The sequence below is a fragment of the Glycomyces sp. NPDC050141 genome, assembly GCF_055586545.1.
This window is the reverse complement of the sequence record NZ_JBVJHZ010000038.1, coordinates 1-53,079: the sequence shown is the minus strand read 5'-3', so window position 1 is coordinate 53,079 and position 53,079 is coordinate 1. Positions and strand designations below refer to the sequence as shown.

The window sequence follows — 53,079 nt, the reverse complement described above, 5'->3', positions numbered from 1 at the left end:
GGTTCGCGGACGAAGTCGCCGAGCCACCCGTCGTCGCGGATTTCGTCGCGCGGGTCGGGTTCGGAGCCGGGTTCGGACGGGTCGGCGAAGGTTGTCTCAGCCATTGCAGAACCGGACCTTCCCGGCCTTGGGGCCGTTGGTGATGTGGCCGTTGTAGAAGACTTGGAAGGCGGCTTCCCTGAGCCAGAGCTTCCATTCGGGTGCGAAGGCGCGCCAGCCCTCGCCCCAAGTGGCGTAGAGGTGACCGGTGACGATGCCGGAGACGATCAGGACGATGTCCGCCGGGTTGTTGTGCACGGCCACATGGAAAGCGTCCGGGTTTTGGACGGTGGTCGCATAGACCGCGAATGACGTGTGGCCGTCATTGAAGTGCCCCCGCAAGAGCGGGGAAGGTGACTGTCGAGATTGGTACTTGTCGGTCATGTCGGTTCTCCTCTCATCGACAAAACCAACGTAATCCCAGGTCAACGCGGGAAGCGAACTTTGTTGCGAGCCTGTGTCCCGGCCGGGCAACGACGGCGCGGAAGCGTGTCTCAAAACGATGGCTACTGTGCGCCACCGAAATGCGCCAGCGCGCAAGGGCAGGGGTTGTGAGCCACAGTGCTATATGCCACCATGGCCGACATGTCATCGAACCCGAGGTTTGACTCATGGGTCATTCGCATGACCCTGAACGAGCTTTACGCAAGGCATGACTTCGAGTCCACTCGGGAAGGGGCGAGATTTCTTGCGCTAAACAAAGACACGCTCGATCGAATGCTCACCGGCAAGACGGTCAGACATGACCCGCCTCGAGTTCAAGGCATCGCGAAGCGGCTCGGCGCCTCGGATGCAGTGGCGGAGCAGTTGTTCGACCTTGCGGTGCAGACGCACGACACTGCGGCCTCTGGCTACAAGCAACTTCGGAAGCCGGGCCAGATCGGGACGACCTCGCCCTTCGCAACCGTCGAGTCGGCCGCTTGCCGTCTGGACATCTACGAAGACGGCCTCGTAACGGGCCTGCTCCAGACGATCGAATGCATGCGCGCCTACCTTGATGCGAGTCCGTTCGTCGAATCGCCCGAGGACATTCAGCGGATCATCGAGTACAAGGTCGGCCGACAGCGAGCGGTCTTCGAGGTCGAGGAGCCACCGGCGATGCGGGTGGTGGTCAATGAGCAGGCGCTGCTCCGGATCAAACATCTACCTTGCTATGAAGGCCAGGTGGAGCACTTGCGGAGGATGATCGACCGCCACGATATCGGGATCTACGTACTGCCGATCGCTGCGGGCCCGAGCCCGGCCGACCTGGGTACCTTTACGCTCATGGGCTTCGATAACCCGGTTGACTTCGAGGTCGCCTTCCTCGACGCTTACGCTGGCGGGGCCTGGGTGGAGGATCGAGACTCCATCGCCCACTTGCGTACGATGTTCAAGGTCATCCTGCAGCGGTGCATAGAGCTAGGAGCGTTTCTAGATGCTGACAAGCGAATGGCGGAAGTCGAGCCGTAGCGGTAACAACGACCAGGGGCAGTGCGTGGAGGCTCGGGAGTGGCGTAAGTCGAGCCGTAGCGCCGGTGGCCCCAACGATCAGTGCGTCGAAGCTCGGCAGGCCGACCTCGTGGTCCAGGTCCGCGACTCGAAGCTTGGCGAGGGTTCTCCGATCCTCTCCGCCTCCTCCGCCGACTGGCGCGGCTTTCTGACTGCCGTCGCGTCCTAAGCCTCACTGACTCACCGGGCCGTGAGCCGTGGGCTCTCGGCCCGTTTGTCGATCCTGGAGGCCGCTGCTGACCTCGCCAGGGTCGAATCGCATCATGGCGTCCATGCGCTCCCGGGCCTCGGTCAGGTTCCGGATCTGCTCGTCGAGCCTCGCCCGTTCGGCGGCCACGAGCGCCCGCTGCTCCTCGGTGATGTCGTCGTGGCTGTCGCAGGGCCGCAGGCGCAGGATCGTCCGGCTCGGCAGGCCCGCCGCCAACAGGTACCTGATCCACCGCACCCGCTCGACCGAGTGATCCGTGTACACGCGCTGGCCGCTCGGGCTGCGCTCCGCCTCCAGCAGGCCTTGCTCCTCGTAGTACCGCAGCGCCCGGACGCTGGCTCCCGTCGCCTTAGCGAGATCCCCGATCCTCATCCGCACTCCCTGTGTCCTCAGCCACAACTGTTTGCCTCTGACGTCAACGTCAGGTTTTAGCGTAGGTCGCATGAAGCTCACCAACGCAATCGTCCTCGTCACAGGCGCCAACCGCGGCATGGGCCGCCACTTCGCCCAGCAGGCCCTCGAGCGCGGCGCTGCCAAGGTCTACGCCGCCGCCCGCAACCCCGAATCCATCGACATCCCAGGCGTCGAACCCCTCCAGCTCGACATCACCGACCCGGCCTCAGTCGCGGCCGCCGCGTCCGTTGCCTCCGACCTCACAATCCTGATCAACAACGCGGGCGTCGCCACCTTCGAGAACCTGGTCACCGGCAACGATTCAGCGATCCGCCACGAGTTCGAGACCAACTTCTTCGGGACCCTGAACATGGTGCGCGCCTTCGCACCCGTCCTCTTGGCCAACGGCGGCGGCGCGATCCTGAACATCCTCTCGATCCTGTCGTGGCGCGCCCCTGGACGCGGGCACGCTTACGCCGCATCGAAAGCCGCGTCGTGGAGCCTCACGAACGGCGTCCGGCTCGAACTCGCCGCGCAGGGGACGCAGGTGACCGGTCTGCATGTCAGCTCGGTCGACACCGACATGATCGCCGGGTTCGACATCCCGAAGAGCGACCCGGCCGACATCGTCCGCGCGGGCCTCGACGGGATCGAGTCCGGCGTTATGGAGGTCCTCGCGGATCGGGTGACCGTCGACTTCAAACCGCTGCTCGCCGCCGACCCGAGCGCGATCTACACCGAGCTCACCTAAGGCTGACAACGGGTCGCGGGCCGCCGCCATGACCGCAGCGTGAGCGGGCGCACTGCCTGGCGCCGATGATTCTCGACTGCATTCCGGGTCTGTACCGGTGTTGAAGTGCGCGCGCTGAGGAGGCTGGGATGTCGATCGTCGTGGAGCCGGTGACCGCCGGTGAGGAGTTCGCGGGCCTGTTCGAGCCGTTCCGGCGGGAGCTGCTGGCGCACTGCTACCGGATGCTCGGGTCGTTCCATGAGGCCGAGGACCTGGTGCAGGAAACCTACCTGCGGGCCTGGCGGTCCTACGACCGGTTCGAAGGGCGCTCGTCGTTGCGGGTGTGGCTCTACAGGATCGCCACGAACGTATGCCTGCGGGCGATCGAGCGCGGAGCCCGGCGGGTCCTCCCGTCGGGCCTCGGCGCGTCCGAGACCGACCCGGATTCGGTGCTGGAGCGCAGGCCCGAAGTGCGTTGGCTGCAACCGTTCCCGGGCGCGGCGCCGCGCGCGTCGGGCGATCCGGCGGAGCTGGCCGCCGCCAGGGCGCACGTCAGGCTGGCGTTCGTGGCCGCATTGCAGTGGCTGCCCGCCTCGCAGCGCGCGGTGCTGCTGCTGCGCGACGTGCTCGGGCTGCCAGCGGCCGAGGTCGCTGAAGTGCTCGAGACCAGCCGCGCGGCGGTCAACAGCCTCCTGCAGCGCGCCAGGGTCCGCCTGTCGCAGGCCACCGGCATTGCCGACGAACTGACCGAACCGGGGGACCCGGCGGTGCGGGCGCGTCTGGACCGGTACGTCGCGGCGTTCCACAGCGCCGACGCGGCCGCGCTGGCGGCGGTGCTGCGGGAGGACGTCGCTCTGGAGATGCCGCCGCTGGCGACCTGGTTCGCGGGTCGGTCGGCGGTGGCCGGGTTCTTCGCTGCGAAGGTGCTCACTGCGCCCGGCCGCGTCCGTCTGATTCCAGTCGAGGCCAACGGGCAGAAGGCCTTTGCGAGCTACCTGCTGGAGGACGACGGCCGGCACCACGCGCACGGCGTGCACGTCCTGGAGATCGGGGCGGCGGGGATCAGTCGCATCAATGTGTTCATGGATGCCGGGTTCGTCGCGGAATTCGGTCTGCCGCTGGCGATGAATCCCGCCGCCCGCCCGGATCTATACGTCTGAACCGGCGGCCGCCGCGCGGCGGCCGCCCCATCCAGACGAAGGAACCCGACCATGACCCTCCCGGACCTGTCCGCTCCGACCTCGCTGACCCCGCCCACCCGGTATCGCGGCCTTTCGATCTTCCTGCGCGTGTACGGCGTGCTGTCGCTGATCATCTTCGTGCCGCTGTTCCTGGGCTTCACCGTCGAATCGCCCCTGCTGGCCGAGGACGGCGGCGCCCTGAACTGGCTGATCTGGAACGACGTGCAGGCCGGGCACGGGCACGCGGCGCACGTGCCGCCGATGCTGTTCGCCATCTACATCGTGTGGGCGGTGTTCTTCTTCCTGGCCGCGCGCCGCCCCGTCGCATACGCCTCGTTCCTGACCTTCACGGTGTGGGCGAACCTGGTGCACGGCCTGCTTATGGCAGTCCAGGCGCTAGGCGACCTCGACCGGTACTGGAGCAAGTTCCTGACCGACATTCCGTTCATCCTGGTGCTGGCCATCGGCATTCACCTGCTGCGGCCGAAGCCCCAGAGGAAGCCGGTCAACTAACGCTGCCCTGGTCGCCTTGACGACCATTGTGGAGTAGTCCATCGTGAACCTACCGCCGAGCGCGTCGATCGCCGGCGGCTTCGCCCCGGCGGCGGTGGGGTCGGAAGCTGGTGTCTCGCGGTCCTGCGGCGGTATAGTGACCATGCGCCCACTATAAATGGGCGATTGCCCACTAATCAACCTTTCGGCGCTGCAAGGAGAACGGCCATGCCCACAGGGGTGCCCATCGGCGATGCGCGGCAGCGGCTCTTCGACGCCGCCGACCGGCTGCTGCAGCAAGGCGGTCCGAGTGCGCTGACCAGTCGGGCCGTCACGGACGAGGCCGGGACCGCGAAGGGCGTGCTGCACCGCCACTTCGCGGACTTCGACGACTTCCTCGCCGAGTTCGTGCTCGACCGCGTGCACCGGATGGACGAGCGCGCCGCGGCGCTGCGCGAGGCGGCGGGGACCGGCACCGTCACCGGGAACCTGGCTGAGGCACTGACCGCCGTTTTCGGGTCGGTCGCGGTGGGGATCGTGGCGCTCGTGACGTTCCGGGACGGGCTGCGGGCGCGGCTGCGCGAGACCTGGCCCGCGGGGGTTCCGGTGCTGACCGACGCGGTCGTGATGATCAGCGATTACCTTGCGGCGGAACGGGAACTGGGGCGCGTGGACCCCGACGCCGAGCCGGAGTGGCTGGCGCCGATGCTCGTGGGGACCGCGCATCTGCTGTTCGCCGACCGGACCGGGGAGGCCCCGAGCGAGGCGGCGGTGCGGGGCGCGGTCGAGTCGGTGATGGGAAGGGTGCTGGTATGACCGTGGAATCGGCGTATTTCGTGAGGATCGATGCGGGGCGGTTCCGGCCGACCGAGTGGACCGGCGGCGCGTGGACGACGAGCGAGCAGCACATCAGCCCGATGAACGGCCTGATCGTGCATGCGGTGGAACGGTTCTGCGCGGAGCGCGGGCCGGACGGGATGGCGATCAGCCGCGTCAGTGTGGACATTCTCGGCGTGCTCGGGATCGAGCCGTTCGAGGTCGCGGTGTCGGTGGCGCGGCCGGGGCGGACGATCGAGCTGCTGGAGGTCGTCGTGACTTCGGCGGGCCGGGCCGCGGTGGCCGCGCGGGTCTGGCGGTCGGTCTCGCTGGAAACGGCGGCCGTGGCGGGCGGCGAGGTCGAGCCGCTGCCGGGCCTGGCGGAGTCGGAGGAGCTGGACCTCGCGGAGGTCTGGCCGGGCGGGTACATCGGTTCGGTGGAGCTGCGCTCGGTCGGCGCGGTGAAGCCGGGCCGGGCGGCGGCGTGGATCAGGTCGCGTGTGGACCTGGTCGGGGGCGAGCCGGTGAGCGACCTGGCGCGGCTGGTCGGGTTGGTGGACACGGCGAACGGGCTGTGCGTGCGGCAGAGCATCGATGAGTGGCTGTTCCCGAACGTGGACTTGACGATCCATCTGCTGCGGCAGCCGGTCGGTGAGTGGCTCGGGCTCGACACGACCGTGGTGTTCGGCCCGGCGGGGCACGGGGTGACGAGCAGCGTGCTGCATGACGAGACCGGGCATGTGGGCTATGCGAACCAGGCCTTGACGATCCGGCCGAGGCGCTGAGGTGGCGGCCGGGAGCCGAGAGGCTCCCGGCCGGGTTGGCGGGGGCCGTTAGGTGGCGGCGATTTCGGTGAGGGTCGTGTTCGCCTGGTCGAAGGACTTCATGGCGGCGTCGATCCACGGTTGCGGCGAGGGGTCGTTCACCGCTTCCTGCATCAGCTTGACCCCGGCTTCGAGGTCGGTGCCTACGGCTGTCAGCCACGGATGCGGCTGCGGCTCGGCGTAGACCTTGCCGCTTTCCGGCTCGATCCAGGCGAACTCCTTGAACGGCGCTTGCGATCCCTTGAGGACTTCAGCGGCGGTGTAGAACTCGCGCACCGCTTCCTCGCGGAGCTGGGCGGCGAGCTTCTCGTCTTTCTCGAGGGCTGACTGGGAAAGCAGGGCCAGGCCCTTGCCGAGGTGGTCGTGGAACTCAGCCGGGTTGACGATGTCGTCCCCGAAGTTCCACGAGGGCGCGCACACCCAGCACTCCGGCGGCCACCACTTGCGGGGACCGGCGACGGGCACTTCGATGGTGTAGCAGACGCGTTCCCAGGTGCCGTCTTCGTTGACCGTCCAGAAGCAGATGACCATATGGGGCTCATCGGCCTGGGCGGGGGCGGGGATGAAGAGGATCGCGGAGACGGCGAGCGCGATCGCGAGGAGGAACCGTTGGACAGTGAGGCGCATGGGCACTCCTTGAGAAGGGTCGGTACCGCCTCAGTATGGGATCGCATTCCGGCTCGGCGGGGTACGAGCGCGGCGCTGAGCAGGTGCTGCAGTGTCCTATTGGGATTCGAGACCGGTTCGGCGGCCTTTGCTCCGCCGGACCGGTCCGAAGTTGGCACGCGGTGTGCCACGGGCCGTCTCAGGCCGTGTCAGGCCATCCCGGCGAGGATCGCGGCGGCGCGTTCGGGGCGGACGAGGAAGCCGACGTGGCTCGTGTCGAGGGTGTGCACGTCGAAGGTGTTGTCCGGGATGAGCGCGTCGGCCTCCTTGATGAAGCGGTCCTGCAGCTCGATGGGGATTGACGTGTCGCGGGTGACCCGGATGTAGCTGCGGGGGAGGCGCCCCCAGGTCTCGGGGTCCGCGAGGTCGTCGGGGCCGCCCGCGTCCAGGCTCTCGTCGGGGGTGAGGGTGCTGAGGAACACGCGGAACTCGTCGTCGGTGCCGTCGGCGAGCATCGACTCCTTCAGGGCCGCAAGGAGGACCGGGTCGGCGGTGCGCCAGTTCATGCGGACCGCGCCGAGCCGGGCCGGGTTCCCGGCGGCGACGCCCGCGAGGCGGTCGAGGACGCAGCCCGCGGCCTCGGGGAGCTTCATGTACTGGCCCGGGGTGTGCTCGACGCAGCACCAGGCCGAGGCGTACACGAGCCGGTCGAGCAGCTCGGGGTGGCGGTTCGCGACGGCGGTGAGGGTGACGCCGCCGCGGCTGTGGGCGACGGCGATGACCGGTCCGTGCTCCTTGGCGCGCTTGAGGATCGCGACCATGTGGTCGATGTTCGCCTGGAGTCCGACGCCCGCGAGGTTCGACGGCGCCTCGGCCAGTTCCGCCGCGTCCTGGGTCTGGAACGCGGACGGGACGCCCGCCTCGAATCCGTGGCCCGGCAGGTCGACCGCGAGGGAGCGGTGGCCCAGGAGGGCGAGTTCGCGCTGGAGCGGGGCCCACGTGAAGGAGTTGGCGTTGGAGCCGTGGATGAGGACGAACGTCGGTGTCATCCGGTGATTATCGCACCGCCGCCGGGAGTGCCCGGGTCCCCGATCGGGCGGTTGACCAGGGCGTTGGCGCAGCGGTCGCGCAGGTCCCGGAGCGCTCCGGCCACTTCGTCCCCTTCGAGCAGTTCGAAGTCGACGCCGTGCATGCCGAGGAACCCGGCGATCACGAGCGGGTCCGAGCCGCCGAGGGTGAGACGGCACGTGTCGGCGTCCAGGGCCTCGACCATGCCGTCCACAGGGGAGATTCCGGGGGCGACCTGCGCGGCCGGGGCGTGGACGCGGAACACCGCCCGCACCGGCCAGAGCGCCCCGAACTGACGGGTCAAGAACGCGGTCAGGTCGCCGTCCGGTTCCTCGCGGGCGGGGAAACCCGGGCCCGTGGGTTCGCGGGGCTCGATCCGGTCGACGCGGAAGGTCCGCCAGTCGGCGCGGTCGAGGTCGAAGGCGACGAGATACCAGCGCTCGTCCCAGGAGACGATGCGCAGCGGCTCGGTGCGCCGGTAGGAGCGGGAGCCGTCGTGCGCGGTGTAGTCGAAGCGCAGGGACTGGCGGTCGCGGCAGGCGGTCGCGAGGGCGGCGAGGGTCTCGGGGGCGACGGTCGGGCCCTCGCGGTCGAGGAAAGTGACGGTGGCGGCCTCGATCGCGCGCACCGGGCCGCGCAGGCGCGGCGGCAGCACCTGCTCCAGTTTGGACAGCGCCCGGCGGGCCGTGTCCTGGAGGCCGGTGACCGTTCCCGATGCGGCGCTGCGCAACGAGACGGCGATCGCGACGGCCTCCTCGTCGTCCAGGAGCAGCGGCGGCAGCTTCGCGCCCGCGCCGAGCCGGTACCCGCCCGCGCCGCCCCGGGTCGCGGCGACCGGGTAGCCGAGCTCGCGGAGCCGGTCGACGTCGCGCCGGATCGTGCGCGGGCTGACCTCCAGGCGCTCGGCGAGTTCGGTGCCGCTCCACTCGCGCGGGGTCTGGAGGAAGGACAGCAGGCGCAGCAGCCGCGCGGAGGTCTCCAACATGTTTTGATTCTCGCAGCCGTATAGGACAGTAGTTGACCTATACGGCTCCTAACGTTGCGGACATGGAACACGACATCGAAATCAGCCCCTTCCGCATCGACATCCCGCAGGCCGCGATCGACGACCTGACCGAGCGGCTCGCCCGGACCCGCTGGGCCTCCGAAGTCCCCGGTGCGGGCTGGACGCGCGGCGTCCCGGGCGACTACCTGCGCGGGCTCGCCGAGCGCTGGCGCGACGGGTTCGACTGGCGCGCACAGGAAGCGCTCTTGAACGAGCACCCGCAGTACACCACCGAGATCGACGGCCAGACCATCCACTTCCTCCACGTGCGGTCCCCTGAAGCCGACGCGGTGCCGCTGCTGCTCGTCCACGGCTGGCCCAGCACCTTCGCCGACTTCCTCGACGTCATCGGGCCGCTGAGCGACCCGCGCTCGCACGGCGGGGACCCGGCCCGGGCCTTCCACCTGGTCATCCCGTCCGTGCCGGGCTTCGGGTTCTCGACCCCGCTGAGCGGGCCGGGCTGGAACACCGAGCGCATCGCGAAGGCGTTCGGCGCGTTGATGAACGGGCTCGGCTACGAGCGGTACGGGGTGCAGGGCGGCGACATCGGCGGCTGGGTCGCGCCTGAGATGGGCAAGCTCGAGCCCGAGCGGGTGATCGGCGTGCACGTCAACGCGATGCTGACCTTCCCTGTGGGCGCCGAGGGGGAGATGGACGGGCTGGGCGAGGCCGACCGGCTGCGGTGGAAGACGATGCAGGCGTTCAACGACGGGTACCTGCAGATCCAGGGGAAGAGCCCGCAGACGCTCGCGTTCGCGCTGAACGACTCGCCGGTGGGGCAGCTGGCGTGGATGGCCGAGAAGTTCGTCGACTGGACGGACGCGCCGGAAGGCGAGGCGGCGTTCGAGCGGGACCGGCTGCTCGCGTTCGTGAGCCTGTACTGGTTCACGGGGACGGCCGGTTCGGCCGCGCAGTTCTACTACGAGTTCGTGAGCGGCGCGACCTGGAGCCAGGAGTGGGCCGAGGATGAGGGCGCTGATGCCGGTGCGGCCTGGGGCGCAGGCGAATCGGACACCGAGGCCGCTGGGGACTGGGGCGGTTCCGAGGCGGGCGGCGGTTGGGCGCCGGTGCGCGGCACCGTGCCGACCGGGGTGCTGGTGTCGGGGCACGACGTGACGGTGCGGCCTTGGGCCGAGCGCGACCACAATGTGGTGCGCTGGACCGAGACCGAGCGGGGCGGCCACTTCTTCGCGGCCGAGCAGCCGGAGGCCTTCACGGCAGACGTGCGGGCGTTCTTCGCCGACCTGAAGTGAGCGCGGTCAGGCGCCACGGGTAAGGCGCAGTTGCGGTGCCGGTGGTAGACCGCCGTGAGGCCCGCCTTCTGGGCGGCCCGGTACAGGCCGGTGCGGAGCTCGCCCTCCCAGTACTCGGCCGAGGGCATCGCGAGTGCATGGGTGACGGCCAGCTCGGCGTCGACGTCGTAGGGGACGCGCACGAACTGGACCGAGAACGGGGCCGGTTCCGTTGCGCCGTAGGCGCCTTCGAGGATCACGTAGGAGGGCACCGGGTCGCCGAGGCAGTTGCCGACGCTGCCGACGTTGAGGAGGGTGCGGCCGAGGTCGTTCTCCAGGTACGGGTCGTGGATATCGCCGTAGGCGACGACGTCGGGCACGGGTCCGTCCCCTGTGGCCTCGGTGTTGGCGAACATGCCGAGGAACTCGGCCTCGTCGTGGTCGCAGTGCACACGGTGGAAGATGCCTTTCGCGGAGGCGTGGAAGATGCGGATGTTCTTGCCGCTCATGCGGAAGTCGTGGCTGAAGGGGAGGTCCCAGAGCCATTTGCGGCGGCCCTCGCCGAGCTGGTCGTGCCACCAGTCGAACGGGTCGCCCTCGGGCACGCGGTCGGGGGCGCACATCATGGCCTCCCAGTTGCCCTGGACGTGGACCTCGCAGCGCTCGCGGGAGAGGTCCACGCACTCGGCGCCGCGCGGGCCCTTGCCGATCGTGTCGCCGAGGTTGAAGATCCGCGTGATACCGCGGGCGTCGATGTCGGCGAGGACCGCTTCGAGCGCGGTGAGATTGCCGTGGATGTCGGAGACCAGGGCGATGCGATCCGGGGAGGGAGCCATGCAGCCCAGTCTGCCATCGGCAGGAAACCCTTTTCCTAACGCTTCGAGTGGCGTTCCAGGAACTGGTACACCTCGGTCTCGTCGACGCCGGGGAAAGAGCCGAGGGGCATGGCGGCGAGTTGGGAGCTGGCGGCGCGGGCGGTGGGCCAGACCTGGCCGGCCCAGGCGTCGGCGAGGGCGCGCGGGGGGTTGCGGCAGCAGTCCGGGTCCGGGCACTTCGACACCGAGCGGGCCTTGGTCTCCTTGCCGCGGAACCACTTCGCGGACTCGTACGGCACGCCGATGCTGAGCGAGAACAGCCCGTCGGCGCTGCGCTCGGTGCGGGCGGTGCACCAGTAGGTGCCCGTCGCCGTGTCCGTGTACTGGTTGAAGGCGTTGAACTTGTCCGGCACGTCGAAGACCTGGCGGCTCGTCCAGTAGCGGCAGATCGGCTGGCCCTCGATCGCGCCGGTCGGGTCCGCCGGGAACGCCACGTCGTCGTTCTCGTAGGCCTTGAAGATGATCCCGGACTTGTGAACCTTCTGGAAATGGGTGCGAATGCCCAGGTGGTGCGTTGCCAAGTTCGTGAAGCGGTGCGCCGCCGCCTCGTAGGAGACGGCGAAGTTGTCCCTCAGGTCCTCGACGGCCATCTCCTTGCCCGTCATCTTCTGGCGTAGGAACGCGACCGCGCTTGACTCCGGGATGAGCAGCGCGGCAGCCAGGTAGTTCGTCGCGACGCGCTGGCCCAGGAACTCCAGGTACGTGCGCGGCACGTCGTGCTGCAAGACGTGGCTCGCGAGGGCCTGGAGCAGCACCGTGCGCGGGTCGTGGGAGCCGGTGCCGACCTGCGTCAGGTAGATCCGGCGGTGCTTGAGGTCGGTGACCGAGCGGGTCGAGTGCGGCAGGTCGTCCACGTGGTGGAGCGTGAACCGCAGGTAGGCGGCGAGGTCGGCGATCTGGTGCTGCGAGAGCGGGCCGCCCGAATAGTCGACGCCGTTGAGGAGCGTGCGGGCCTCGGCCTCGATGTCGCCGAAGTAGTTGTCCTTGTCCCGCATCCGCCGCCGCAGCTCGGTGTTGGCCCGCCGGGCCTCCTCCGGGGTCGCGGTGTGCAGGTTGACCTGGCGTTCGACCTCCCGGTGGAGGCCGACGAGCGCTTCGAGGATCTCGGTGGGCGTGCGCCCCGAGGGCTTGACGTTCGGGAGGCCGAGCGCCTGGTACTGGGCGCTGCGCTGGGCGCGTTCGAGCGCGATCTCCAGGGCGACGCGGCGGTTGGGCGGCTCGGCGCCGAGCAGTTCGTCCGAGGAGACCCCGAGCGCGCGGGCCAGGGCCCGCAGCATCGAGAGCTTCGGTTCTTTCTTGCCGTTCTCGATGAGCGAGAGCTGCGAAGCGGCCGAGCCGACGGCCGCGCCGAGGTCGTCGAGGCTCATTTCGCGCTGCTTGCGCAAGTGCCTGATCTGCTTGCCGAGGCTGATGAGGTCCACGGTGATGTCGTCGGCGGCCAGCTCAGCGGCCTCGGCGGCGCCCCAGGGGCGGTGCGCGGCGGTTTCGGCGGCGGGCTCGGGCGCGGCGCTGCGTCCAGGCAGGTTCGTCATTTCCCCAGTATTGCGAAGAACTGCCGATCTTTCCACCCGGAACGGCTACTCAGGCGTGGCGGCAAATGAAAGATTGTTGTTACCTGCAAGTAACGGCCGCGCCTGCGGCCCCGAAGACTCGGAGCCGACGATGAACGACACCAACCGCGAAGCGAACGACACGAGCCTCGCCGCCGAACGGCTGGCCCTCGAATGGGCCTCCGATCCGCGCTGGGCGCGCACGGTGCGCGACTACACCCCCGCCGACGTGGTCCGCCTGCGCGGCCGCGTCACCGAAGAGCACACCCTCGCCCGCCGCGGCGCCGAGCGCCTCTGGTCCCGGCTCACCGAGGACGCCGCCACCGGCGGGTACACCCACGCGCTCGGCGCGATGACCGGCGGCCAGGCCGTCGAACAGGTCAAGGCCGGCCTCCACGCCATCTACCTCTCCGGCTGGCAGGTCGCCGCCGACGCCAACCTCGCCGCCCAGACCTACCCGGACCAGTCGCTCTACCCCGCGAACTCGGTCCCGCAGGTCGTGCGCCGCATCAACAACGCCCTGATGCGCGCCGACCAGATCGAGGCCTCCGAGGGCATCCGGTCCGTCGAAGACTGGCTCGTGCCCATCGTCGCCGACGCCGAAGCCGGGTTCGGCGGCCCGCTCAACGCCTTCGAGCTCATGAAGGCCATGATCGGCGCCGGCGCCGCGGCCGTGCACTGGGAGGACCAGCTCGCCTCCGAGAAGAAGTGCGGCCACCTCGGCGGCAAGGTCCTGATTCCGACCTCCCAGCACCTGCGGACACTGAATGCGGCCAGGCTCGCCGCTGACGTGGAGAACACCCCCACGCTCATCATCGCCCGCACCGACGCCGAGGCCGCCACACTGCTGACCTCCGACGTGGACGAACGCGACCACCGGTTCCTCACCGGCGACCGCACCGCCGAAGGCTATTACCGGGTGCAGAACGGCATCGAACCGTGCATCGCCCGCGCCATCGCCTACGCGCCCTACGCGGACCTCCTGTGGATGGAGACCGGCACGCCCGACCTCGAAGCCGCCCGCACGTTCGCCGAAGCCGTCAAGGCCGAGCACCCCGACCAGATGCTCGCCTACAATTGCTCGCCGTCCTTCAACTGGAAGCGCCACCTGGACGACGACACGATCGCCAAGTTCCAGCGCGAACTCGGCTCCATGGGCTTCACCTTCCAGTTCATCACCCTGGCGGGCTTCCACGCGCTCAACCACTCCATGTTCGACCTCGCCCACGGCTACGCCCGCGACGGCATGACCGCCTACGTGGAACTCCAGGAACGCGAGTTCGACTCCGAGGAGCGCGGGTACACCGCCACCAAGCACCAGCGGGAGGTCGGCACCGGCTACTTCGACCGCGTCACCGCCGCCCTCAACCCGCAAAGTGAGACGCTCGCGCTCGCGGGCTCCACCGAAGCGGGACAATTCCATTAGCTGCCCTGCGACCTGTCCGAGAGGGTGGAGCCCGTACTGCTGGGCTCCACCCGCCACACAAGGAGAACCACGTGGTTACTCAAGCCGAGACCCGCTCTGACTCAGGGATCGCGGTCAACGGGCCCGCCGTCGACCGCCAGGACGAGATCCTGACCCCCGAGGCGCTGGCGTTCGTCGCCGCCCTCCACCGGGCCTTCGCGCCCCGCAGGCAGGAACTGCTGCAACTGCGGCAGGAGCGCCGCACCAAGATCGCCAACGGCGCCGACCCCGGCTTCCTCAAGGAGACCGAGGACGTGCGGGAGGACTTCTCCTGGAGCGTCGCCACCCTCGCCCCGGGCCTGGAGGACCGGCGCGTCGAGATCACCGGCCCCTGCGACCGGAAGATGACGATCAACGCCCTCAACTCGGGCGCGAAGTGCTGGATGGCCGACCTCGAGGACTCCTCGACCCCCAACTGGCACAACGTGGTCGACGCGCAGGTGAACCTGCGCGACGCCATCGAGCGGCGCATCGACTTCACCAGCCCTCAGGGCAAGGAGTACCGCCTCAAGGGCGAGACCCTGACGGACCTGCCCACGATCATGGTTCGCCCGCGCGGCTGGCACCTCGCCGAGCTGCACGTCAGGGTCGACGGCGTCCCCGTCGCCGGGTCCCTAGTGGACTTCGGGCTGTACTTCTTCCACAACGCGCACCGGCTCATCGAGCTCGGCCGCGGACCGTACTTCTACCTGCCGAAACTCGAGTCGCACCTCGAGGCGCGGCTGTGGAACGACGTGTTCGTCATGGCCCAGGACCTCCTCGGCCTGCCGCAGGGGACCATCCGCGCCACCGTGCTCATCGAGACCATCACCGCCGCGTTCGAGATGGAGGAGATCCTCTACGAACTGCGCCACCACTCGTCCGGGCTCAACGCCGGACGCTGGGACTACATCTTCTCGGTCATCAAGAACTTCCGCGAGCGGGGACCCCGCTTCGTGCTTCCCGACCGCGACCAGGTGACCATGACCGCGCCGTTCATGCGCGCCTACACCGAACTGCTCGTGCGCACCTGCCACCGGCGCAGCGCATCCGCGATCGGCGGCATGGCCGCGTTCATCCCCAGCCGCAAGGACCCCGAGGCGAACGCGATCGCGCTGGAGAAGGTGCGGGCCGACAAGAACCGCGAGGCCGACGACGGCTTCGACGGCTCCTGGGTGGCCCACCCCGACCTCGTCCCGGTCGCGATGGCGGTCTTCGACGAGACCCTGGGCGGGCTGCCGAACCAGATCGACAAGCAGCGCGAGGACGTCGTGCCGAACGCCGCGGCCCTGCTCGACGTGGCCGCGACGCCCGGCGAGATCACCGAGGCCGGCATCCGCAAGAACCTCGAAGTCGGGGTGCGGTACATCGAGTCGTGGCTGCGCGGGGTCGGCGCGGCGGCCATCAACAACCTGATGGAGGACGCCGCGACGGCCGAGATCTCGCGCTCGCAGATCTGGCAGTGGATCAACGCCGAGGCCAAGACGGGTGACGGCCGGGTCGTGACGCACGGCTGGGTCGACCGGCTGCTCAAGGACGAGTTCGCCCGCATGGAGCGGTTCGAGGGCGACCGCTTCGACGACGCGCTCTCGGTCTTCGCCGAGTGCGCGCTGGGCGAGACGTACCCGACGTTCCTCACCATCCCCGCCTACACGAGGTTCCTCGCCAACGGCGGCTGAGCAGGGCGCTGCATCCCCTGAAGGCAGTGGAGCCGGACCGTACCCGCACGGTCCGGCTCCACTGTGTCTCTGGAGGCGCTTAATTGATATATATCGGCGTCGAGGTTTTCGGGGTGGAAGTTCAAGCGCGGCGGCGGTTGACGCGGCGCGGCGGCGTTAAACGGCGGCCCGCCGCGGACTCGACGGCGCGCATCGGCGTCTGGGCCGTGGCGTACGCGGTGTGGTAGAGCCGCCGCATGGAGCGGATGGCCGAGCGGACCTCCTGGAGGTAGCCGCTCGCGGTGTGCTGCTTGCGGAAGTGGGGCTCGGGGAGGGTGGCCGGGTCGACGCCGACGGTGTCGACGGTGCAGCCGTAGGGGAGTCCCATGTGGGTGATGGCGTCGCAGTGCTGGAACGCCGTGTAGGGCGCGGAGGTGACGACGAGGACGCTGTCGCCGGGCGCGAGGTCGACGACCCGGTCGGCCCAGAAGCGGCAGGTGTCGACGGTGTCGGCGCGGCGGCGGCCGGGCTGGGACGAGGGCGCGGCGACGGCCCGGACGGTGACCGGCCCGGCGGTGTAGGTCGCGACCTTCCAGGAGCGGCCGGGGTCCAGGCGCGGGTCGCCGCCTTCGTCGATGCGCGGCTCGCCGCCGATGTTGAAGGCGTGCTTGAGGCTCGCTTCGATGGCGTCCACTTCGTAGGCGCCGCAGTCGAGGCCGCTGAGGACGGCCGATTCGAGGTCGGGGCCGCCGAGGGGGCGGAAGCCGCCGACGCCGGTGACGTTGTCGGCGTTGGTGCCGTTCGCGAGGAGCTCGGCGGCGAATCGGGTGCGGAAGACGCAGGAGGCGACGAGACCGCCGAGGACCAGCACGTGCGTGTAGTGGGCGAGGCGCGGCCGCGCTTCGGCGCCGAGGCCGAGGGCGAGGGCCGCGCGGACGGCGGCGCGCTCGTGCTCGGGGGCGAGCGGCTGGGGCGCGGTCTCGTGGCGTTCGCGCCCGGCGCGGAAATCCCAGTGGTCGGCGGAGAAGGCCTCGAGGTAGGCGAGGTCTTCGGCGGTGCCGGTGCCCGGGAGCTTCCCGCCGAAGAGCGCGACGAGGCGGTGCATCGGCTCGGAGCCGGCCCAGGCGGCGACATCGGCCAGGAGCGAGTGCGGGCCTTGGCCGTCGTAGTGCGGCAATCGCACTGGTGCGAACTCGAGCATGGCGGGTCCGATCTGCGGTGGTGTCGCGGCCTTGTGGGCCGGGGCGGTGTTGTGGCACATGCTATGCGGTTACTGACCGTGCCCCACTGGTCAGACCAGGCGAAACGCCGTGTCGCGGGCCAAATACGGTCCGGTCGGACGCGGACGGAGCGCCTGGGTGGGGCGCATGCGCCACAGGGGATTGCTGTGGTTTCCTTCTGCTGCTTGCTATGCGGCTTGTCGTAAGGGTGTCGTGAATACCTTTCTGGGTATGTGACGCGTGATGTACCACTGCAAGTTGCACACGGCCGAGTGTGGCGGTGCGCACGACCAAGATCACGCCGCCCGGGGGCGGTCGCGAAACCGAATCGCGTTGGCCGCGAGTGTCGGACCCGTGTGGGAGAGTCGTCGTATTTACACCGGTGGTCGGAGGTGGATGCGGGTGGGAAGGGGCATGCCCTATAGCCGACCCGCGAGCGGCTAAGCCCGGGAGCATTGCGGTGCGGACCTCGGCTAGGAGGGCGCGCATCGAGGCTTCGGCCTCGGCGGAGCGGCCGCCCGCTACCGCCGCCGCCACGGCATCATGCAGGTCCATGGCCTCGGGCACCGGCTTGTGCGGCATGAGCCCGAGCTGGGTGCGGCCGCGCAGGACCGCGGCGATCACGTCGGCCAGCGCCGCGAACATCTCGTTGCCGCTGGCCTGCAACAGGAGCGCGTGAAATTCAACGTCTCGCTCCATGAACTCGGTGAGTTCGGCGGCCTCGCCGAGGCGGCGCAGCGTCGCGGCGAGTTCGACGACGCGGGCGCGCTGGGTGGGGGTCGCGGCGCGGGCGGCGGCTCCGGCGGCGAGGGGTTCGACGGCGATGCGCAGTTCGGTGAGGGTGCGCAGCTGGGCGCCGCGGGCGGGGCCGGAGAGGCGCCACCAGATGACCTTGGGGTCGAAGACGTTCCAGTCGGCGATGGGGCGGACGGTGATGCCGACGCGGCGGCGGGACTGGACGAGGCCCATGGATTCGAGGATGCGCATGGCCTCGCGGGCGACGGTGCGGGAGACGCCGAAGCGCTCCTGGATGCCGTCGAGGGTGAGGACGTGGCCGGTGGGGAGTTCACCGGAGGCGATCTCCATGCCGAGTTTTTCGAGGATGGGGTCGTGGAGGCCGGTGCCGGTCTGGTTCGGGCGCTCGATCATGCCGTCGCTCCGCGCCGCTGCCACCGGTGGTGCCGGTGTGCCGTATCCCCGTGACTGTCGCCCATGCCCGAATCCTATACGGGTCGCGGTTGCATCGCGGTTCAATTGATGTTACCTTTCCGCTCATTAAGTATTACCTTTCGAAGAGGAGGGGTTCCGTGACGACGACCTGCCTGGTGGTCATGGGAGTCTCGGGCTCGGGCAAGAGCACCGTCGCGCGGCTGCTGGCCGACCGGCTCGGCGCGCCCATGGCCGAAGCCGACGACTTCCACCCCGCGGCGAACATCGCCAAGATGAGCGCGGGCGTCCCGCTCACCGACGCCGACCGGGAGCCCTGGCTCCTGGCGCTGCGGGACTGGATCAGCGAGCACGACGCGGAAGGCCGCGGCACCGTCGTGACCTGCTCGGCGCTCAAGCGCTCCTACCGGGACCTCCTGCGCGGCGCGACCGCCCGCGTCCGCTTCGTTCACCTCAGCGGCTCCCGCGAGGTCATCGGCGAGCGACTCTCCCACCGCAGCGGGCACTTCATGCCGCCCAGCCTGCTCGACTCCCAGTTCGCCGCCCTCGAACCCCTCGGCGCCGACGAGGACGGCATCACCGTCGACGTCACCGCCGCCCCCGAAGCGATCGCCGACCGCGTCTGCGCGGACCTCGACCGCTAGCGCCCCCGGCGCGATCCCACCCGTAAAGCAAAGGAGCTTTCCCCCGCCATGGAAATGGAATGGACCCAGACCCTCGGAGCAGGCCCGCTCCTGGGGATCGCCGCGGGAGCCGTCGCGCTCCTGCTCGTACTCATCATCTGGCTGCGCGTGCACGCGTTCCTGGCGCTGGTCACCGTCTCGGCGCTGACCGCGTTCGCCACCGGCATCCCGGCCCAGTACCTCATCCCGACGCTCACGAGCGGCTTCGGCGCGACACTCGCGAGCGTCGCCCTGCTCGTCGGGCTCGGCGCGATGCTCGGCCGCCTCGTCGAGGTCTCCGGCGGCGCGAAGGCGCTGACGGACATGCTCATCGACAAGTTCGGCGAGAAGCGCGCCCCGCTCGCGCTGGGCGTGGCCTCCCTGATCTTCGGGTTCCCGATCTTCTTCGACGCCGGGCTCGTCGTCATGCTGCCCATCATCTTCGCGGTGGCGCGGCGCCTGGGCGGCGGCGTCCTGAAGTACGCGCTGCCCGCGGCGGGCGCGTTCTCGGTCATGCACATCTACGTGCCGCCGCACCCGGGCCCGGTCGCGGCGAGCACGCTGCTCGGCGCGGACGTCGGCCTCGTGGTCGCGCTCGGCCTCCTGGTCGCGGTCCCCACCTGGTACGTCACGAGCTACCTGTTCGGCCTGTGGGCCGGCAAGCGCATCGTGCTGCCCGTCCCGGACGTGATCTCCGGCGGCCCGCAGGCCGAGGACGTCAAGAACCCGCCCCGGGCCAGCGCGGTGATCCTGCTGCTGCTCCTGCCGCTGGTGATGATCTTCTTCGACACGGGCCTCAACACCGCCGGCTCGGCCGGGTGGGTCGACGCGGACGCGACCTGGTTCAACGTGGCGCGGGCGCTCGGTTCCACGCCGATCGCGCTGCTGGTCACCGTGTTCGTGGCGTCCTATGTGCTCGGCCAGCGGCGCGGGCGCACCCGCGCCTGGGTCGAGGACCTGCTCGACAAGGCGCTCGCCCCGGTCTGCGCGATCATCCTGATCACCGGCGCTGGCGGCATGTTCGGCGGCGTGCTGCGCGCCAGCGGCATCGGCGACGCGCTCTCGGGCGCGCTGTCCGACATCGGCCTGCCGGTGATCGTGGCGGCCTTCCTCATCGCGACCGCGTTGCGCGTCGCCCAGGGTTCGGCGACCGTGGCGCTGACGACGGCCGCGGGCCTGGTGCAGCCGATCGTGGCCGGGAACGGCTACAACGCGGTCGAGCTGGCCGCGATCGTGCTCGCGATGTCCGCCGGTTCAGTCATGATCAGCCACGTCAACGACTCCGGGTTCTGGCTCGTGGGCCGCTTCCTGAACATGGACGTCAAGACCACGCTCAAGACATGGACCGTGATGGAGACCACCATCGGCCTCATGGGCTTCGCGGGCGCCAGCCTGATCTTCGCCCTGGCCGGCGCCGCCTAGCGCGGCAAGAGGGAACCGGCCTCTGCGGCGGTCGGCGGGGCGCAAGGGGTGCCCCGCCGACCGCTTTCTCACGCCCACTAATGTTGTACGGCGTACGGAGTGAAATCGGGAGGGGATCGTCTGATGGAAACTGTGGCAGTCGCAAAGGGCGCGTACGGGATCGCCTTCGCAGCGGACGGGACCGCCTGGTTCACCGTCGCCGAAGGCGCCCGGGTCGGGCGCATCGCCCCCGGCGGCGGGGCGCCGGACTACTGGGACCTCGCGGCAGGGTCGCAGCCCACGGTCATCGCCGTCGGCGCCGACGGCGCCGCATGGTTCACCCAGTACAAGGCCGACGCGATCGGCCGCATCAGCGCCGACGGCGACCTCAGCGAGATCCGGTTGCCGAAGGGGGCGGGGCCGTACGGCATCGCGGTCGACGGCACGGGCGCGGTGTGGTTCACCGAGACCGCGACCGACCACATCGGCCGGGTCGGCCCGGACGGCGAGCTGACGCGGTTCGCGATCCCGCACAAGGGCGGCTTCGCCTCAGCCATCGCGGCCGCGCCCGACGGCGGCCTCTGGTTCACGCTCAACGCCGCCGCCTCGGTCGGGCGCGTCGGCGCGGACGGCACGGTGACGGTGATCCCGCTTGCGCTGCAAGGCGTCGCGCCGGTCGGCATCGCGGCCGGAGCTAGCGGCGTCTGGTTCGCCGACATCATGGGCGACCGGCTCGGCCGCATCGACCAGGACGGCACGGTCACCGCCCATGCGTTGAGCGAGGGCGCGAAACCCCACGCGGTGGTCGCCGACGCCGCAGGCGGCTGCTGGTTCACCGAGTGGGGCGGCAACCGCATCGGCCACGTGGACGCAGACGGCAAGGCCACCGGCCACGACCTCCCGGTCGAAGCCAGTGAGCCCCACGGCATCGCGATCGCCCCCGACGGATCGGTATGGGCCGCACTGGAGATCGGCGAACTCGTCCGCATCGAGCCGTAAGGAGTGAGGCCGTCCAGACCCGCTGCCGGGTCTGGACGGCTCCGATCGGTCACTCAGCGGACGTGTCGCGGCGCTGCGGCTACCCGCGCGCCATGCGCCTGACCGCCAGCTCCGCGAGGAGCGCCGAGCCGTCCGCGAGGACGGCGTCGTCGAACGCGGCCCTGGGGGAGTGGTTGGAGGCGCCGTCGGCCGGGTCGTCCTGGATGGTCGCGCCGTAGAACATGTAGCTGCCCGGCACGTTCTCCAGCACCCGCGAGAAGTCCTCCGAACCCATCACCGGGAACGGCATCTCCGTGTACCGCTCCTCGCCGAACAGGTCCTTCACCGTCGACTCCACGAACGCCGCCTCGTCGGCGTGGTTCACCGTCGCCGGGTACTCGCGGTCGAACCGCACCTCGGCCGTCAGCCCGTGCGCCGCCGCGATGTCCTCCGCGAGCTTCACGGACTCCTTCTCGACCTGGTCGAGGGCCTCAGCGGAGAACGTCCGCACCGTCGCCTCGAACTTCGCGTTGTCCGGGATGATGTTGTGCCGCGTCCCGGCGTGGAAGGTGCCGACGGTGATCACGATCGGCTCGAACGTCGAGAAGCGGCGGGTCACGAGCGTCTGCAGCGCCGTGACGATCTCTGCCGCCACCGGGATCGGGTCGAGCGTCGCGTGCGGGCGCGAACCGTGCCCGCCCTTGCCGACCACGTTCACGAACAGCCCCGACGAAGCGGCCATCATCGGCCCCGGCTTCGTCGTGAACACCCCGCGCGGCACCATGTCCGAGATGACGTGCAGCCCGTAGGCCGCATCGGCCTTGCGACCGGCGGCCTCCAGCACGCCCTCGGCGATCATGTGGCCCGCGCCGTCCTGGCCCTCCTCGCCCGGCTGGAACATGAACACGACGTCGCCGTGCAGCTCGGCCTGGTGCGCGCTCAAGAGGCGCGCGGCGCCCACGAGCCCGGCCGTGTGCATGTCGTGGCCGCACGCGTGCATCGTGCCGACGTGCTCTGACGTGAAGTCCACACCCGTCTCCTCGGTCACGGGCAGCGCGTCCATGTCGCCGCGCAGCAGCACGACCGGGCCGGGGTTCCCGCCGCGCAGGACCGCCGTGACGGACGTCGAGGTCTTCCCGAGCGTGATCTCCAGCGGCAGGCCCTCCAGCGCCGCGAGCACGGCCGCCTGCGTCTTCGGGAGGTCCAGCCCGAGCTCGGGGATCTGGTGCAGCTCGCGCCGCAGCGCGATCAGCTCGGGTGCGATCGCGGCGGCCTCTTCACGGAAATCCATGTGCGCTCCTGGCATCGGGGACGGTCACTACTAGCCGGGCGGCAAGGTGATGTCGCAATACTGCCATGCCCGCATAGTGCGCCGGAAGCGAGAATCCGGCTCGGATTTCACCGATCGCGCCGCACCGCCCCCGCCGATCCGCTACACCTGCGGAAGGACCAGCAGAGGAGGACCGATGGCAGCCGAGATCAGGGCCATGAAATACCTGGTCATGTCCGGATCGGGACGGCAGGGCTCGTTCAACGCCCGGCTCGCGGCGCTCGCCGCCGCCGCGGTGGAGACCAACGGCGGCACCGCCGACCGGGCCCGCATCACCGACTTCCCCGTCCCCGTCTACGACGGCGACCTCGAAGCGGCCGAAGGCATCCCAGAAGGCGCCGAGGCGTTCAAAGAGCGCCTGGAGGCCAACGACGCGTTCATCCTGGCCTGCCCCGAGTACAACGCCTCAGTGCCCGGCTCGGTGAAGAACCTCATCGACTGGATCTCGCGGATGCGCCCGCAGCCGCTCCACCAGCGCCAGGCGCTCATCATGTCCGCCTCGCCCTCGATGGCCGGAGGCAACCGCGGCCTGTGGGCGCTGCGCGTCCCCCTGGAGCACTTGGGGACCCGCGTCTACCCCGACATGTTCTCGCTCGCCTCCGCGCACGCCGCGTTCGGCGACGACGGCAAACTCGTGGACGACCCGCTCGCCAAGCGCCTCGACGACAACGTCGCCGGGTTCATGGAGCTCGTCGAGGCCGCCGTGGTCTTCCCGTGCGTGCGCCACGCCTGGGTCGAGTTCCTCGGCGAGCGGCCCGACCCCGCGATCGACCGCGTCCAGATCGAGTAAGCGCAGCAAGAAGGCGGCGCCATGCCCGGCGCCGCCTTTCGCTTGCGTCCCTTAGCTGCGCCCTCTAGAAGACCGGGGTGCCCTCGCGGGTCAGCGTCCAGTCGACCGACGCGAAGTCGGCCGGGTCGAGGCGGCCCTTCGCGGTCACCCACTCGATGATGCGGGTGCGGATCTCGATCGACTCGCTCCACAGCTCCTGGGCCGAAGCGACGTGCGGGAAGTTGCCGCCGCCGTTCGCCCGGTAGTTGTTGACCGCGAGCACGAACTGCTGGTCGTCGGCCAGGTCCGCGCCCTGGTACTTGAGGTTCACGATGCGCGAGCCGACGGCCTTCGCGATGTCGATCTCGTACGTCAGGCCCGAGACGTAGTCGTAGTTGTAGTCCGGGCGCCCGCCCGCGCCGGTGATGTTGTCGGTCGGCTTCGCCGGGTCCGTGTCCACGACGATCTCGGCGCCCACCGCGGTCTGGATGAAGTACTGCGCCGAGTACTCCAGGTACGCCCGGATCTGCGCGCCCGTGAACAGCTTCGCGACGAGCGTGTTGTCGAAGACGTACAGGCTCGACAGGTCCTTGATCTTCACGTTCGCGGCCGGGATCTCGGCCGTGCGCGAGAACGGCGACGCCTGCGCGATCACCGGCAGGCCCGCGTACTCGGTGCCCGCCAGCGCGGTCTTGACCGTGTCCTCCTGGACCTTCGCGATGAGGTCGATGATCGGCTCGTCCTTGTAGCGGGCCTCGATCGTGGTCAGCTTGACGACCGCTTCCTCGGCGACGACCTGGTTGACGTAGCCGACGACGTCGGAGTGCTCGTCGGAGAGGATCGCCAGGATCTCCTCGTCCTCTGCGACGGTGTTGGAGTTGATGACGGAGGCGCCGACGGAGGCGACCTTCCACCGGCCCTTCTCCAGGACCAGGTCGAAGTCGAAGCGGGTGAGGCGCTGGCCGTAGCAGAGCGGCTCGGAGAGGACCACTTCGCGGCCGTCGGGGCCGGCGACGCGGGACTCGGCGACCTCGATGTGGGCGTGGCCCACGAGGATGGCGTCGATCCCGGCGACCTGCTGGGCGACGAGCGCGGAGGCGTTCTCGACGCCGAGGCCGGTGGAGGTGTCGTAGGCGGACTTGCCGGAGGTGCCGGAGTGGGCCGAGACGACGACGACGTCGGCGCCCTTCTCCTTCAGCTTGGGCACCCAGTAGGCGGCCTCGGACTCCAGGCTCGGGAACTCCAGGACGCCTTCGACGTAGGCCTTGTCCCAGATGGTGACGCCGGGGGTGCAGAGGCCGAGGATGGCGACCTTGACGTCCTTGCCGCAGCCGGTGCGCATGCGGACCATGTGGTAGGGCGGGAACGCGGGTTCGCCGGTCTCGGTGTCGATGACGTTGGCGCCCAGCAGTGGGAACTCCAGCTGCGACTCGAACTTGCGGAGGTTGTCGAGGCCGTAGTTGAACTCGTGGTTGCCGAGGGCGGCGGCGTCGTAGCCGATGGCGTTCATGGACTGCGCCATGGGGTGGACGGGCCCGGCTTCGGCGGTGATCGGGTCCACGCGGGCGAAGTAGTAGGCCAGGGGCGTGCCCTGGATGGTGTCGCCGGCGTCGATGAGGATGGTGTTCTTCTTGCCGATCTCCTCGCGGATCTGCTTGACGAGGGTGGCGATGCGGGCGATGCCGCGGGTGTTGCCCGCGGTGTCGCTGTAGGCGGCGTCCTTGAAGTAGTCCCAGTTGAAGACGTTGCCGTGGAGGTCGGTGGTGCCGAGGACCGAGAAGGAGTAGGTCTTGGCGGGCTTGGCTTCGGCGGGCGAGGCGGCCGCGACGGCAGCGGCCGCCCCCGCGGCGGCCGATGCTCCGAGGAGGGTTCTGCGGTTGACTGACATGTGGTGCTCCAGTTTCTGCGCCGAGGGATTCGAGCGGATATGTGAGGAGTATTGCACCTGACCAGGGGGGTCATCCCATGACCCCATATTGAACGAGCGATGTCGATCCCGAAACGATTCGGCCGGATCGGTCCCGGGCGCGGCCGGTCTAGCATCTGGGGATGATCTGCGTTTACGGCGCCGGGAGCATCGGCTGCTATGTCGGCGGCAGGCTCGCGGCGGCCGGGGCGGAGGTCGTGTTCGTCGGGCGGCAGCGGCTGGCCGATGAGACCGCCGAGCACGGGCTCACCCTCACTAACCTGCACGGTACTGAAATGCGCGTTCCAGAACCGAATTACGGAACTGCCCCTGCGGCGGTCGCCGGGGCCGCGCTCGTGCTCGTCACTGTGAAGTCCGCCGCCACTGCCGATGCGGCCCGGCAGCTCGCGCCGCACCTCGATGCGGGCGCGGTCGTCGTGAGCCTCCAGAACGGACTGCGGAACGCGGCGGTCCTGCGCGAGCACCTGCCCGGGGCCGCCGTGCTCGCAGGTATGTGCGCGTTCAACGTCGTCCACACCGGTGACGGCCGCTTCCACCAGGGCACCGACGGGGACCTCGGCGTCCAGGACCACCCCGCGCTCGACGCGTTCGCGCCGCTGTTCGCGAAGGCCGGGCTCCCGCTCGCCCGCGAGGCCGACCTCCAGGGAGTCCAGGCCGCGAAGCTTCTGCTCAACCTCAACAACGCGGTCAACGCGCTCTCGGGCCTGCCGCTGAAGACCGAACTCTCCCAACGGAACTACCGCCGCTGCCTCGCTCTCGCCCAGCGCGAAGCCCTCGCCGCGTACAAGGCCGCCGGGATCAGTCCCGCCAAGACCGCCGGGATCGATCCGCGCCTCCTGCCGGTCCTCCTCGGCCTGCCCGACGCGCTGTTCACCCGCGCCGCCGCCAAGATGCTCGCCATGGACCCCCTCGCCCGGTCCTCCACTCAGGATGACCTCGCGGCCGGGCGCCCCACCGAAGTGGACTATCTCAACGGTGAGATCAATGCTCTCGCAGCCGAACACGGCCTCACCGCACCAGTCAACACCCGCCTCACCGCGCTCGTGCACGCCGCCGAGAACGGCGGGCGCCGCGACTTCACCGGCCCCGAACTCCTCGAGGCGCTGCGCACCGCGTCGTGAGTGCCGCGTCCTGTTCAGTACTTGGACACCATTGGTTCATTCCCGTTGGCTAGCTTGACATCTGCACCACCAGGCCCAGCGAAGGAAGACGATGCGCACCCCCGAAGAGATCATGCAGGACCTGGAGAACCGCGTAGCCGTGATCCAGGAGCAGGCCGGTCGCGCCGAGCAGGCCCTCGCCTCCTCCGAGACGACCCTCGCCAGCGACGACCGGGCCGTCATCGTGACGGTGAACGCGGGCGGCACGCTCACCGGGCTCCGGTTCTCCAACGAGGCCAAGCACATGTCCGGCACCGGCCTCGCCGACCTCGTGCTCGACACCTACCGGCGCGCCGTCGAGGAGTCGGGCCAGAAGACCGCCGCGATCATGTCCGACCTGCTCGGCGGCGACCAGGAGGCCATGGGCCTCCTCCAGTCGTTCACCGCGCCCAAGAAGGACGAGGACTGATGGTCAAGGTCGACCCGCAGGCGCTGCGCGACCACGCCGCCCGGCTCGCGAACGGCCCCATGGCGAGGGTCAAGACCGCCGCCGACGCCGCCAACACCGTGCGCCTCGGCGACGAGGACGCGTACGGCATCGTCTTCGCCCAGGTCATCCCGCCCGTCCTCGACCTGTTCCTCGACGACGCGGGCGCGGCCCTCACCTCCGCCGACGACCTCGGCCTCGGGTTCGCGGTGGCCGTCAACGACACCGCGATCCAGCACCTCGCCGCCGACCAGGAGGTCGCGGCCCTCTTCGACGAACTCGGCAAGGAACTGGACGGGCACACCCCATGACGAACCCCCTCATCGAAGGCCCGACCGCGACCTCGAACCTCCAGGGCACCAAGGTCATCGGCGGCCTCGCCAAGACCGCCACCGCCTACAGCGCGGCGTTCACCGCCGAGCCGTTCAGCTACCTGGACGCCGGGGTCGCCACTGTGACCACCGGCCTCGACGTGCTCTCCTTCGTGTCCAACCCGTTCAAGCACCTGCTGCAGGCCGGTGTCGGGTGGCTCTTCGAGCACATCTCGTTCCTGCGCGAACCCCTCGACTGGGTCGCCGGGAACCCCCAGGCCATCGAAGGCCTCGCCCTGACCTGGAACAACATCTCGATGGAGATGAGCACCGCCGCCGACGAATGGGCCGCGGAGCTGAAGACCGTCGAAGACTGGGACGGCGCGGACGCCACCGCCTACCGGAACGCGGCCGCCGGGTTCGAGCAGGTCCTGCGCTCCAGCGCGGAAGCGGCCGCGACCACCGCGAACGGCGTCAACATCGCCGGTGTCGCCGTGGGCATCCTCCGCACGATCTTCCTGGAGATCATCACCAACTTCATCGCCGAGGCGATCATGTGGGCGCTCAGCGCGCTCGCGACCGCCGGGTTCACGTTCGGCGCGACCCTCGCCGCCGCGATCGCCCGGATCGTCTCGAAGGCCGTGAGCGTCTTCGCGAACATGGTCGGCAAGCTCGGCCGGCTGATGTCGAAGTTCGGCCGCTACACCGCCTCGTTCCGCAAGTTCGGCACGCAGTCGCAGGGCCTGAAGAAGGCCATGGACTCCACCACCGACATGCTCCTCAAAGGCTCGTCGAAGGGGCTGATGGGCGGCGGCGGCAAGCTCATGAACGGCGCCCAGAACATGCGCAACGCCTCGATGGACACCCTCCGGAAGTCCTTCGACCCGCTGAAGAACAACTGGGGCAACCCGATCAACACCCAGAAGGTCCTCAAGTACTCCGCGACCGAGATCAACCGCGGCCGCAACCTCGACGACCGGATGGACCAGGAGCGCAAGGACAACGGCGGGCCGTGACCCCGGCTTAGTGCCGCGGGATGTCGAGGAGCACGACCTCGCACCGGTAGTGCTGGGACGCCGTCATCGGGCCGCGGAACCACAGCAGCGGCGTCCGCGACGGGTCCCCCGGCGCGACGATCGGCCGCAGGTTGTCCACTTCGGAGTCCTCGGTGACGGGCGTCCACGCCCAGAACCGGCCCGCGGCGGCGGCCCGGCCGTGGAAGATCTCGCGGTGGGCCAGTTCGGTGCCGTCTCGCGGGTCGACCGGCGTGGAGATGTAGACCGAGCCGGGGTCGTACGGGTCGATCGCGGCCAGGCCCGTGTAGTCCTCCTCGTGCGGCATCAGCCCCGGCCCGGCCTTCGCCAGCTCGTTCACGGTCCACTCGCCGCCAGGCGCCATGCGCGCGTAGAAGAACCGCAGGTCCGGAGCGGCCTGCTTCCGGTCGAGATCGAGTTCCTCGTCGCCCGCGCGGGCGGTGAGGATCGCGGCGACGCCGCCGTTCGCGGTGGTGCGGATGTCGGTGGTCCAGCAGTGCGAGATCCGCACGCCGCCCCAGCGCGAGCCCGCCGCCAGTACCGTCGTCAGGCCCTCCTGGGACAGCGCTTCCCCGTTGAGGGCCTTCGGGTCCAGGACCGAGCCGTCGCTGCGGTGGAGCGCGCCGTCCTCCAGGAACCCGTGGTAGATCGAGTTGTCGAAGTCCCGCGGGTGGTGGTCGGTGGTGACCAGGTGGAGGCGGTCCCCGGCGGCGGCGTACCGCGTGTAGCCGTTGACGTAGCCGACCTTCGGGCGCGTGAACAGCTTGCCCGCGTACGACCAGGTCTCGCCCTCGTCGTCGGAGACGAGCGCGCACTGGTCGTCGTTCACCGCGCGCGCGAAGCAGTACAGGCGCCCGTCCACGGCCCGCAGGTTCGAGTACGTGACGCCGCGGCCCTCGGTGTACGGGCTCCAGTCGAAGGTCCGCTCCGGGCCCCACTCGGTGGGGTCGCCCGGTTCGCTGATGCGCCAACGGGTCAGGTCGTCGGTCTTGTGCTTCGTGTAGACCGCCAGCCAGCGCCCGTCGGTGCGCTGCCACAGCGCCGGGACGTCGTGGTCGTCCACTTCGAACCGCTCGTGGAGGACGACGACCCGGGATTCGCCGGTGTCCAGGTCGACGACGGCGAGCTCGACGTTGCCGGAGCGGGCCTCGCCGCCGGGCCCCTCGGCCGCCGCGATCGAACCGACGACGAGCCGGTTCGTCCCGGGGTCGACGAGGGCGCGCTCGTCCTGGAACCAGCACCACGCGCCGTTGTCGTTGACGACGATCGGTTCGGCGAAACTCGGCATGACGGCCTCCAAGTCGGATCGAACACCGACACTATCTGAAAGCGCTATCCAGCGCTAGTGCGGCCCCGACCGCACCCAACGGCGTGCCACCAAAGATGCAGGCCCCCTTCGAAACCTCGGTCCCGAGGCCGACGATAGCGACCCCGCCTCTCCATACGCTCGAACCATGGACCTCGCACTCGCCGCCCCGCTCGCGGCACTCGCGCTCATCGACTCGACCAGCTTCGGCACGCTGCTCATCCCGATCTGGCTGCTCCTGGCCCCCGGCCGCGTCAAAGCCGGGCGCATGCTCGCCTACCTCGCCACCATCGCCGTCTTCTACCTCGGCGTCGGCCTCCTCATCGCCTTGGGCGCCACCACGTTCATCGACGATATCGGCGCCCTCCTCGACACCCGGCCCGCACTGTGGACGCAGCTCGTCCTCGGCGTCGGCCTGCTCCTGTTCAGTTTCCGCTTCGACTCCAAGAAGCAGCACAGCGAAAGCGGGCGCACGGCGCGCTGGCGCGAACGGGCCCTCGGCATCGAAGCAGACGCCGACGGCGCCGTCCGCACCCGCGCCTCCGTGCTGCCGCTCATGGGCCTCGCGCTCGCGGCCGCCACCATCGAGGTCGCCACGATGCTCCCGTACCTGGCCGCGATCGGCATGGTCACCTCCGCCGGGCTCGGGGCCGCTAGGACGACCCTGACGATGGCCGGGTACTGCCTGGTCATGGTCCTGCCCGCGCTGCTGCTCCTCGCTGCCCGCCTGGTCGTGCGCGACGCCGTCGAGCCGGTGCTGCGGCGGATCAACGACTGGATGGTCAAGAACGCCGCCTCCACGACCGGCTGGGTCCTCGGCATCGTCGGGTTCCTCGTCGCCCGCGACGCGGCCTGGCGCCTCGACCTGTTCGAGCTGCTCCTCAACCGCTGAACGCGGCCCGTTCGGAGGTGATCAGGAATCGAGAAGCGCCAGGGCCCCTGGCGGAAATATCGTTGTGGACATGAGCAAGACAGCCACTGCGAACAGGGAGAACACCATGAACGCCATCGACACCGTCACCTTCGAAGCCGACGACACCGCCGCCGCCGAGGCCTTCTACGCCGCCGCGTTCGACCTCGGCGAGGACTCCTGGCTGCGCGTGCGGCCCGCGAAGGACCCGAGCAGCGGCTTCCGCGGCTTCGCGGTGTCGCTCGTGGTCACTGAGCCCGGCACCGTCGACAGCTACGCCGAGACCGCCGTCAACGCGGGCGCCACCGCGATCAAGGCCCCCGAGAAGAGCCTGTGGGGCTACGGCTGCGTCCTCCAGGACCCCTTCGGCAACATCTGGAAGATCGCGACCTCCCAGAAGAAGCACACCGGGAACAGCCCCCGCACGGTCGACTCGGTGAACGTCGGCATCGGCGTCGCCGACGTCGCCGCCACCAAGCAGTTCTACATCGGCAAGGGCCTGGAAGTCGCGAAGAGCTTCGGCCGCAAGTACGTCGAGTTCGAGGCCCCCGGCGACAGCGTCTCGCTCTCGCTCTACAGCCGCAAGTTCGCCGCGAAGACCTCCTTCGTCTCGCCCGAGGGCTCCGGCTCGCACCGAATCGTCTTCGGCAGCGGCGCAGGCACGTTCACCGACGCCGACGGCTTCGAGTGGGAAGCCGCCTAGGGCCGCAAGCGGAACGGTACGGGCGTCCGGCCCGTGCCGCGGCGGCGGTGACGTAAGCGGCACCGGAGTGCAGTTCGGGCAATTCGTGACCTTCGGCCTGTTAGCGTGACCCCACACCACGCGGAACGGAGCACCCAATGACGGCACGACGAACCCTCGCCGCCCTCGCCATCGGCGCACTCCTGGCGCTCGGCGCCTGCAGTGAGGACGGCGGCATCGAGATCCCGACCGACACCCCCACCCTCCCCGACTGGGAGTCCTCCCTCGAAGAGCTCGCCTCCGAGCTCCCCACCGACCTCGCCGGGGACCTGCACGACCTCGTCCCCGACGCCACGCCCGCCGAGATCCTGGCCAACGCGCAGGAGATCTGCGGCGAGGTCGCGGCCAACGCCGACGAGGAGCAGCTGGCCCGCGACGCCGCCGAGCTCTTCGGCGTCGAAGAGGCCGAGGGCCCCACGATCGTGGAGACCGTGAAGCCCTACTGCGACGTCATCAGCCGGTAGCGTCCGAATCCCACAAGACGCGGGTGCGCGCACCCGCGCCCGTGTAGCGTCCCGATAAGACCGCCTCCGCCGCTTTCGTCACGGCTTGTCCAAGCCCCCTGCGGCGGTCCGGCGGTCGGACAGGGGGCTCGACGTGGCAGACGGCAGCGCACCGGTCGACATGGTGCTGGTGGAATTCCCAGGCAACGACTTCAACGGCGAGATCTTCGCCGAACTCGAACGGCTCGTCGACGCCAAGACGATCACCGTGCTCGACGCGCTCTTCGTCCGCAAGGACGCCGACGGGTCGGTGCGCTGGATCGAGGCCGACGAAGCCGAGGACACCCGGCTCTCCCGGCTCGTGGGCGACCCGGCCGGGCTCTTCGCCGAAGAGGACGTCGAGGCCGTGGCCGCCGACCTCGAACCCGACTCCTCGATCGGCATGCTGCTGTTCGAGCACACGTGGGCCGCGAACCTCACCGGCGGCGTCCAGCGCGCCAACGGCCGCGTCATCGACTGGGCCCGCGTGCCCGCCGCCGCCATCGAGGAACTGACCGGCCTGATCGACGAGGAGCACTGACATGCGCAGAAGAGTCGGACGCCCGGGCCTGCTCGGGACCATGGCCCGCACCGCCGTCATCGCGGGCACCGCGGGTGCGGTCACCCGCGGCATGAGCCGCGCGTCGGCGAACAAGGCGCAGACCCAGGCCGACGCGCAGGCGTACCAGGCCCAGCAGGCGCAGGCCGCCGCGGCGCCCCCGCCCGCCGCTCCGGCGGGGGACGACACCATCGCCAAGCTCAAGCAGCTCGGCGAACTCCACGCGGCGGGCATCCTCAACGACGAGGAATTCGGCGCCGCCAAGGCCAAGCTGCTCGCATAGGACGGAGCGAAGGGCACGGGGCACTCGTCCCCGTGCCCTTTTCCGTGCGGACATATGCGGCCCAAAGTGGTCTTATGTCCGATTTTCGGGTCTCTGGTGAGGAAGCACCCACCCGTGTCGCCGAAACGAGCGGTCCGGGCTTTGCGGGATCGCCATCCGGGGCAGCTACCGTTGAAGGATGACCTACAGCTATCTCTCGAGCGACGACGCCACTGCCGTCCTCGAGTCCAAGTACCCCAAGGCGCAGCGTCTCGCCGCGCTCTCGGACATGCTCGACGCCGAACTGCTGTGGGACCACGATGCCCGGACCTTCGTGTACGCCGTCGACTGCTGGATCGAGGGCACCGGCTACGGCACGCGCCTGCACACGTGCGCGGTCTGGAACGTCACCGCCGACAAGGACCTGGCCTTCGGGTTCTCCAAGGCTTCCCGGAACGCCGACCCCGAGCTCGTCTCGGCCGCCGCGGGCGAGATCCTCGACATGGTCGCCGCCGGGGTCGCCGCCGCCGACGACGCCGCGGCCTCGGTCGCGATCACCGCGGTCCTCCATTCCGGGCTGGCCGAGTCGCCGTCCCGCAAGCCCATGTTCGCGGCGCTCCGCGCCCAGCAGGCCGCCCGCACCTCGGCCGTGTAGCACCGACTTACCAGCGGGCCGTCCCTTCCGGGGCGGCCCGCTTTTCCATGCCCGGGGAGTGAGGCTCGCCATGCTCCAGGCGTGGCGGGCCTGGTCGCGGTCCCGCCTGCTGGAATCGCCCCCACCCCGGGTTGCATGAAAATTCAGCAACATGCATACTCATAACCATGTCTAAAGTTCTCTCCTCGCTCCCCGTCGGCGAACGCGTCGGCATCGCCTTCTCCGGTGGCCTCGACACCTCCGTGGCGGTCGCCTGGATGCGCGAGAAGGGAGCGGTGCCCTGCACGTACACCGCCGACATCGGCCAGTACGACGAGCCCGACATCGCCTCCGTCCCCGGCCGCGCCATGGAGTACGGCGCGGAGATCGCCCGGCTCGTGGACTGCAAGGCCGCGCTGGTCGAAGAGGGCCTGGCCGCCATCGCGTGCGGCGCCTTCCACATCAAGTCCGGCGGGCGCACCTACTTCAACACCACCCCGCTCGGCCGGGCCGTGACCGGCACGCTGCTCGTGCGGGCCATGCTGGAAGACAACGTGCAGATCTGGGGCGACGGCTCCACCTACAAGGGCAACGACATCGAGCGGTTCTACCGCTACGGCCTGCTCGCCAACCCGTCGCTGCGGATCTACAAGCCGTGGCTCGACGCGGGCTTCGTCTCCGAGCTGGGCGGCCGGACCGAGATGTCCGAGTGGCTGACCGAGCGGGACCTCCCGTACCGGGACAGCAAGGAGAAGGCCTACTCCACCGACGCGAACATCTGGGGCGCCACCCACGAGGCCAAGGCCCTGGAGCACCTGGACGCCAGCCTGGAGCTGGTCGAGCCGATCATGGGCGTCGCGCACTGGGACTCCGAGCTGGAGATCCTCCCCGAGGACGTCACCATCGGGTTCGAGCAGGGCCGGCCGGTCACCATCAACGGCAAGGAGTTCGGCTCCGCCGTCGACCTGGTGCTGGAGGCCAACGCGATCGGCGGGCGGCACGGCCTGGGCATGTCCGACCAGATCGAGAACCGGATCATCGAGGCCAAGAGCCGGGGCATCTACGAGGCCCCCGGCATGGCGCTCCTGCACGCCGCCTACGAGCGGCTCGTGAACGCCATCCACAACGAGGACACCCTCGCGATCTACCACGCCGAAGGGCGGCGGCTCGGACGGCTGCTGTACGAGGGCCGCTGGCTCGACCCGCAGGCGCTCATGATCCGAGAGTCGCTGCAGCGGTGGGTCGGCACGGCCGTCACCGGCGAGGTGACCCTGCGGCTGCGGCGCGGCGAGGACTACTCGATCATCAACTCCACCGGGCCCGCGTTCAGCTACCACCCGGACAAGCTCTCGATGGAGCGGACCGAGGACTCGGCGTTCGGCCCGAACGACCGGATCGGCCAGCTGACCATGCGGAACCTCGACATCGCCGACTCGCGCGCGAAGCTCGAGCAGTACGCCGGGATCGGCATGGTCGGCAGCGCCCACCCCACTCCGATCGGCGCGGCCCAGGCCGCCTCGACCGGCCTGATCGGCGCGATGCCCAGCGGCGGCGCCACCGCGATCGCCTCTCGCGGCGAGGCCCCGGAGGAAGACCTCCTGGACCAGGCCGCCATGGAGTTCGGCACCGACTAAGACGAATGCAGAGCGCCCCGGAGTCTCGGACTCCGGGGCGCTTTCGCTTGCGCCTCTTAGCTTTCTATGCCTCCAGGACTTCCCGGAGCTTCGCGGCGAACTCGTCGGGCTTGCCGGTCTGGCCGTACTCGCCGCCGAGGAAGCCGCCGTGGTCGCCGGGGAAGACCACCGGCTCGGTGCCCAGGCGCCCGGCCACGACTTTCCCGGCGCGGGCCGGGAGGATGTCGCCCGAGTCGGCGCCGATGCCCACCACAATGCGGGTCGGGGCGGCGTTGAGCGCCGCGAAGTCGTGCCGGTAGGCGTTGCACGTGACCATGTTCAGGCCCAGCAGCGCGTCGTCGCGGCTGCCGTCGTCCTCGGCGGGCAGCCCGAACGCGGCCGGGTCGGGCGCGGGCTGCTCCAGGTACGCCTCGGTGAACGGGCCCTGGTGGGAGACCAGCGCGATGAACTGGGCCATGGCCGGGCCGAAGCCGTTGGCCAGGTAGTTGTCGCGCATGCCCTTGCAGGCCTTGAGGATCACGTCGGCATCGGGCAGTTCGGCGGACGCGGGCGGCTCGTGGGCGACGAGGGTGCGCACCTGGCCGGGGTAGCGGGCGGCGAGCGCGAGGGCGTTGACCGCGCCGCCGCTGCTGGCGAACACGTCGACCGGGCCGCCGACGGCGTCGATGAGGCGGCGCAGGTCGTCGGCGTGCTCTTCCACGGTGTTCTCGGCGGCGCCGTCGGTGCGGCGGCTGCGCTCGGCGCCGCGCGGGTCGTAGGTGACGACGCGACGGTCCTCGAAGTGGCTGGCGAGCGTGATGAACCCGCTCGCGCCCATGGGGGAGCCGATGAGCAGGAGGGTCGGTCCGTCGCCGTCGCGCACGTCGTAGTGCAGGACGGCGCCGCGGGCTTCGATCGTGTGGGACTGCGGCTCGGTCATGGCGTCTCCTCGTGTGTCAAATGGTGTCCGCGGTGTAGACGACCAGCGTTCCGCGAATTCATCGCCGGGTTTGACCGCTGCCGATTTTTATGCTTAAAATCTGAGGCCGGGACACTTCAGAGAGGAGGCGGCGGATGAGCGGCACACCCCGCAAGGCGAGCATGTCCGACGTCGCCGACCTCGCCGGGGTCTCGGCGATGACCGTCTCGAACGTCATCAACCGCCCCGAGGTCGTCTCCGAGGCCACCCGCGAGAAGGTGCACGCGGCGATGCGCGAGCTGCGCTACCGCAACAACCTCGTCGCCCGCAGCCTGCGCCTGGCCCAGCCGCGCCAGATCGGCTACGCGCTCCCGGCGCGCGACCGGGTCGACAACCAGTACATGGACGCGTTCCTCCACGACCTCGCGACCGCCTGCCAGGACGCCGACCGCAACCTCACGCTCATCACCGAGCAGGACGCCGACGCGCTCCTGAAGGCCTGCGAGGACCTGTACTTCGGGCAGTCCGCCGCCGGGTTCGTCATCTCGAACGTCGGGCACGAGGACCCGCGCCCGGTCGGGCTGCGCAAGCGCGGCATCCCCTTCGCCGCCTACGGCCGCACCGCCGAGGCGTTCGCGACCCCGTGGAGCTGGGTCGAGGGCGACGCCGCGCTCGGCATCGGGGCCGCCGTCGCCCACGTGGCCGAGCGCGGGCACCGCGAGCTGGCGTTCCTGGGGGCGGCCCCCGACAGCGTCATCGGGCGGCTGCGCGACATCGGCTACCGCGACGCCTGCTCCCGCCTGGGCCTGACCGGATCGCTCGCCCAGACCCGGATCGTGAACTGCGACAACGACCTCGCCACGGGCGTGCGCGCCGCCGCGATCCTGCTCGACTCGCCGTCGCCGCCGACCGCGCTCGTGTGCGCCTCCGACCCGCTCGCCGCCGGGGCGGTCATCGCGCTCCAGGCGCGCGGCCTCGTGCCCGGCCGCGACGCGGCCGTCACCGGCTTCGACGACACGCCGCTCACCTCGTTCGGCACCGTCGGCATCACCTCGGTCCGCCAGGCCTCGGCCGCGATCGCCGCCGAACTCGTGCGCCTCGTCATCGAGCAGCCCGCCTCGCCTGAGCACCTGGTGATCCCCGGCGAACTCGTCGTGCGCTCCAGCACCGATCCGGCCGCCTAGCGAAGTGCTTTGGCGCCCAACGATTTTTAAGCTCACAATTCGTGAAACCACCAAAGGAGACACACCACATGTCCACTGAACCCATCCGGGTCGTCGTCTGGGGCGAGAACCGGCACGAGCAGGTCGAGCCCTCCGTCGCCGAGCGCTACCCCGACGGCATGCACGGCGCCATCGCCAAGGGCGTCGGCGCATGGCTCGGCGACAAGGCCGTCATCACCACCCACACCCAGGACGAGCCCGAGCACGGCCTGACCTCCGACGTCCTCGACGCCACCGACGTCCTCATCTGGTGGGGCCACGCCGCGCACGGCGAGGTCGAAGACGCGATCGTCGAGCGCGTGCACCGCCACGTCCTCGCCGGGATGGGCCTCATCGTGCTCCACTCCGGGCACTGGTCCAAGATCTTCACCAAGCTCATGGGCACCACCTGCACGCTGCGCTGGCGCAGCGAGCACGACCGCGAACTGGTGTGGACCGTCAACCCGCAGCACCCGATCGCGCGCGGCATCCCCAACCCGATCGTCATCCCCGAGCAGGAGATGTACGGCGAGTACTTCGACGTGCCGACCCCCGACGAGCTCATCTTCATCTCCGGCTTCACCGGCGGCGAGGTCTTCCGCTCCGGCATGACCTACCGGCGCGGCTTCGGCCGGATCTTCTACTTCAGCCCCGGCGACCAGGACTTCCCGGTCTACCACCACCCCGACGTCAACCACGTGATCGCCAACGGCATCGAGTGGGCCCGCCCCGACCGCGAGCGCGAGACGCCGACCCTGCTGCGCTACGACACCGACGACTTCTTCAACGGCCAGGGCTACCGGGGGGCGTTCGAGCGATGAGCTTCCGCACGATCGAATCCGAAGGGCCGCTGCGGCTCGTCGTCGCAGGCGCGGGCGGGATGGGCCGGGCCTGGAACCGGAACATCACCGAGAGCCCCGACGCCGAGCTCGTCGGCATCGCCGACCTCTACTCCGAGGCCGCCGCCTCGGCCGCCGCCGAGACCGGCATCGAAGGCCTCGCCACCGGCACCGACGCGGTCGAACTCGCGCAGCGCACGGGCGCCGACGCCATCGTGAACGCGACCATTCCCGAAGCGCACCACCCGGTCACGATCGCCGCCCTCAACGCCGGGCTGCCCGTCCTGGGGGAGAAGCCGGTCGCCGCCACCGTCGCCGAAGGCCTCCAGCTCGCCGCCGCCGCCCAGCACACCGGGCAGCTGTTCATGGTCAGCCAGAACCGCCGCTACCACCCGGCGCTCCACCAGGCCAAGCAGCGGCTCTCCGGGCTCGGCGCGGTCGGGATCGTCTCGGTCGACTTCTTCCAGTCGCCGCACTTCGGCGGCTTCCGCGACGAGATGGCCAGCCCGCTCCTGCTCGACATGGCCATCCACCAGTTCGACATGGCCCGCTACCTCCTCGACGCCGACCCCGTCTCGGTCCTGTGCGAGGAGTACAACCCGGCCTGGAGCTGGTACCGGGGCGACGCGGCCGCGAACGCGGTCTTCGCCATGGAAGGCGGCGCCCGGTTCACGTTCAACGGCTCCTGGTGCAGCCCCGGGCACGAGACCTCCTGGAACGGCTCCTGGCGCGTCTCCGCCGCACAGGGCACCGTGCTGTGGGACGGCGAGGGCGACCCGTCGGCCGCCCCCGACGGGCCCTTCGAGCCCGGCGAGGACCACGGCCGGGACATCGCAGGCTCCTTGCGGCAGTTCATCACCGCGCTGCGCCGAGGAGTGGAACCGATGGGGCGCGTGCACGCTAACATCATGAGCCTCGCTATGGTCGAGGCCGCGACGCAGAGCGCGGCACAGGGGCAGCGGGTACTGATCGACGACGTACTCGACCGCTCCTATGGCGCGGCGCTCGCGACCGAGCGCGACCCGGAGGTGCTCGCCGTACTGAAATCGTGGCCTTCCGTACGGGAGGCCCTGAGCGCCAAAGAGGAGCGCAGCAGTGAGTGATTCCCTCAACGTCGGCATGATCGGGTACGCCTTCATGGGCGCGGCCCACTCGCACGCGTGGCGCACCGCGCCCCGCTTCTTCGACCTGCCGCTCGCGCCGAACATGACCGCGCTGGCCGGACGCGACCCCGAGCGGGTCGCCGCCGCCGCGTCGAAGCTCGGCTGGGACTCCAGCGAGACCGACTGGCGGCGCCTGATCGAGCGCGACGACATCGACCTGATCGACATCTGCGTCCCCGGGAACCTGCACGCCGAGATCGCGATCGCTGCGCTCGAGGCGGGCAAGCACGTCCTGTGCGAGAAGCCCCTGGCGAACTCGGTCGAAGAAGCCGAGCTGATGACGGCCGCCGCCGAGGCCGCCAAAGCCAAAGGCGTGTACGCGATGTGCGGGTTCTCCTACCGCCGCACCCCGGCGCTGTCGCTCGCGAAGCGCCTGGTCGAATCGGGCGCGCTCGGCCCGATCCGGCACGTGCGGGCGCAGTACCTGCAGGACTGGCTGACCGATGAGAACGCGCCGCTGACGTGGCGCCTCGACAAGTCCCTGTCCGGTTCCGGCTCGCTCGGCGACATCGGCGCGCACATCATCGACGCCGCGCAGTGGGTCTCGGGCGCGAACATCACCGGCGTCTCGGCGCTGATGGAGACGTTCGTGAAGGAACGGCCCGTGGGCGGCGACTTCGTGGGCCTGGGCGGCACCGGCGGCGCTGACGGCCCGAAGGGCCCGGTCACCGTGGACGACGCCGCGATGTTCACCGCGCGCTTCGACGACGGCGCGGTGGGCGTGTTCGAGGCGACCCGGTTCGCGCTGGGCCGCAAGAACGCGATGCGCGTGGAGCTCAACGGCACCAAGGCGTCCCTCGCGTTCGACTTCGAGGACATGAACTCGCTGTGGTTCTACGACGCGGCCGAGGAGCCGAACGCGGGCTTCCGCCGCATCCAGGCCACCGAGCCCGAGCACCCGTACACGGGCAACTGGTGGCCGGTCGGGCACGGCCTCGGCTACGAGCACGCCTTCACCCACCAGGTCGTGGACCTCGTGGGCGCCATCGCGAACCAGGAGCAGCCCACGCCGTCGTTCGCGGACGCGCTGCGCGTGCAGCGGGTCCTCGCGGCGGTCGAGGCGAGCGCCGACGACGAAAGCCGCTGGACGGCGGTCTAGCAGCACCGTGAAGGCCCGGCCGTTCGCGGCCGGGCCTTCGCCCTGTCTAGCAGCGGGTCCGGCGGGCGAGCCATCCGGCCATGGCGCGGACGCCGTGGCCGATCGCGGCCTCGTCGGGCTCGAACAGCGGGAAATGCGGCGAGGCGGTCGCGATGTCGGCGCCCGGGGCGCGCACCCCGAGCCACGTGAACGTTCCCGGCACCCGGTCGACGAACAGTGCGAAGTCCTCGCCGTTGAACGGGACCACGGCGTGCAGCACGGTCGCCGAGTCGGGGCCCAGTGCGCGGCGCAGGTGCCGCTTCAGCTCGTGCGCCTCCTCCTCGGGGCAGACCAGGGCCGGGAACGGGTCGGCCGGGAAGCTCACGGCCCCATAGGGTGAGGCGACCGCGCCGACGTCGGCGCGGACCCCGGTGTACCGCTCCTCGGGCCAGCACCGGTACGAGACCTGGACCGCGGCCTGCTCCTCGGTCGCGCCCCCGGCGACGCGGGCGTTCATTGTCACGAACTCGGCGAGCGGCCCGTCCTCGGTCTGGAGCTGCTCCAGCAGCGCCTCCAGTTCGGCGGAGTCGGCGGGCCGCTGCACTGTGGACAGCGCGTTGAGCGCCTCGGCGAGTTCACCGGCCCGGCCTCTCGCGTCGGGGCCGCCGACCGCGATGGTGCCCCGGTCGAGCCCGGGCAGGCCGAGGCCGGGGTTGACGCCGAACGCGCCGACCGGGAACGGCCCGCAGTGCAGCGCGTGGATCTCCTCGAAGCCGTAGGTCTCCAGCACGCCGTCGGCGAGCATCGCCTTCGCGCCGGCCAGGCTCTCCTCGGCGGGCTGGAAGACGAAGACCACGGTGCCGTGGAGGCGGCCCCGCAGCCCGGCGAGGACTTGCGCGGTGCCGACGCCGACGGCGGTGTGGAGGTCGTGCCCGCACACGTGCTCGGCGCCTTCGGGGCCGGGCACGGCGTCCATGTCGGCGCGGAACGCCACGGTGCGCCCGGGCCTGCGGCCCTTGAGGACGCCGACGACCCCGTGGCCGCCCACCCCGGTGGTGACGGCGAGCCCGGCGGCGGTGAGGCGTTCGGCGACGACAGCGGCCGTCCTGGCCTCCTCGCCGGAGCCCTCGGGGTGGGCGTGGAGGTCGCGGCGGAGCGCGACGAGGTCGGCCTCGACCCGGGCGGCCGCCGCGTCGATCGCGTCCTGGTCGAGGAAGGCGATGCTCGTGGCCTGCGCGACCGAGGGCGCGGCGGCCGCGGCCGCCGCCGCGGCGGCGCCGATCACGGCGCGGCGGGTGAGGACGGGGGTGTCGATCCTGAAGCGGGACATCCGGTCTCCTTCGACATCGGAGGGGTGTTGACCTCTCTGATTCTGGGGAGAACGGCAGCGGAAAGCAGTAACGAAGGCCCCCGAAACCGGGGTGGTGCAGCCCCCCGAAAAAATACTGGAGAAAAGTTCCCCCGGGATGTCGAGAACCCCGGAACGGCTCCGTCCTAGGGTTGTCAGCGGCGAACGAGCCGCCCGAACCGAAGGAGGGCCATCATGGCCAAGTACCTGCTGCTCAAGCACTACCGCGGCGGACCGAAGCAGCACGCGAACGCCCAGGCGCCCATGGACGAGTGGACTCCGGACGAGATCAGCGCCCACATCGGGTTCATGGGCGACATGATCGAGGACCTCAAGACGCGCGGCGAGTTCGTCGACGCGCAGGCCCTCGCCCCGCAGGGCGCGTTCGTCCGCTACGACGGCGAAGGCAGGGCCCCGGTCACCGACGGCCCGTTCGCCGAGTCGAAGGACCTCATCGCCGGCTGGATGGCGATCGACGTGGAGTCCGAGGAGCGCGCCTACGAGGCCGCCGCGTACCTGTCCTCCGCGCCCGGCAAGGACAGCCTGCCGCTCTACGAGTGGATCGAAGTGCGGCCCTTCCTGACCGAAGCGCCGACGGTCGAATAAATGCTCGACGAGCACCTGCTGCGGGACCTCACCCCGCAAGTGCTGGGCGTCCTCGTCCGCCGCGGAGCCGACTTCGCGGCGGCCGAGGACGCCGTCCAGGACGCGCTCGCCGAGGCGGTGCGCCGCTGGGACGGCGAGGCCCCCGACGAACCCAAGGCCTGGCTGGTCACGGTGGCATGGCGCAAGTTCCTGGACGCGCGCCGCTCGGCCTCCGCCCGCGTCCTGCGCGAGGTCGCGGTCCACCGCGAACCCGCGCCCGGCCCGGCCGGGCAGGCGGACGACACGCTCCTGCTGCTGAGCCGCTGCTGCCACCCGGCCCTCTCGCCCGCGTCGGCCGTCGCACTGACCCTCCGCGCGGTCGGCGGCCTGACCACGGCCGAGATCGCCCGCGCCTTCCTCGTCCCCGAAGCGACCATGGCGCAACGGATCTCGCGGGCGAAGCGGACGCTCGCGGGGGAGCGGTTCGAGCAGCCCGGCGACGTGCGAGCCGTGCTGAAGGTGCTCTACCTGATGTTCGACCAGGGTTTCGTCGGCGACGGCGACCTGTGCGCCGAGGCGATCCGCCTGACGCGCCAGCTCGTCGCCTCCGTCCCGCACGACCCCGAGGCGGCGGGCCTGCTCGCCCTGCTGCTCCTGCACCACGCGCGCCGCCCGGCCCGCACCGACGCCGCCGGGCAGCTCGTGCCCCTCGCCGAACAGGACCGGTCCCTGTGGGACACAGCGATGATCGCCGAAGGCGTCGACCTGCTGCAACACGCGCTGGCAGCGGACCAGATCGGCGAGTACCAGGCGCAGGCCGCGATCGCCGCGCTCCACGACGACGCGGCTACTGCGGACGAGACCGACTGGCCGCAGATCCTGGAGTGGTACGACGAGCTCGCGCGGATCACCCCGGGCAGCCCGGTCGTGGCGCTCAACCGCGCGGTCGCGGTCGGGCACGTGGACGGGCCGCTCGCCGGGCTGCGGCTGGTCGAAGCGCTCGACCCCGGCCTGCCGAGGCGCGACGCCGTGGCCGCGTACCTCCATGAGCGCGCCGGGAACCTGAAGGAAGCCGCCCGCCTCTACAAGGCAGCCGCCCAGTCCACAGTGGTCATGGCCGAGCACACGCACCTGCTCAAGCAGGCCGCCCGCCTCAACCGGAGCTAGATCTTGACACCGGTGTGGGCCGCCAGGCGCTCCAGCAGCTCGTGCTGGAAGTCAGGGTCCGAGGCCGCCGGGTGCGAGCGGCTGATGCGCAGGTGGTGCCAGTAGCCGCCGGTGCGCGGATTGATCTGGTCGTCGGGCGCCGTCGCCAGCCACTCCTGCGTCCGGTGCCCCGCTTCGAGGTCGCCGGGCGCGCCCGGGCCGCCCATGCGGGTCGGGACCCAGCCGGGGTCGACCACGTGCGCCACGGTGTCGGCCCAGCGGCGCGCGACCGCGAACGCCAGCGCCGTCTCGTACAGCTTCGCGTCCTCGTACGCGCCGGGCCGCACCCGCGTCTCGTTGAAGTCGATCCCGTCCAGGTCGGTGGAGCCGTCGAGGTGGTAGCCGCTGCTCAGGTAGATCAGCCTGCGCGGCTTGGACATCGCCGCCGTCAAGAGGTACGGCGCGACCGTGTTCACCTGCAGCGCATACGGGTCGCGGTAGACCCCGGCGTTGTGGACCACCGCGTCGAACCGCCCGAACGCGTCGGCCTGCCCGGCCACCGACAGCGTCTCGCCCATGCGCGACAGGTCGCCGTGGACGAACCCGTACGGCTTCAGGTCCGGCAGCCGGTCGGGGCTGCGCGTGTGGACGACCACGTCGTGGCCCTCCTCAGTGAGGCTGCGCGCGGCGGCCAGACCGAGCCCGGTCGAGGCCCCGGTGATCAGGATGAGCGCCATAGGCGTCCTTTCGTCGAGTCCCTGCGCGCCCGAACATACCCGCGATGCCCGCCCCAAAACCGGTTGCGCCGCACCCGCACGGCGGTGTGTGATCCGGGCATGGACATCGAACTGCGCACCCCCGGGCCCGACGCGCTCGGCGAAGCGGTCGACGCGCTGCGCGCCTGGCAGTCCGACGACGCGCCGCTCCAGCTCCACCCCGGCGACCTCGGCTGGCACCGGCAGCTCGGCGCCGAGCGGGCCGCCGCCTCGGTGCGGACCTGGAGCCGCGACGGCCGCCTCCTCGCCGTCGGCCTGCTCGACGGCCCCGACGTGCTGCGGGTGACGGCCGCCGACCTGCACGACTCGGAGCTGGCCGAGCGCATGGCCGCCGACATCGCCGACCCCGGGCGCGGCGTCCTCCCCGCGGGCAAGGCGCAGATCGAGATCCCGAACGGCGCCGCGCTCCGCGAGCACCTGGCCGAGACCGGTTGGGGCCCTGACGAAGCGTGGACGCTGCTGCGCCGCGACCTGTCGGCACCCGTCCAAGACCCGGGCCTGCGCGTCGAAACGGCCGGTCCCGACCTGGCCGGACGGCGCGCCGAGGTGCAGCGGGCGGCCTTCGAGCGCTCCACGTTCTCCGAGGAGCGCTGGCGCGAGATGGCCTCCGGCCCGGCCTACGCCGACGCGCGCTGCCTCCTCGGGTTCGACGGGCAAGGCGAGGCCGTCGCGGTCGTCACCGTGTGGTCCGCCGGACCCGGCAGGCCCGGCCTCATCGAGCCGATGGGCGTCCACAAGGACCACCGGGGACGCGGCCACGGCACGGCGATCTGCGTGGCCGGGGCCGCCGCGCTCCAGGAAATGGGCGCGTCGAGCGTGCTCGTCGCCACCCCGAGCACCCTCACCGGCGCCGTCGCCACGTACCGCTCCGCCGGTTTCGCACTGCTCCCCGAACGCCTCGACCTGGCCCGGAAGGCCTGACCACTCCCGCAGGGGAGGGGGTTCCCCCGCGCGAGGGACCCCGGCCCCCTTGCGGCGCATGCAAGATGAACGCAAGGCGAGACCGCAGGCTCACCGTCAACGATGACAGTCCGATGTGAGCGCCCAGGGTCCGCCGTTAGGAGTCACCATGCGCCCGCAACGCGTCGTCATCGTCGGAGCCGGATTCGCCGGGTTCCACGCCGCCCGCAAGCTCGCCAAGAGCATGAAGGGCCGCGCCGAGATCGTGCTCGTCAACCCCACCGACTACTCGCTCTACCTCCCGCTGCTCCCCGAAGTGGCCGCCGGGGTGCTCGACCCGCGCCGGATCGCCGTGTCGCTCACCGACACCCTGCCTGGCGTGCGGCTCGTCCTCGGCACCGTCGACCACGTCGACACCGACGCCCGACGCGTCCACTACCGCAACCCCGAGGAGGACCCCGGCACGCTCGAGTACGACCGGCTCGTGCTCGCCGTCGGCAGCGTCAACAAGGTGCTGCCCATTCCCGGCGTCGCCGAGCACAGCCACGGCTTCCGCGGCATCCCCGAGGCGATCTACCTGCGCGACAAGATCATCCGCCAGATCGAGCTCGCCGCCACCGCCGCCGAGCCGGCCGAACGCGCCGCCCGCTGCACCTTCGTCGTCGTCGGCGCGGGCTACACCGGCACCGAGGTCGCCGCCGCCGGGCAGCTCCTCACCAAGGCCCTCGCCCGCCGCCACCCGGCCCTGCGCGACCAGCCCGTGCGCTGGCTCCTGCTCGACCTCGCCCCGCGCGTCCTGCCCGAGCTCTCGCCGCGCCTGGCCGCGACCGCCGACCGGGTGCTGCGCCGCCGCGGCGTCGACGTGCGCACCGGCACCTCGGTGAAGGAGGCCACCGCTGAAGGCGTCCTGCTCACCGACGGCGAGTTCGTGCCGACCCGCACGATCGTGTGGGGCGCGGGCGTGCGCCCCGACCCCGTCGCCGCCGACATCGGGCTCGCGACACTGAAGGGCCGCATCGAGACCGACGAGTTCCTCGCCGTGCCCGGCCACCCCGAGATCTTCGCGTGCGGCGACGCCGCCGCCGTGCCCGACCTGGCCCGCCCCGGCGAGATCTGCGCGATGACCGCCCAGCACGCCGAACGCCAGGGGAACGCGGCCGCGCGCAACATCGCCGCCTCGCTCGGCTGCGGCACGCCGCGCCCCTACAAGCACCACGACCTCGGCTTCGTCGTCGACCTCGGCGGCTGGCAGGCTGCCGCGAAACCCCTCGGCATCCCGCTCTCGGGCCTGCCCGCCAAGGTCGTCACCCGCGGGTACCACCTGATGGCCATGCCCTCGAACCGCATCCGCACCGCCGTCGACTGGGCCCTCGACGCCCTCCTGCGTCGCCAGAGCGTCCAGTTCGGACTGGTCCGATCGCCCGCCGTCCCGCTCGACACGGCCGACCCCGAACTCCCGGCGCGCGACCTCGCCGCGAAGTAGGCGGGCACCCGCATGCGCCCCGGCCCCGGGAAACCTTAATCTGATTCGCATGTTCAAGACTTCCCTGGGCGACGGTGCGGAACTGCGCCCCCTGACTCCCGACCTGGCCGAGGAGTTCATCGCCCACGTGGACCGGGGCCGCGAGTTCATCGGCCGCCACGTGGCCTTCGCCGACGTCGTCGCCGACCTCGACGCCGCGCGGCGCATCCTGGACACCTACGCGGAGAAGGCCGCCGCCGACACCGGCCGGATCTGGGGCATCTGGCTCGACGACGTCCTGGTCGGCGGCGTCCTCTTCCGCACCATGGACTTCCGCATGGAGAGCGCCGAAGCGGGCTGCTGGCTCGAACCGGCCGCGGTCGGCAAGGGCCTGGTGACGCGCGCGGTCACCGCGATCATCGACTGGGCCGTCGAAGTCCGCGGCATCCACCGCGTCGACTGGTGGACCTCGACCCGCAACGCCCCCAGCATCGCCGTCGCCCAGCGCCTCGGCATGACCCGGGAAGGCGTCGCCCGCGAGGCCTACCTCCACCGCGGCGAACGCCTCGACATGGAGATCTGGTCGGTCCTCGCCCCCGAATGGCGGGCCGCCCGCGCCTGAGCAAACGCGCTAGCGCTCCGCAGGGATGCGCCGTACCCTTGGAGCCCTGATCAAGGGGGGCGCGCATGCCGCAGGTAGCCGTAGTGACGTTCGACGGGTTCAACGAGCTCGACAGCTTCATCGCGTCCGCGCTGATCAACCGGTGCCGCAAGGACGGGCTCGAAGCGTTCATCACGACGCCCACGCCGGTGGTCACCTCGATGAACGGCGTCGAGGTGACCGGTCAGCGCCCCATGGACTTCGTGGCCGAGGCCGACGTGGTGCTCATCGGCTCCGGCGTCAAGGCCCGCGAGATCTCGGCCGACGACGCGATGCTCGCGCGGCTCCCGCTCGACCCGTCGCGTCAGCTCATCGGCTCGCAGTGCTCCGGCGCGCTCGTCCTCTCGGCCCTCGGCACGCTCGGCGACATGCCCGCGTGCACGGACATGAAGACCCGCCCGTTCCTCGAAGCGCGCGGCGTCAAAGCCCTCGACGTCCCGTTCCACGCCGAGGGCAACATCGCGACTGCGGGCGGCTGCCTGGCCTCCCAGTACCTCGCGGCCTGGACGATCACCCGCACCCTCGGTGAAGCCGCCGCCCGCGCGGTCATCGACTACGTGGCCCCCTACGGCGAGAACGAGGAGACCGTGGAGCGGGCGATGCGCGCCATCGGCGCGAGCGCCCTGATCTGAGGCTCAGGCGGTCCAGTAGCCGATATTGCGGAACTTCGCTTCGACGCGGCCGGTGCCGCCGTAGACCCCGCACTTGAAGTGGCGGTTGGACGGGCCGCGGTCGGCGGTGGTGAGCTTGAGCGTGCCGTTGACGTAGACCTCGATGGCGCCGGTGTCGGCCAGGTGGGCGATCTTGACGTCGGTCCAGGTGTCGTAGATGCCGGTCGCGAGAATTTCGCCTCCCGTGTACCGGCGCAGGGTCCCGCCGTTCTCAGCGAACGCGCGGAGCTGGATGTCGGTGTTCGGGGTCCCCGAGGGCGGGTCGATCCGCACGATCTGGGCGACGCACGCCCCGACCGAGCCGGTGGGGACGAGGATCTCGGCGCCCCACATGTGCGAGCCGGTCGTGTACTCCTCCTTGAAGCGCAGCTCGGTGCGCGGGTCGGTGGAGCTGCCCTCCTCGAAGGGCTCGTCGGTGTCGTAGACCCAGGTCTTGTGGACGCCGCTGGTGAGGCGGTACCGGGCGGCCTCACGCAGGTTCCAGGGTTTCTGCACGTAGTAGGTGTACGGGGTCGAGGTCCAGCCATCGGTGGGTTCGGCTGCTCCGGCGTTGCCGAGGCCGAACGCGGTCGCTGCGGCTCCGGCCGCTACCGCAGTCGCGGCAGTGAAGATCGTGCGTCGTCGCATAGGGGGCTTCCTTCCGAAAAGGGGCATACCAGCGGAGTGCCGCCACCATATAGCAAGGAAACCTGTCAGTAAAGGGCCGTCTCAGACTCCGCGATCGACCGCCGTCAACGGAGCCGCGACGTCCTCAAGGGACTTCTGGGCCGCCTCGGGCCCCCACGCCGCCTCCAACACCGCTGCAACGCACATCGCCGCACCGGAGGCGGTGTAGGCGATGAACAGGCCCGTCGGGTCAGGGTGGGTCTGATCGCCGATGAGCGAACCGAACAGGACCGGCCCCACCGCCCCGGCCGCCTGCCCGATCACGAAGAAGATCGAGATCGCCTGCGAGCGCATCTCGATCGGGAAGACCTCCGAGACCGTGAGGTACGCCGAGGACGCGGCGGCCGAGGCCACGAAGAACACCAGCGACCACAGCAGCGTCTGCGTCAGCGCGTCGAGCACCCCGAGCTTGAACAGCCAGCCCGAGAACGCCAGCAGCACACCGGAGACCGCGTACGTGCCCGCGATCATCCGCCGCCTGCCGACCGTGTCGAACAGGTGCCCCAGCAGCAGCGGGCCCGCGAGGTTCCCGACCGAGAACACCAGCAGGTACATCGGCACCTGACTCGAACCGACCCCGTAGAAGTGCGCCAGCACCAGCGCCGCCGAGAAGAAGATCGCGTTGTACAGGAACGACTGCGTGATCATCAGCGCCGCGCACAGCACCGACCGCTTCGGGTACACCTTGAACAGCGTCCGCGCCACGGTCCGCAAGGGAATCGAGGCCACGGGCTTCACGCTCACCGCCCGCGACTCGTCCACCGGTGCAAGGGCCTTCCCCGACCCGATGATCTCCGCCTCGATCCGATCCACCGTGGACTCGGCTTCCTCCGCGTGCCCGTGCGTCAGCTGCCAGCGCGGACTCTCCGGGACGTGCGTCCGCAGCCGCCACACCGCCAGGCCCAGCAGCGGGCCGATGAGCAGCGCGAGCCGCCAGCCCCACTGCGCCGGAAGGACACTCGGGTCGAGCATGACCCACGTCGTGAGCGTCCCGATGATCGCGCCGAGCCAGTAGGTGGCGTTGACGGCGAGGTCGGTGCGGCCCCGGTAGCGCGCCGGGATCATCTCGTCGATCGCGGCGTTCACGGCCGCGTACTCCCCGCCGATGCCCATCCCGGCGACGAACCGGAACACCAGGAACACCGCGAGGTTCGGCGACAGCGCCGAGAGCGCGCTGGCCCCCAGGTAGAGGCCGAGCGTGACCAGGAAGAGGCGGCGGCGGCCGAGCCGGTCGGAGAGGAATCCGAAGTAGAGCGCGCCGAAGATCTGGCCGACGAGGTACACCGACGCGATGAGGCCGACCTCGGTGGAGGTCAGGCCGAGGGTCGAGCGCAGCTGCAGCTCCGGGCCGATCGCGCTGGCGATGGTGATGGAGAGGCCGTCGAGGATCCAGGCGGTGCCCAGGGCCAGGATCATGCGCGTGTGGAAGCCGGACCAGGGCAGCCGGTCCATGCGGGCCGGGACGAGGCTGGTGACCGTAGTGGTTGGTGCGGGCATGAGCGCATTCGATCACGGGCGGGCCCGTCCCGCGCGGTTTCAGGCCGCGCGAACAGCCCCTGTACGTCCATTTCGGGCGAATCACAGCGGTGTGATCAGACCTTGTGGATACTGCCAGGGACCGGTTTGCGCGCGATGCGGACAGGCACGATCTGAAGGAGACGCAGGCTCATGAAACTGCTCAAGGCCGCGGCGCTGGCCGCGTCGTCTGCGGCGATGGTGCTCGCCGTCGCGACACCGGCGCAAGCGTCCGCGACGCTGATCGTCACGCCATCCTCAGTGGATGCGGGGGCGAAGGTCACCGCGACGTGGGCATGCACCGGGGCACAGATGGGGGGACGGCACATCGAGGCCTCCTGGGGCGCCGACAAGCCCCTCAACGGCACCGAAGGCGTCGCGCACGCCCGCGCGCCGAAGGTCAACGGCGAGTACACGATCACGCTGACCTGCGACGACCAGACCAAGAAGACCAAGACGATCACCGTGACCGGCGGCACGGACCCGGACAGCGGGTCGAGCTCCGGTTCGGACTCCGGCTCGGACTCGGGCGGCTCCTCCTCCTCGAGCTCCGATGTCGGCGGCGGCGAATGGACCATCGTCTCCAGCACGCCCTCGGGCGGTGCCGACACCGGCGGCGGCTTCGCGGCCTCCTCCGACGACATGATGCCGCTGGCGCTCGGGGGTTCGGCCCTGGTCGTGGCGGCCGCCGCGCTCGTCGTCCACTCCAGGCGCCGCGCCGCCTCCGCGAGCTGAGCGACACCGCCGACCTGCCGTGACGATCTACGGCACACCGACACCGCCCCCGGGCCGATCCTCGGCCCGGGGGTTTCGCGCCGCCCGTCGAACGGCGGCCCGGCTCGGGCAGCGGCTCCTGTCGGCGGCGGCGCGGACCCGGCGGTGGATCGAAACCGCTTGGGGCCGTGCCGCTCCGCGCCTTCCCGCCCGCCTCACCCCGCTCACCGCGACCGCGTCGGTGCTCGCCCTGGTCGGCGCGGTCATGATCGTTGTCGCTTTGACTGCCGGCGAACCCGAACCGCCCGCGATACCCGTGGAGAGCCACGGCCTGGCGCAGGAGTTCGGTACGGCCCTTTCCCCTTCCGACCCGCAGGTGCCGCTCGTCGCCGCCCCGCCGGTCACCGCCTCGGAGCCGGTGCGCATCCGCTCCGGCGACCTCTCGATCGACGCGCCCGTGGACCCGGTGGGGCTCAACGGGGACGGTTCGATCGAGACGCCCTCGTTCGAGCGGCCGTTCCTCGCCGGGTGGTACCGGTACGGCCCCACCCCGGGCGAGGGCGGCCCGGCGGTGCTCGTCGGCCACCTCGACACCGAGGCCTCCACTGCGGTGTTCTTCTACCTGCGCCGGGCCGAGCGCGGCGACCTGGTCGAGATCGACCGCGAGGACGGATCCACAGTGGTCTTCGCCGTCGTGGCCGTCGAGCGGTACGCGAAGGACGCGTTCCCGACCGACCGGGTCTACGGCGCCGTCGACAAGGCCGCGCTGCGGCTGATCACGTGCGGCGGCTCGTTCGACAAGGACGCCAAGGACTACACCGACAACATCGTGGTCTACGCCGACCTCGTCGAGACCCGCGCCGCCCGCTGACGTTAGCGCAGGCGCATCGCGAGACCGGCCGGTCACGGCTTGGCTTTGGCCAGGCCGCAGTCGTAGGCGGTGATGACGGCCTGGACGCGGTCGCGGGCGCCGATCTTGGCGAGGACCTTGCCGACGTGCTTCTTGACCGTCGACTCGGTGAGGACCAGGCGCTCCGCGATCTCCGCGTTCGACAGGCCCTGGCCGATCGCGACCAGGACCTCGAGTTCGCGGCCGCTCAACCGCTCCAACCGGGGATCGGCCGCCCCCGGGGCGAGCACGTTGTGCGCGTAGGCGTCGAGGAGCCGCCGCGTCAGGCTCGGCGCGACGACGGCGTCGCCGGTGGCGACCGCCAGGATGCCCGCGACGAGCTCGGCGGGGCGCGCGTTCTTGAGGAGGAACCCGCTCGCCCCCGCGCGCAGCGCGTCGTAGGCGTACTCGTCGAGGTCGAACGTGGTGACGATGAGGACGCGGCTGCGGCCGCCGGAGGCCGCGATGCGGCGGGTCGCCTCCAGACCGTCCATACCGGGCATCCGGACGTCCATCAGGACGACATCGGGCCGCAGGTGGGCGGTCATGCGGACGGCCTCGGCGCCGCTCGCGGCCTCGCCGACCGGTTCGAGGCCGTCGGTGCCCTCCAGGAGCATCCGCAGGCCGAGGCGCTGGAGCTCCTGGTCGTCGGCGATGAGCACAGTGGTCATGACCGGGCTCCCGCCGGAGTCGGGTCGAGTACCACTTCGACGATCCAGCCGGGCCGGTCGCTGCGGGGACCGATGGCGGCGGTGCCGCCGTAGAGCGCGGCCCGCTGGCGGATGCCGACCAGCCCGTGCCCGGGTTCCGGCGTCCGGTCGGCGGGCCGCGTACCGGTGTCGGCCACGCGGATGCGGACCTTCCCGGCGTTCACCGCCAGGCCGACCGTCGCGGCCGCTTCGGCGCCCGCGTGCTTGAGGGTGTTCGTCAACGCCTCCTGGACGATCCGGTACACGGTGAGCTGCACGCCGCCGGGGAGCGAGTCGAGCGGGCCCGACGTCTCGCAGGCGACCTGCAGACCGGCGGCGCGGACGCGCGCCAGGAGCGCGTCGAGGTCGCCCACGCCCGGCGGCGGGTCCAGCGGGCGCGGGCCCGGGCCCTCCTCCCGCAGGACCCCCAGGACCCGCCGCAGCTCCTCCATGGACTCGCGCCCGGTGTCGCCGAGCATCCGCAGCGTCCCGGCCGAGGCCTCGCCCCGGCGTTCGGCGAGCGTCGCGGCGCCGTCGGCGAGGGTGACCATGACCGAGAGGCTGTGGCCGAGGATGTCGTGCATCTCCCGGGCGATGCGCGCGCGCTCGGCGGCGGCCGTCAGCTGCTCGCGCTGCCCGCGTTCGACTTCCAGCTGCCGGGCGCGGTCCTCGAGCGCGGCCGTGTACAGGCGGCGGATGCGCAGGTTCAGGCCCAGCGCGATCGCCCCGGTGGCGGTGCCCAGCATGAACAGCAGCGTCAGCAGGGGCGGCTCGTCCCGCTGCAGGAGCGCCACCACGACGGCCAGTTCCACGACCGTGAGGGCCGTACCCCAGGCGAGCACCTTCGCGGACGCGTGCGCGGCGAGCGTGTAGAGCGCGATGAGGAGCGCGATGGCGGCGGGCTGCCACAGCCCGATCGCCCACTGCGCCAACGCGATCGTGGTGAGTGTGAAGAACACGACGACCGGTGCGCGGCGGCGCCACAGCACGGCCGCGAACACGAACGCGAACGCGTACGGAATCCACGCACGGTCCGCAGCGGTCTCGGACCCGGCGGGGAAGGTCAGGCGGCCGTCGTCGACGAGGTAGGGCAGCGTGATCGCGACGATGCACAGGCTGATGAGCGTGTCGAGCACCCAGGGGCGGCGCCGGTCGAACTCCCGCACGCGCCGCTGCCCTCGCGCGACACCGGCGAGCAGGGGATGGGCCGACAGCGGGTCCGGGGGCGGGGGGGGGGGGGGGGGCGGGGGGGGGGGGGGGGGGGTGGGGGGGGGGGGGGTGGGTGGGTTAGCGGTCTTCTTTTCACCCCG

At 70.6% G+C, this 53,079-nt stretch carries 55 protein-coding genes and 2 pseudogenes (1 of these 57 only partly in view); 37 read left to right on the top strand and 20 right to left on the bottom strand.

Going from position 1 to position 53,079, the window contains the following annotated elements; all coding sequences use genetic code 11:
* Positions 1-104, bottom strand: partial view of a hypothetical protein gene (locus ACZ60M_RS20300; RefSeq protein WP_465420257.1) — the 5' end (the start) only. 223 nt of this gene lie to the left of the window's left edge; the window shows 104 of its 327 coding nt (coding positions 1-104); the start codon lies at positions 102-104; its stop codon lies beyond the left edge, outside the window.
* Positions 97-423, bottom strand: a complete 327-nt coding sequence (locus ACZ60M_RS20295) for a hypothetical protein (protein WP_465420255.1) — start codon at positions 421-423, stop codon at positions 97-99. The genes ACZ60M_RS20300 and ACZ60M_RS20295 overlap by 8 nt, the downstream gene beginning before the upstream one ends.
* 240 nt (positions 424-663) lie before the next feature.
* Between ACZ60M_RS20295 and ACZ60M_RS20290 the strand changes: the two genes are divergently transcribed.
* Both ACZ60M_RS20290 and ACZ60M_RS20285 read left to right on the top strand, forming a co-directional pair.
* Positions 664-1,491 carry a Scr1 family TA system antitoxin-like transcriptional regulator gene (locus ACZ60M_RS20290; RefSeq protein WP_465420253.1) on the top strand — a complete coding sequence of 276 codons (828 nt, stop codon included), beginning with the start codon at positions 664-666 and terminating at the stop codon, positions 1,489-1,491.
* The gene (locus ACZ60M_RS20285; protein ID WP_465420251.1) at positions 1,457-1,699 is read left to right on the top strand and encodes a DUF397 domain-containing protein; all 243 of its coding nucleotides are present in this window, start codon (positions 1,457-1,459) and stop codon (positions 1,697-1,699) included. Before ACZ60M_RS20290 ends, ACZ60M_RS20285 begins: the two co-directional genes overlap by 35 nt.
* 3 nt (positions 1,700-1,702) lie before the next feature.
* Here the strand turns inward: ACZ60M_RS20285 and ACZ60M_RS20280 are convergent, their stop codons facing one another.
* A complete protein-coding gene (locus ACZ60M_RS20280; protein ID WP_465420249.1) occupies positions 1,703-2,110 on the bottom strand; it encodes a MerR family transcriptional regulator in 408 nt (135 codons plus the stop codon).
* Positions 2,111-2,180: 70 nt separating this feature from the next.
* Here ACZ60M_RS20280 and ACZ60M_RS20275 point away from each other — a divergent pair, with 70 nt between their 5' ends.
* From ACZ60M_RS20275 to ACZ60M_RS20255, 5 genes are all read left to right on the top strand, one after another.
* Positions 2,181-2,882: an SDR family oxidoreductase gene (locus ACZ60M_RS20275; RefSeq protein WP_465420248.1), complete on the top strand. Its 702-nt coding sequence runs from the start codon at positions 2,181-2,183 to the stop codon at positions 2,880-2,882.
* A 128-nt stretch (positions 2,883-3,010) separates the two neighbouring features.
* Entirely contained in the window at positions 3,011-4,021 is a 1,011-nt protein-coding gene (locus ACZ60M_RS20270) for a sigma-70 family RNA polymerase sigma factor (RefSeq protein WP_465420246.1), read from the top strand.
* A 51-nt stretch (positions 4,022-4,072) separates the two neighbouring features.
* Positions 4,073-4,555, top strand: a complete 483-nt coding sequence (locus ACZ60M_RS20265) for a DUF6632 domain-containing protein (RefSeq protein WP_465420244.1) — start codon at positions 4,073-4,075, stop codon at positions 4,553-4,555.
* A 207-nt stretch (positions 4,556-4,762) separates the two neighbouring features.
* Positions 4,763-5,350: a TetR/AcrR family transcriptional regulator gene (locus tag ACZ60M_RS20260; RefSeq protein ID WP_465420242.1), complete on the top strand. Its 588-nt coding sequence runs from the start codon at positions 4,763-4,765 to the stop codon at positions 5,348-5,350.
* Entirely contained in the window at positions 5,347-6,135 is a 789-nt protein-coding gene (locus tag ACZ60M_RS20255) for a thioesterase family protein (protein WP_465420240.1), read from the top strand. The genes ACZ60M_RS20260 and ACZ60M_RS20255 overlap by 4 nt, the downstream gene beginning before the upstream one ends.
* A gap of 48 nt (positions 6,136-6,183) precedes the next feature.
* Here the strand turns inward: ACZ60M_RS20255 and ACZ60M_RS20250 are convergent, their stop codons facing one another.
* The 3 genes from ACZ60M_RS20250 to ACZ60M_RS20240 form a co-directional block, all read right to left on the bottom strand.
* On the bottom strand, positions 6,184-6,801 hold the full coding sequence (locus ACZ60M_RS20250) for a hypothetical protein (RefSeq protein WP_465420238.1): 618 nt from the start codon (positions 6,799-6,801) through the stop codon (positions 6,184-6,186).
* 188 nt (positions 6,802-6,989) lie between these two features.
* A complete protein-coding gene (locus ACZ60M_RS20245; protein WP_465420237.1) occupies positions 6,990-7,829 on the bottom strand; it encodes an alpha/beta hydrolase in 840 nt (279 codons plus the stop codon).
* Positions 7,826-8,833, bottom strand: coding sequence for a helix-turn-helix transcriptional regulator (locus ACZ60M_RS20240; protein WP_465420235.1), 1,008 nt, complete (start codon positions 8,831-8,833; stop codon positions 7,826-7,828). The genes ACZ60M_RS20245 and ACZ60M_RS20240 overlap by 4 nt, the downstream gene beginning before the upstream one ends.
* Before the next feature lie 62 nt (positions 8,834-8,895).
* On the opposite strand from ACZ60M_RS20240, the gene ACZ60M_RS20235 reads away from it, so the two are divergent.
* A complete protein-coding gene (locus ACZ60M_RS20235) occupies positions 8,896-10,146 on the top strand; it encodes an epoxide hydrolase family protein (protein WP_465420233.1) in 1,251 nt (416 codons plus the stop codon).
* A 239-nt stretch (positions 10,147-10,385) separates the two neighbouring features.
* Here the strand turns inward: ACZ60M_RS20235 and ACZ60M_RS20230 are convergent.
* A pseudogene (locus ACZ60M_RS20230) lies at positions 10,386-10,961 on the bottom strand (metallophosphoesterase family protein); the annotation flags it as partial.
* 35 nt (positions 10,962-10,996) lie between these two features.
* The gene (locus tag ACZ60M_RS20225; protein ID WP_465420231.1) at positions 10,997-12,532 is read right to left on the bottom strand and encodes a helix-turn-helix domain-containing protein; all 1,536 of its coding nucleotides are present in this window, start codon (positions 12,530-12,532) and stop codon (positions 10,997-10,999) included.
* A 130-nt stretch (positions 12,533-12,662) separates the two neighbouring features.
* Here ACZ60M_RS20225 and aceA point away from each other — a divergent pair, with 130 nt between their 5' ends.
* Both aceA and aceB read left to right on the top strand, forming a co-directional pair.
* Complete coding sequence (gene aceA, locus ACZ60M_RS20220) at positions 12,663-13,976, top strand: isocitrate lyase (RefSeq protein WP_465420229.1); 1,314 nt, start codon at positions 12,663-12,665, stop codon at positions 13,974-13,976.
* Positions 13,977-14,083: 107 nt separating this feature from the next.
* Positions 14,084-15,673, top strand: coding sequence for a malate synthase A (gene aceB / locus ACZ60M_RS20215; RefSeq protein WP_465420270.1), 1,590 nt, complete (start codon positions 14,084-14,086; stop codon positions 15,671-15,673).
* A gap of 121 nt (positions 15,674-15,794) precedes the next feature.
* Here aceB and ACZ60M_RS20210 read toward each other — a convergent pair whose 3' ends face one another.
* Together ACZ60M_RS20210 and ACZ60M_RS20205 are read right to left on the bottom strand one after the other, a co-directional pair.
* On the bottom strand, positions 15,795-16,913 hold the full coding sequence (locus tag ACZ60M_RS20210; protein ID WP_465420227.1) for a hypothetical protein: 1,119 nt from the start codon (positions 16,911-16,913) through the stop codon (positions 15,795-15,797).
* A gap of 406 nt (positions 16,914-17,319) precedes the next feature.
* Positions 17,320-18,021 (bottom strand): annotated as a pseudogene (locus tag ACZ60M_RS20205) (FadR/GntR family transcriptional regulator); the annotation flags it as partial.
* Positions 18,022-18,179: 158 nt separating this feature from the next.
* On the opposite strand from ACZ60M_RS20205, the gene ACZ60M_RS20200 reads away from it, so the two are divergent.
* The 3 genes from ACZ60M_RS20200 to ACZ60M_RS20190 all read left to right on the top strand — a co-directional run bounded on the left by ACZ60M_RS20200 (position 18,180) and on the right by ACZ60M_RS20190 (position 21,101).
* Complete coding sequence (locus ACZ60M_RS20200) at positions 18,180-18,683, top strand: gluconokinase (RefSeq protein ID WP_465420225.1); 504 nt, start codon at positions 18,180-18,182, stop codon at positions 18,681-18,683.
* 48 nt (positions 18,684-18,731) lie between these two features.
* Positions 18,732-20,123 carry a GntP family permease gene (locus ACZ60M_RS20195; RefSeq protein WP_465420223.1) on the top strand — a complete coding sequence of 464 codons (1,392 nt, stop codon included), beginning with the start codon at positions 18,732-18,734 and terminating at the stop codon, positions 20,121-20,123.
* A gap of 123 nt (positions 20,124-20,246) precedes the next feature.
* On the top strand, positions 20,247-21,101 hold the full coding sequence (locus ACZ60M_RS20190) for a Vgb family protein (protein WP_465420221.1): 855 nt from the start codon (positions 20,247-20,249) through the stop codon (positions 21,099-21,101).
* Positions 21,102-21,180: 79 nt separating this feature from the next.
* Here ACZ60M_RS20190 and ACZ60M_RS20185 read toward each other — a convergent pair whose 3' ends face one another.
* Entirely contained in the window at positions 21,181-22,371 is a 1,191-nt protein-coding gene (locus ACZ60M_RS20185) for a M20 metallopeptidase family protein (RefSeq protein ID WP_465420219.1), read from the bottom strand.
* 175 nt (positions 22,372-22,546) lie between these two features.
* Here ACZ60M_RS20185 and ACZ60M_RS20180 point away from each other — a divergent pair, with 175 nt between their 5' ends.
* Positions 22,547-23,200 carry an NADPH-dependent FMN reductase gene (locus ACZ60M_RS20180; RefSeq protein WP_465420217.1) on the top strand — a complete coding sequence of 218 codons (654 nt, stop codon included), beginning with the start codon at positions 22,547-22,549 and terminating at the stop codon, positions 23,198-23,200.
* Positions 23,201-23,264: 64 nt separating this feature from the next.
* Here the strand turns inward: ACZ60M_RS20180 and ACZ60M_RS20175 are convergent, their stop codons facing one another.
* Positions 23,265-25,067: a bifunctional metallophosphatase/5'-nucleotidase gene (locus ACZ60M_RS20175; RefSeq protein ID WP_465420215.1), complete on the bottom strand. Its 1,803-nt coding sequence runs from the start codon at positions 25,065-25,067 to the stop codon at positions 23,265-23,267.
* A 161-nt stretch (positions 25,068-25,228) separates the two neighbouring features.
* Between ACZ60M_RS20175 and ACZ60M_RS20170 the strand changes: the two genes are divergently transcribed.
* The 4 genes from ACZ60M_RS20170 to ACZ60M_RS20155 all read left to right on the top strand — a co-directional run bounded on the left by ACZ60M_RS20170 (position 25,229) and on the right by ACZ60M_RS20155 (position 28,020).
* On the top strand, positions 25,229-26,227 hold the full coding sequence (locus ACZ60M_RS20170; RefSeq protein ID WP_465420213.1) for a 2-dehydropantoate 2-reductase: 999 nt from the start codon (positions 25,229-25,231) through the stop codon (positions 26,225-26,227).
* 91 nt (positions 26,228-26,318) lie between these two features.
* The gene (locus tag ACZ60M_RS20165; protein ID WP_465420211.1) at positions 26,319-26,675 is read left to right on the top strand and encodes a YbaB/EbfC family nucleoid-associated protein; all 357 of its coding nucleotides are present in this window, start codon (positions 26,319-26,321) and stop codon (positions 26,673-26,675) included.
* Positions 26,675-27,004 carry a hypothetical protein gene (locus ACZ60M_RS20160; protein ID WP_465420209.1) on the top strand — a complete coding sequence of 110 codons (330 nt, stop codon included), beginning with the start codon at positions 26,675-26,677 and terminating at the stop codon, positions 27,002-27,004. Before ACZ60M_RS20165 ends, ACZ60M_RS20160 begins: the two co-directional genes overlap by 1 nt.
* Positions 27,001-28,020 (top strand): WXG100-like domain-containing protein, encoded by a 1,020-nt coding sequence (locus ACZ60M_RS20155; protein WP_465420207.1) that lies wholly within the window; start codon positions 27,001-27,003, stop codon positions 28,018-28,020. Before ACZ60M_RS20160 ends, ACZ60M_RS20155 begins: the two co-directional genes overlap by 4 nt.
* Positions 28,021-28,027: 7 nt before the next feature.
* Here the strand turns inward: ACZ60M_RS20155 and ACZ60M_RS20150 are convergent, their stop codons facing one another.
* Positions 28,028-29,326, bottom strand: coding sequence for a BNR-4 repeat-containing protein (locus ACZ60M_RS20150; protein ID WP_465420205.1), 1,299 nt, complete (start codon positions 29,324-29,326; stop codon positions 28,028-28,030).
* 166 nt (positions 29,327-29,492) lie between these two features.
* On the opposite strand from ACZ60M_RS20150, the gene ACZ60M_RS20145 reads away from it, so the two are divergent.
* From ACZ60M_RS20145 to argG, 7 genes are all read left to right on the top strand, one after another.
* Complete coding sequence (locus ACZ60M_RS20145) at positions 29,493-30,236, top strand: GAP family protein (protein ID WP_465420204.1); 744 nt, start codon at positions 29,493-29,495, stop codon at positions 30,234-30,236.
* A 106-nt stretch (positions 30,237-30,342) separates the two neighbouring features.
* A complete protein-coding gene (locus ACZ60M_RS20140) occupies positions 30,343-30,957 on the top strand; it encodes a glyoxalase (RefSeq protein ID WP_465420268.1) in 615 nt (204 codons plus the stop codon).
* A 137-nt stretch (positions 30,958-31,094) separates the two neighbouring features.
* The gene (locus ACZ60M_RS20135; RefSeq protein ID WP_465420203.1) at positions 31,095-31,460 is read left to right on the top strand and encodes a hypothetical protein; all 366 of its coding nucleotides are present in this window, start codon (positions 31,095-31,097) and stop codon (positions 31,458-31,460) included.
* A gap of 133 nt (positions 31,461-31,593) precedes the next feature.
* A complete protein-coding gene (locus ACZ60M_RS20130) occupies positions 31,594-32,019 on the top strand; it encodes a DUF6325 family protein (protein WP_465420201.1) in 426 nt (141 codons plus the stop codon).
* 1 nt (position 32,020) lies between these two features.
* Positions 32,021-32,320: an SHOCT domain-containing protein gene (locus ACZ60M_RS20125; RefSeq protein ID WP_465420199.1), complete on the top strand. Its 300-nt coding sequence runs from the start codon at positions 32,021-32,023 to the stop codon at positions 32,318-32,320.
* A 178-nt stretch (positions 32,321-32,498) separates the two neighbouring features.
* Positions 32,499-32,954, top strand: coding sequence for a hypothetical protein (locus ACZ60M_RS20120; protein ID WP_465420197.1), 456 nt, complete (start codon positions 32,499-32,501; stop codon positions 32,952-32,954).
* A 167-nt stretch (positions 32,955-33,121) separates the two neighbouring features.
* Positions 33,122-34,567: an argininosuccinate synthase gene (gene argG / locus ACZ60M_RS20115; protein WP_465420195.1), complete on the top strand. Its 1,446-nt coding sequence runs from the start codon at positions 33,122-33,124 to the stop codon at positions 34,565-34,567.
* 64 nt (positions 34,568-34,631) lie between these two features.
* On the opposite strand, the gene ACZ60M_RS20110 is transcribed toward argG, so the two are convergent.
* Positions 34,632-35,486: an alpha/beta fold hydrolase gene (locus tag ACZ60M_RS20110; RefSeq protein WP_465420194.1), complete on the bottom strand. Its 855-nt coding sequence runs from the start codon at positions 35,484-35,486 to the stop codon at positions 34,632-34,634.
* 134 nt (positions 35,487-35,620) lie between these two features.
* Between ACZ60M_RS20110 and ACZ60M_RS20105 the strand changes: the two genes are divergently transcribed.
* The 4 genes from ACZ60M_RS20105 to ACZ60M_RS20090 all read left to right on the top strand — a co-directional run bounded on the left by ACZ60M_RS20105 (position 35,621) and on the right by ACZ60M_RS20090 (position 39,768).
* Positions 35,621-36,649 (top strand): LacI family DNA-binding transcriptional regulator, encoded by a 1,029-nt coding sequence (locus ACZ60M_RS20105; protein ID WP_465420192.1) that lies wholly within the window; start codon positions 35,621-35,623, stop codon positions 36,647-36,649.
* A 68-nt stretch (positions 36,650-36,717) separates the two neighbouring features.
* The gene (locus ACZ60M_RS20100; RefSeq protein WP_465420190.1) at positions 36,718-37,488 is read left to right on the top strand and encodes a ThuA domain-containing protein; all 771 of its coding nucleotides are present in this window, start codon (positions 36,718-36,720) and stop codon (positions 37,486-37,488) included.
* Positions 37,485-38,609, top strand: coding sequence for a Gfo/Idh/MocA family protein (locus tag ACZ60M_RS20095; protein ID WP_465420189.1), 1,125 nt, complete (start codon positions 37,485-37,487; stop codon positions 38,607-38,609). The genes ACZ60M_RS20100 and ACZ60M_RS20095 overlap by 4 nt, the downstream gene beginning before the upstream one ends.
* A gap of 16 nt (positions 38,610-38,625) precedes the next feature.
* Entirely contained in the window at positions 38,626-39,768 is a 1,143-nt protein-coding gene (locus ACZ60M_RS20090) for a Gfo/Idh/MocA family protein (protein WP_465420266.1), read from the top strand.
* Between the two features lie 46 nt (positions 39,769-39,814).
* Here ACZ60M_RS20090 and ACZ60M_RS20085 read toward each other — a convergent pair whose 3' ends face one another.
* Positions 39,815-41,077 carry a M20 metallopeptidase family protein gene (locus ACZ60M_RS20085; RefSeq protein ID WP_465420188.1) on the bottom strand — a complete coding sequence of 421 codons (1,263 nt, stop codon included), beginning with the start codon at positions 41,075-41,077 and terminating at the stop codon, positions 39,815-39,817.
* 213 nt (positions 41,078-41,290) lie between these two features.
* Here ACZ60M_RS20085 and ACZ60M_RS20080 point away from each other — a divergent pair, with 213 nt between their 5' ends.
* Together ACZ60M_RS20080 and ACZ60M_RS20075 are read left to right on the top strand one after the other, a co-directional pair.
* The gene (locus ACZ60M_RS20080; protein ID WP_465420186.1) at positions 41,291-41,701 is read left to right on the top strand and encodes a YciI family protein; all 411 of its coding nucleotides are present in this window, start codon (positions 41,291-41,293) and stop codon (positions 41,699-41,701) included.
* Positions 41,702-42,847 (top strand): RNA polymerase sigma factor, encoded by a 1,146-nt coding sequence (locus ACZ60M_RS20075; RefSeq protein ID WP_465420184.1) that lies wholly within the window; start codon positions 41,702-41,704, stop codon positions 42,845-42,847.
* Here the strand turns inward: ACZ60M_RS20075 and ACZ60M_RS20070 are convergent.
* Complete coding sequence (locus ACZ60M_RS20070; protein WP_465420182.1) at positions 42,844-43,563, bottom strand: SDR family NAD(P)-dependent oxidoreductase; 720 nt, start codon at positions 43,561-43,563, stop codon at positions 42,844-42,846. The two genes, ACZ60M_RS20075 and ACZ60M_RS20070, sit on opposite strands and share 4 nt — an antisense overlap.
* Before the next feature lie 99 nt (positions 43,564-43,662).
* On the opposite strand from ACZ60M_RS20070, the gene ACZ60M_RS20065 reads away from it, so the two are divergent.
* The 4 genes from ACZ60M_RS20065 to ACZ60M_RS20050 all read left to right on the top strand — a co-directional run bounded on the left by ACZ60M_RS20065 (position 43,663) and on the right by ACZ60M_RS20050 (position 47,257).
* Positions 43,663-44,523: a GNAT family N-acetyltransferase gene (locus ACZ60M_RS20065; protein ID WP_465420180.1), complete on the top strand. Its 861-nt coding sequence runs from the start codon at positions 43,663-43,665 to the stop codon at positions 44,521-44,523.
* Positions 44,524-44,671: 148 nt separating this feature from the next.
* A complete protein-coding gene (locus tag ACZ60M_RS20060; protein WP_465420178.1) occupies positions 44,672-45,985 on the top strand; it encodes an NAD(P)/FAD-dependent oxidoreductase in 1,314 nt (437 codons plus the stop codon).
* A 49-nt stretch (positions 45,986-46,034) separates the two neighbouring features.
* Complete coding sequence (locus tag ACZ60M_RS20055) at positions 46,035-46,586, top strand: GNAT family N-acetyltransferase (RefSeq protein WP_465420176.1); 552 nt, start codon at positions 46,035-46,037, stop codon at positions 46,584-46,586.
* A gap of 65 nt (positions 46,587-46,651) precedes the next feature.
* Entirely contained in the window at positions 46,652-47,257 is a 606-nt protein-coding gene (locus tag ACZ60M_RS20050) for a type 1 glutamine amidotransferase family protein (RefSeq protein ID WP_465420174.1), read from the top strand.
* A gap of 3 nt (positions 47,258-47,260) precedes the next feature.
* Here the strand turns inward: ACZ60M_RS20050 and ACZ60M_RS20045 are convergent, their stop codons facing one another.
* On the bottom strand, positions 47,261-47,923 hold the full coding sequence (locus ACZ60M_RS20045; RefSeq protein WP_465420172.1) for a polysaccharide lyase family 7 protein: 663 nt from the start codon (positions 47,921-47,923) through the stop codon (positions 47,261-47,263).
* A gap of 81 nt (positions 47,924-48,004) precedes the next feature.
* Entirely contained in the window at positions 48,005-49,459 is a 1,455-nt protein-coding gene (locus tag ACZ60M_RS20040; protein WP_465420170.1) for an MFS transporter, read from the bottom strand.
* Positions 49,460-49,630: 171 nt separating this feature from the next.
* Between ACZ60M_RS20040 and ACZ60M_RS20035 the strand changes: the two genes are divergently transcribed.
* Both ACZ60M_RS20035 and ACZ60M_RS20030 read left to right on the top strand, forming a co-directional pair.
* The gene (locus ACZ60M_RS20035; protein ID WP_465420169.1) at positions 49,631-50,212 is read left to right on the top strand and encodes a hypothetical protein; all 582 of its coding nucleotides are present in this window, start codon (positions 49,631-49,633) and stop codon (positions 50,210-50,212) included.
* 244 nt (positions 50,213-50,456) lie between these two features.
* Complete coding sequence (locus ACZ60M_RS20030; protein ID WP_465420167.1) at positions 50,457-51,062, top strand: class F sortase; 606 nt, start codon at positions 50,457-50,459, stop codon at positions 51,060-51,062.
* A 32-nt stretch (positions 51,063-51,094) separates the two neighbouring features.
* Here ACZ60M_RS20030 and ACZ60M_RS20025 read toward each other — a convergent pair whose 3' ends face one another.
* Together ACZ60M_RS20025 and ACZ60M_RS20020 are read right to left on the bottom strand one after the other, a co-directional pair.
* Complete coding sequence (locus ACZ60M_RS20025) at positions 51,095-51,751, bottom strand: response regulator (RefSeq protein ID WP_465420165.1); 657 nt, start codon at positions 51,749-51,751, stop codon at positions 51,095-51,097.
* Complete coding sequence (locus tag ACZ60M_RS20020) at positions 51,748-52,935, bottom strand: sensor histidine kinase (RefSeq protein WP_465420163.1); 1,188 nt, start codon at positions 52,933-52,935, stop codon at positions 51,748-51,750. Before ACZ60M_RS20020 ends, ACZ60M_RS20025 begins: the two co-directional genes overlap by 4 nt.
* Positions 52,936-53,079 lie beyond the last annotated feature (144 nt).

What these genes read in the sequence shown, in the direction of transcription:
- ACZ60M_RS20295 (WP_465420255.1), bottom strand. Translation starts at nt 423, where the DNA reads ATGACCGACAAGTACCAATCTCGACAGTCACCTTCCCCGCTCTTGCGG.
- ACZ60M_RS20290 (WP_465420253.1), top strand. Translation starts at nt 664, where the DNA reads ATGACCCTGAACGAGCTTTACGCAAGGCATGACTTCGAGTCCACTCGG.
- ACZ60M_RS20285 (WP_465420251.1), top strand. Translation starts at nt 1,457, where the DNA reads ATGCTGACAAGCGAATGGCGGAAGTCGAGCCGTAGCGGTAACAACGAC.
- ACZ60M_RS20280 (WP_465420249.1), bottom strand. Translation starts at nt 2,110, where the DNA reads ATGAGGATCGGGGATCTCGCTAAGGCGACGGGAGCCAGCGTCCGGGCG.
- ACZ60M_RS20275 (WP_465420248.1), top strand. Translation starts at nt 2,181, where the DNA reads ATGAAGCTCACCAACGCAATCGTCCTCGTCACAGGCGCCAACCGCGGC.
- ACZ60M_RS20270 (WP_465420246.1), top strand. Translation starts at nt 3,011, where the DNA reads ATGTCGATCGTCGTGGAGCCGGTGACCGCCGGTGAGGAGTTCGCGGGC.
- ACZ60M_RS20265 (WP_465420244.1), top strand. Translation starts at nt 4,073, where the DNA reads ATGACCCTCCCGGACCTGTCCGCTCCGACCTCGCTGACCCCGCCCACC.
- ACZ60M_RS20260 (WP_465420242.1), top strand. Translation starts at nt 4,763, where the DNA reads ATGCCCACAGGGGTGCCCATCGGCGATGCGCGGCAGCGGCTCTTCGAC.
- ACZ60M_RS20255 (WP_465420240.1), top strand. Translation starts at nt 5,347, where the DNA reads ATGACCGTGGAATCGGCGTATTTCGTGAGGATCGATGCGGGGCGGTTC.
- ACZ60M_RS20250 (WP_465420238.1), bottom strand. Translation starts at nt 6,801, where the DNA reads ATGCGCCTCACTGTCCAACGGTTCCTCCTCGCGATCGCGCTCGCCGTC.
- ACZ60M_RS20245 (WP_465420237.1), bottom strand. Translation starts at nt 7,829, where the DNA reads ATGACACCGACGTTCGTCCTCATCCACGGCTCCAACGCCAACTCCTTC.
- ACZ60M_RS20240 (WP_465420235.1), bottom strand. Translation starts at nt 8,833, where the DNA reads ATGTTGGAGACCTCCGCGCGGCTGCTGCGCCTGCTGTCCTTCCTCCAG.
- ACZ60M_RS20235 (WP_465420233.1), top strand. Translation starts at nt 8,896, where the DNA reads ATGGAACACGACATCGAAATCAGCCCCTTCCGCATCGACATCCCGCAG.
- ACZ60M_RS20225 (WP_465420231.1), bottom strand. Translation starts at nt 12,532, where the DNA reads ATGACGAACCTGCCTGGACGCAGCGCCGCGCCCGAGCCCGCCGCCGAA.
- aceA (WP_465420229.1), top strand. Translation starts at nt 12,663, where the DNA reads ATGAACGACACCAACCGCGAAGCGAACGACACGAGCCTCGCCGCCGAA.
- ACZ60M_RS20210 (WP_465420227.1), bottom strand. Translation starts at nt 16,913, where the DNA reads ATGTGCCACAACACCGCCCCGGCCCACAAGGCCGCGACACCACCGCAG.
- ACZ60M_RS20195 (WP_465420223.1), top strand. Translation starts at nt 18,732, where the DNA reads ATGGAAATGGAATGGACCCAGACCCTCGGAGCAGGCCCGCTCCTGGGG.
- ACZ60M_RS20190 (WP_465420221.1), top strand. Translation starts at nt 20,247, where the DNA reads ATGGAAACTGTGGCAGTCGCAAAGGGCGCGTACGGGATCGCCTTCGCA.
- ACZ60M_RS20185 (WP_465420219.1), bottom strand. Translation starts at nt 22,371, where the DNA reads ATGGATTTCCGTGAAGAGGCCGCCGCGATCGCACCCGAGCTGATCGCG.
- ACZ60M_RS20180 (WP_465420217.1), top strand. Translation starts at nt 22,547, where the DNA reads ATGGCAGCCGAGATCAGGGCCATGAAATACCTGGTCATGTCCGGATCG.
- ACZ60M_RS20175 (WP_465420215.1), bottom strand. Translation starts at nt 25,067, where the DNA reads ATGTCAGTCAACCGCAGAACCCTCCTCGGAGCATCGGCCGCCGCGGGG.
- ACZ60M_RS20170 (WP_465420213.1), top strand. Translation starts at nt 25,229, where the DNA reads ATGATCTGCGTTTACGGCGCCGGGAGCATCGGCTGCTATGTCGGCGGC.
- ACZ60M_RS20165 (WP_465420211.1), top strand. Translation starts at nt 26,319, where the DNA reads ATGCGCACCCCCGAAGAGATCATGCAGGACCTGGAGAACCGCGTAGCC.
- ACZ60M_RS20160 (WP_465420209.1), top strand. Translation starts at nt 26,675, where the DNA reads ATGGTCAAGGTCGACCCGCAGGCGCTGCGCGACCACGCCGCCCGGCTC.
- ACZ60M_RS20155 (WP_465420207.1), top strand. Translation starts at nt 27,001, where the DNA reads ATGACGAACCCCCTCATCGAAGGCCCGACCGCGACCTCGAACCTCCAG.
- ACZ60M_RS20150 (WP_465420205.1), bottom strand. Translation starts at nt 29,326, where the DNA reads ATGCCGAGTTTCGCCGAACCGATCGTCGTCAACGACAACGGCGCGTGG.
- ACZ60M_RS20145 (WP_465420204.1), top strand. Translation starts at nt 29,493, where the DNA reads ATGGACCTCGCACTCGCCGCCCCGCTCGCGGCACTCGCGCTCATCGAC.
- ACZ60M_RS20140 (WP_465420268.1), top strand. Translation starts at nt 30,343, where the DNA reads ATGAACGCCATCGACACCGTCACCTTCGAAGCCGACGACACCGCCGCC.
- ACZ60M_RS20135 (WP_465420203.1), top strand. Translation starts at nt 31,095, where the DNA reads ATGACGGCACGACGAACCCTCGCCGCCCTCGCCATCGGCGCACTCCTG.
- ACZ60M_RS20125 (WP_465420199.1), top strand. Translation starts at nt 32,021, where the DNA reads ATGCGCAGAAGAGTCGGACGCCCGGGCCTGCTCGGGACCATGGCCCGC.
- ACZ60M_RS20120 (WP_465420197.1), top strand. Translation starts at nt 32,499, where the DNA reads ATGACCTACAGCTATCTCTCGAGCGACGACGCCACTGCCGTCCTCGAG.
- argG (WP_465420195.1), top strand. Translation starts at nt 33,122, where the DNA reads ATGTCTAAAGTTCTCTCCTCGCTCCCCGTCGGCGAACGCGTCGGCATC.
- ACZ60M_RS20110 (WP_465420194.1), bottom strand. Translation starts at nt 35,486, where the DNA reads ATGACCGAGCCGCAGTCCCACACGATCGAAGCCCGCGGCGCCGTCCTG.
- ACZ60M_RS20105 (WP_465420192.1), top strand. Translation starts at nt 35,621, where the DNA reads ATGAGCGGCACACCCCGCAAGGCGAGCATGTCCGACGTCGCCGACCTC.
- ACZ60M_RS20100 (WP_465420190.1), top strand. Translation starts at nt 36,718, where the DNA reads ATGTCCACTGAACCCATCCGGGTCGTCGTCTGGGGCGAGAACCGGCAC.
- ACZ60M_RS20095 (WP_465420189.1), top strand. Translation starts at nt 37,485, where the DNA reads ATGAGCTTCCGCACGATCGAATCCGAAGGGCCGCTGCGGCTCGTCGTC.
- ACZ60M_RS20090 (WP_465420266.1), top strand. Translation starts at nt 38,626, where the DNA reads ATGATCGGGTACGCCTTCATGGGCGCGGCCCACTCGCACGCGTGGCGC.
- ACZ60M_RS20085 (WP_465420188.1), bottom strand. Translation starts at nt 41,077, where the DNA reads ATGTCCCGCTTCAGGATCGACACCCCCGTCCTCACCCGCCGCGCCGTG.
- ACZ60M_RS20080 (WP_465420186.1), top strand. Translation starts at nt 41,291, where the DNA reads ATGGCCAAGTACCTGCTGCTCAAGCACTACCGCGGCGGACCGAAGCAG.
- ACZ60M_RS20075 (WP_465420184.1), top strand. Translation starts at nt 41,702, where the DNA reads ATGCTCGACGAGCACCTGCTGCGGGACCTCACCCCGCAAGTGCTGGGC.
- ACZ60M_RS20070 (WP_465420182.1), bottom strand. Translation starts at nt 43,563, where the DNA reads ATGGCGCTCATCCTGATCACCGGGGCCTCGACCGGGCTCGGTCTGGCC.
- ACZ60M_RS20065 (WP_465420180.1), top strand. Translation starts at nt 43,663, where the DNA reads ATGGACATCGAACTGCGCACCCCCGGGCCCGACGCGCTCGGCGAAGCG.
- ACZ60M_RS20060 (WP_465420178.1), top strand. Translation starts at nt 44,672, where the DNA reads ATGCGCCCGCAACGCGTCGTCATCGTCGGAGCCGGATTCGCCGGGTTC.
- ACZ60M_RS20055 (WP_465420176.1), top strand. Translation starts at nt 46,035, where the DNA reads ATGTTCAAGACTTCCCTGGGCGACGGTGCGGAACTGCGCCCCCTGACT.
- ACZ60M_RS20050 (WP_465420174.1), top strand. Translation starts at nt 46,652, where the DNA reads ATGCCGCAGGTAGCCGTAGTGACGTTCGACGGGTTCAACGAGCTCGAC.
- ACZ60M_RS20045 (WP_465420172.1), bottom strand. Translation starts at nt 47,923, where the DNA reads ATGCGACGACGCACGATCTTCACTGCCGCGACTGCGGTAGCGGCCGGA.
- ACZ60M_RS20040 (WP_465420170.1), bottom strand. Translation starts at nt 49,459, where the DNA reads ATGCCCGCACCAACCACTACGGTCACCAGCCTCGTCCCGGCCCGCATG.
- ACZ60M_RS20035 (WP_465420169.1), top strand. Translation starts at nt 49,631, where the DNA reads ATGAAACTGCTCAAGGCCGCGGCGCTGGCCGCGTCGTCTGCGGCGATG.
- ACZ60M_RS20030 (WP_465420167.1), top strand. Translation starts at nt 50,457, where the DNA reads ATGATCGTTGTCGCTTTGACTGCCGGCGAACCCGAACCGCCCGCGATA.
- ACZ60M_RS20025 (WP_465420165.1), bottom strand. Translation starts at nt 51,751, where the DNA reads ATGACCACTGTGCTCATCGCCGACGACCAGGAGCTCCAGCGCCTCGGC.